51 protein-coding genes, 1 tRNA gene and 1 riboswitch (2 of these 53 only partly in view) are annotated in these 55,690 nt (G+C 72.5%); of the genes, 15 read left to right on the top strand and 37 right to left on the bottom strand.

Annotation, left to right across the window (positions count from 1 at the left end; genetic code table 11):
• Positions 1-25 carry the final stretch of a type II toxin-antitoxin system PemK/MazF family toxin gene (locus tag ACH4K4_RS10365; protein WP_398166214.1) on the top strand. The gene continues 482 nt to the left of window position 1, outside the view, so 25 of the gene's 507 nt are visible here — the last part of the coding sequence; the start codon falls outside the window, past its left edge; it ends in the stop codon at positions 23-25.
• Between the two features lie 140 nt (positions 26-165).
• On the opposite strand, the gene ACH4K4_RS10370 is transcribed toward ACH4K4_RS10365, so the two are convergent.
• From ACH4K4_RS10370 to clpS, 11 genes are all read right to left on the bottom strand, one after another.
• Positions 166-1,116, bottom strand: a complete 951-nt coding sequence (locus ACH4K4_RS10370) for a PLP-dependent cysteine synthase family protein (RefSeq protein ID WP_398166215.1) — start codon at positions 1,114-1,116, stop codon at positions 166-168.
• The gene (locus ACH4K4_RS10375) at positions 1,116-1,421 is read right to left on the bottom strand and encodes a MoaD/ThiS family protein (protein WP_398166216.1); all 306 of its coding nucleotides are present in this window, start codon (positions 1,419-1,421) and stop codon (positions 1,116-1,118) included. The genes ACH4K4_RS10370 and ACH4K4_RS10375 overlap by 1 nt, the downstream gene beginning before the upstream one ends.
• A 172-nt stretch (positions 1,422-1,593) precedes the next feature.
• Positions 1,594-1,707 carry a putative leader peptide gene (locus tag ACH4K4_RS10380; RefSeq protein ID WP_360123199.1) on the bottom strand — a complete coding sequence of 38 codons (114 nt, stop codon included), beginning with the start codon at positions 1,705-1,707 and terminating at the stop codon, positions 1,594-1,596.
• 100 nt (positions 1,708-1,807) lie between these two features.
• Entirely contained in the window at positions 1,808-2,590 is a 783-nt protein-coding gene (locus ACH4K4_RS10385; protein ID WP_398166217.1) for a (2Fe-2S)-binding protein, read from the bottom strand.
• Entirely contained in the window at positions 2,587-3,435 is an 849-nt protein-coding gene (locus tag ACH4K4_RS10390; protein ID WP_398166219.1) for an ABC transporter ATP-binding protein, read from the bottom strand. Before ACH4K4_RS10390 ends, ACH4K4_RS10385 begins: the two co-directional genes overlap by 4 nt.
• The gene (locus ACH4K4_RS10395; protein ID WP_398166221.1) at positions 3,432-4,481 is read right to left on the bottom strand and encodes a FecCD family ABC transporter permease; all 1,050 of its coding nucleotides are present in this window, start codon (positions 4,479-4,481) and stop codon (positions 3,432-3,434) included. The genes ACH4K4_RS10390 and ACH4K4_RS10395 overlap by 4 nt, the downstream gene beginning before the upstream one ends.
• Before the next feature lie 6 nt (positions 4,482-4,487).
• A complete protein-coding gene (locus ACH4K4_RS10400; RefSeq protein ID WP_398166222.1) occupies positions 4,488-5,483 on the bottom strand; it encodes an ABC transporter substrate-binding protein in 996 nt (331 codons plus the stop codon).
• 58 nt (positions 5,484-5,541) lie between these two features.
• A riboswitch (cobalamin riboswitch) is annotated at positions 5,542-5,613 on the bottom strand.
• A gap of 68 nt (positions 5,614-5,681) precedes the next feature.
• Positions 5,682-6,104, bottom strand: coding sequence for a Mov34/MPN/PAD-1 family protein (locus tag ACH4K4_RS10405; protein ID WP_398166224.1), 423 nt, complete (start codon positions 6,102-6,104; stop codon positions 5,682-5,684).
• Positions 6,105-6,195: 91 nt separating this feature from the next.
• Positions 6,196-7,668: an amino acid permease gene (locus tag ACH4K4_RS10410; RefSeq protein WP_398166226.1), complete on the bottom strand. Its 1,473-nt coding sequence runs from the start codon at positions 7,666-7,668 to the stop codon at positions 6,196-6,198.
• Between the two features lie 341 nt (positions 7,669-8,009).
• Positions 8,010-8,627, bottom strand: a complete 618-nt coding sequence (locus ACH4K4_RS10415) for a DUF2017 domain-containing protein (protein ID WP_398166228.1) — start codon at positions 8,625-8,627, stop codon at positions 8,010-8,012.
• Positions 8,627-8,986 (bottom strand): ATP-dependent Clp protease adapter ClpS, encoded by a 360-nt coding sequence (gene clpS / locus ACH4K4_RS10420; RefSeq protein WP_398166229.1) that lies wholly within the window; start codon positions 8,984-8,986, stop codon positions 8,627-8,629. Before clpS ends, ACH4K4_RS10415 begins: the two co-directional genes overlap by 1 nt.
• A gap of 81 nt (positions 8,987-9,067) precedes the next feature.
• Here clpS and ACH4K4_RS10425 point away from each other — a divergent pair, with 81 nt between their 5' ends.
• Entirely contained in the window at positions 9,068-10,396 is a 1,329-nt protein-coding gene (locus ACH4K4_RS10425) for a nicotinate phosphoribosyltransferase (RefSeq protein WP_398166230.1), read from the top strand.
• Between the two features lie 192 nt (positions 10,397-10,588).
• Complete coding sequence (locus ACH4K4_RS10430; RefSeq protein WP_398166231.1) at positions 10,589-11,188, top strand: isochorismatase family protein; 600 nt, start codon at positions 10,589-10,591, stop codon at positions 11,186-11,188.
• 514 nt (positions 11,189-11,702) lie between these two features.
• On the opposite strand, the gene ACH4K4_RS10435 is transcribed toward ACH4K4_RS10430, so the two are convergent.
• Positions 11,703-12,008, bottom strand: coding sequence for a hypothetical protein (locus ACH4K4_RS10435; protein WP_398166232.1), 306 nt, complete (start codon positions 12,006-12,008; stop codon positions 11,703-11,705).
• 116 nt (positions 12,009-12,124) lie between these two features.
• Entirely contained in the window at positions 12,125-14,524 is a 2,400-nt protein-coding gene (locus tag ACH4K4_RS10440; protein WP_398166234.1) for an immune inhibitor A domain-containing protein, read from the bottom strand.
• Between the two features lie 388 nt (positions 14,525-14,912).
• Between ACH4K4_RS10440 and ACH4K4_RS10445 the strand changes: the two genes are divergently transcribed.
• A complete protein-coding gene (locus ACH4K4_RS10445; RefSeq protein WP_398166235.1) occupies positions 14,913-15,236 on the top strand; it encodes a hypothetical protein in 324 nt (107 codons plus the stop codon).
• 132 nt (positions 15,237-15,368) lie between these two features.
• Here ACH4K4_RS10445 and ACH4K4_RS10450 read toward each other — a convergent pair whose 3' ends face one another.
• Positions 15,369-16,151, bottom strand: coding sequence for an RDD family protein (locus ACH4K4_RS10450; RefSeq protein ID WP_398166236.1), 783 nt, complete (start codon positions 16,149-16,151; stop codon positions 15,369-15,371).
• Positions 16,152-16,226: 75 nt separating this feature from the next.
• Positions 16,227-17,777: an RDD family protein gene (locus tag ACH4K4_RS10455; RefSeq protein WP_398166237.1), complete on the bottom strand. Its 1,551-nt coding sequence runs from the start codon at positions 17,775-17,777 to the stop codon at positions 16,227-16,229.
• A gap of 248 nt (positions 17,778-18,025) precedes the next feature.
• On the opposite strand from ACH4K4_RS10455, the gene ACH4K4_RS10460 reads away from it, so the two are divergent.
• The gene (locus tag ACH4K4_RS10460; RefSeq protein ID WP_398166238.1) at positions 18,026-18,502 is read left to right on the top strand and encodes an SsgA family sporulation/cell division regulator; all 477 of its coding nucleotides are present in this window, start codon (positions 18,026-18,028) and stop codon (positions 18,500-18,502) included.
• 36 nt (positions 18,503-18,538) lie between these two features.
• On the opposite strand, the gene ACH4K4_RS10465 is transcribed toward ACH4K4_RS10460, so the two are convergent.
• The 4 genes from ACH4K4_RS10465 to ACH4K4_RS10480 all read right to left on the bottom strand — a co-directional run bounded on the left by ACH4K4_RS10465 (position 18,539) and on the right by ACH4K4_RS10480 (position 22,372).
• Positions 18,539-18,949: a VOC family protein gene (locus ACH4K4_RS10465; protein ID WP_398166239.1), complete on the bottom strand. Its 411-nt coding sequence runs from the start codon at positions 18,947-18,949 to the stop codon at positions 18,539-18,541.
• Between the two features lie 160 nt (positions 18,950-19,109).
• Complete coding sequence (locus tag ACH4K4_RS10470) at positions 19,110-20,579, bottom strand: dihydrolipoyl dehydrogenase family protein (RefSeq protein ID WP_398166241.1); 1,470 nt, start codon at positions 20,577-20,579, stop codon at positions 19,110-19,112.
• Positions 20,580-20,689: 110 nt separating this feature from the next.
• Positions 20,690-20,983 carry a ribosomal protein L7/L12 gene (locus ACH4K4_RS10475; protein WP_398166242.1) on the bottom strand — a complete coding sequence of 98 codons (294 nt, stop codon included), beginning with the start codon at positions 20,981-20,983 and terminating at the stop codon, positions 20,690-20,692.
• A 24-nt stretch (positions 20,984-21,007) separates the two neighbouring features.
• Positions 21,008-22,372 (bottom strand): FAD-binding oxidoreductase, encoded by a 1,365-nt coding sequence (locus ACH4K4_RS10480; RefSeq protein WP_398166243.1) that lies wholly within the window; start codon positions 22,370-22,372, stop codon positions 21,008-21,010.
• A gap of 138 nt (positions 22,373-22,510) precedes the next feature.
• On the opposite strand from ACH4K4_RS10480, the gene surE reads away from it, so the two are divergent.
• Entirely contained in the window at positions 22,511-23,494 is a 984-nt protein-coding gene (gene surE, locus ACH4K4_RS10485) for a 5'/3'-nucleotidase SurE (RefSeq protein ID WP_398166245.1), read from the top strand.
• Between the two features lie 100 nt (positions 23,495-23,594).
• Here the strand turns inward: surE and hppD are convergent, their stop codons facing one another.
• Complete coding sequence (hppD, locus tag ACH4K4_RS10490; RefSeq protein WP_398166247.1) at positions 23,595-24,740, bottom strand: 4-hydroxyphenylpyruvate dioxygenase; 1,146 nt, start codon at positions 24,738-24,740, stop codon at positions 23,595-23,597.
• Between the two features lie 129 nt (positions 24,741-24,869).
• Between hppD and ACH4K4_RS10495 the strand changes: the two genes are divergently transcribed.
• From ACH4K4_RS10495 to ACH4K4_RS10515, 5 genes are read left to right on the top strand one after another with little or no spacing between them, the layout of a single operon-like run.
• A complete protein-coding gene (locus ACH4K4_RS10495) occupies positions 24,870-25,337 on the top strand; it encodes an Lrp/AsnC family transcriptional regulator (RefSeq protein ID WP_073761201.1) in 468 nt (155 codons plus the stop codon).
• Positions 25,338-25,356: 19 nt separating this feature from the next.
• The gene (locus ACH4K4_RS10500) at positions 25,357-26,004 is read left to right on the top strand and encodes an ABC transporter permease (RefSeq protein ID WP_398166248.1); all 648 of its coding nucleotides are present in this window, start codon (positions 25,357-25,359) and stop codon (positions 26,002-26,004) included.
• Entirely contained in the window at positions 25,997-27,250 is a 1,254-nt protein-coding gene (locus ACH4K4_RS10505; RefSeq protein ID WP_398166249.1) for a betaine/proline/choline family ABC transporter ATP-binding protein, read from the top strand. Before ACH4K4_RS10500 ends, ACH4K4_RS10505 begins: the two co-directional genes overlap by 8 nt.
• Entirely contained in the window at positions 27,247-28,140 is an 894-nt protein-coding gene (locus ACH4K4_RS10510; RefSeq protein ID WP_398166251.1) for an ABC transporter permease, read from the top strand. Before ACH4K4_RS10505 ends, ACH4K4_RS10510 begins: the two co-directional genes overlap by 4 nt.
• Positions 28,137-29,144 carry a glycine betaine ABC transporter substrate-binding protein gene (locus ACH4K4_RS10515; protein ID WP_398166253.1) on the top strand — a complete coding sequence of 336 codons (1,008 nt, stop codon included), beginning with the start codon at positions 28,137-28,139 and terminating at the stop codon, positions 29,142-29,144. Before ACH4K4_RS10510 ends, ACH4K4_RS10515 begins: the two co-directional genes overlap by 4 nt.
• A 33-nt stretch (positions 29,145-29,177) precedes the next feature.
• Here the strand turns inward: ACH4K4_RS10515 and ACH4K4_RS10520 are convergent, their stop codons facing one another.
• From ACH4K4_RS10520 to ACH4K4_RS10535, 4 genes are all read right to left on the bottom strand, one after another.
• Positions 29,178-29,957, bottom strand: coding sequence for a S16 family serine protease (locus ACH4K4_RS10520; RefSeq protein WP_398166254.1), 780 nt, complete (start codon positions 29,955-29,957; stop codon positions 29,178-29,180).
• Positions 29,958-30,008: 51 nt separating this feature from the next.
• Complete coding sequence (locus ACH4K4_RS10525) at positions 30,009-30,650, bottom strand: IclR family transcriptional regulator (protein WP_398032602.1); 642 nt, start codon at positions 30,648-30,650, stop codon at positions 30,009-30,011.
• 365 nt (positions 30,651-31,015) lie between these two features.
• Entirely contained in the window at positions 31,016-32,812 is a 1,797-nt protein-coding gene (locus tag ACH4K4_RS10530) for a DEAD/DEAH box helicase (protein WP_360136234.1), read from the bottom strand.
• A gap of 42 nt (positions 32,813-32,854) precedes the next feature.
• Positions 32,855-34,387, bottom strand: a complete 1,533-nt coding sequence (locus ACH4K4_RS10535) for an MFS transporter (protein WP_398166256.1) — start codon at positions 34,385-34,387, stop codon at positions 32,855-32,857.
• Positions 34,388-34,529: 142 nt separating this feature from the next.
• Between ACH4K4_RS10535 and ACH4K4_RS10540 the strand changes: the two genes are divergently transcribed.
• Entirely contained in the window at positions 34,530-35,393 is an 864-nt protein-coding gene (locus ACH4K4_RS10540) for an alpha/beta fold hydrolase (RefSeq protein ID WP_398166258.1), read from the top strand.
• Between the two features lie 115 nt (positions 35,394-35,508).
• A tRNA-Cys gene (locus ACH4K4_RS10545) sits at positions 35,509-35,580 on the top strand.
• A 64-nt stretch (positions 35,581-35,644) separates the two neighbouring features.
• Here the strand turns inward: ACH4K4_RS10545 and ACH4K4_RS10550 are convergent.
• The 7 genes from ACH4K4_RS10550 to ACH4K4_RS10580 all read right to left on the bottom strand — a co-directional run bounded on the left by ACH4K4_RS10550 (position 35,645) and on the right by ACH4K4_RS10580 (position 46,204).
• On the bottom strand, positions 35,645-37,972 hold the full coding sequence (locus ACH4K4_RS10550; protein WP_398166259.1) for a xanthine dehydrogenase family protein molybdopterin-binding subunit: 2,328 nt from the start codon (positions 37,970-37,972) through the stop codon (positions 35,645-35,647).
• Complete coding sequence (locus tag ACH4K4_RS10555) at positions 37,969-40,065, bottom strand: (2Fe-2S)-binding protein (RefSeq protein ID WP_398166261.1); 2,097 nt, start codon at positions 40,063-40,065, stop codon at positions 37,969-37,971. The genes ACH4K4_RS10550 and ACH4K4_RS10555 overlap by 4 nt, the downstream gene beginning before the upstream one ends.
• Positions 40,062-40,958 carry an FAD binding domain-containing protein gene (locus tag ACH4K4_RS10560; protein WP_360136242.1) on the bottom strand — a complete coding sequence of 299 codons (897 nt, stop codon included), beginning with the start codon at positions 40,956-40,958 and terminating at the stop codon, positions 40,062-40,064. The genes ACH4K4_RS10555 and ACH4K4_RS10560 overlap by 4 nt, the downstream gene beginning before the upstream one ends.
• Positions 40,959-41,320: 362 nt before the next feature.
• Complete coding sequence (locus tag ACH4K4_RS10565; protein WP_398166263.1) at positions 41,321-43,000, bottom strand: beta-N-acetylhexosaminidase; 1,680 nt, start codon at positions 42,998-43,000, stop codon at positions 41,321-41,323.
• Positions 43,001-43,071: 71 nt separating this feature from the next.
• Entirely contained in the window at positions 43,072-43,956 is an 885-nt protein-coding gene (locus tag ACH4K4_RS10570; RefSeq protein WP_398166264.1) for a carbohydrate ABC transporter permease, read from the bottom strand.
• On the bottom strand, positions 43,953-44,909 hold the full coding sequence (locus ACH4K4_RS10575) for a carbohydrate ABC transporter permease (RefSeq protein WP_398166266.1): 957 nt from the start codon (positions 44,907-44,909) through the stop codon (positions 43,953-43,955). The genes ACH4K4_RS10570 and ACH4K4_RS10575 overlap by 4 nt, the downstream gene beginning before the upstream one ends.
• Entirely contained in the window at positions 44,906-46,204 is a 1,299-nt protein-coding gene (locus ACH4K4_RS10580) for an extracellular solute-binding protein (protein ID WP_398166267.1), read from the bottom strand. Before ACH4K4_RS10580 ends, ACH4K4_RS10575 begins: the two co-directional genes overlap by 4 nt.
• A 296-nt stretch (positions 46,205-46,500) precedes the next feature.
• Between ACH4K4_RS10580 and ACH4K4_RS10585 the strand changes: the two genes are divergently transcribed.
• Complete coding sequence (locus tag ACH4K4_RS10585; protein ID WP_398166268.1) at positions 46,501-46,926, top strand: SSI family serine proteinase inhibitor; 426 nt, start codon at positions 46,501-46,503, stop codon at positions 46,924-46,926.
• A 168-nt stretch (positions 46,927-47,094) separates the two neighbouring features.
• Here ACH4K4_RS10585 and ACH4K4_RS10590 read toward each other — a convergent pair whose 3' ends face one another.
• Both ACH4K4_RS10590 and ACH4K4_RS10595 read right to left on the bottom strand, forming a co-directional pair.
• Positions 47,095-47,388 (bottom strand): DUF3039 domain-containing protein, encoded by a 294-nt coding sequence (locus tag ACH4K4_RS10590; RefSeq protein ID WP_385232476.1) that lies wholly within the window; start codon positions 47,386-47,388, stop codon positions 47,095-47,097.
• A 165-nt stretch (positions 47,389-47,553) separates the two neighbouring features.
• Positions 47,554-48,144: a YqgE/AlgH family protein gene (locus ACH4K4_RS10595; RefSeq protein ID WP_398166270.1), complete on the bottom strand. Its 591-nt coding sequence runs from the start codon at positions 48,142-48,144 to the stop codon at positions 47,554-47,556.
• Positions 48,145-48,442: 298 nt separating this feature from the next.
• Between ACH4K4_RS10595 and murA the strand changes: the two genes are divergently transcribed.
• Positions 48,443-49,789: a UDP-N-acetylglucosamine 1-carboxyvinyltransferase gene (murA, locus tag ACH4K4_RS10600; RefSeq protein ID WP_360136259.1), complete on the top strand. Its 1,347-nt coding sequence runs from the start codon at positions 48,443-48,445 to the stop codon at positions 49,787-49,789.
• A gap of 455 nt (positions 49,790-50,244) precedes the next feature.
• Here murA and ACH4K4_RS10605 read toward each other — a convergent pair whose 3' ends face one another.
• The 4 genes from ACH4K4_RS10605 to ACH4K4_RS10620 all read right to left on the bottom strand — a co-directional run.
• Positions 50,245-50,526: an HU family DNA-binding protein gene (locus ACH4K4_RS10605; RefSeq protein WP_004571953.1), complete on the bottom strand. Its 282-nt coding sequence runs from the start codon at positions 50,524-50,526 to the stop codon at positions 50,245-50,247.
• Positions 50,527-50,861: 335 nt separating this feature from the next.
• A complete protein-coding gene (locus ACH4K4_RS10610) occupies positions 50,862-52,295 on the bottom strand; it encodes an NAD-dependent malic enzyme (protein ID WP_398166271.1) in 1,434 nt (477 codons plus the stop codon).
• Positions 52,296-52,739: 444 nt separating this feature from the next.
• On the bottom strand, positions 52,740-55,166 hold the full coding sequence (locus ACH4K4_RS10615; protein WP_398166272.1) for a HelD family protein: 2,427 nt from the start codon (positions 55,164-55,166) through the stop codon (positions 52,740-52,742).
• A gap of 177 nt (positions 55,167-55,343) precedes the next feature.
• Positions 55,344-55,690: the 3' end of an anti-sigma factor family protein gene (locus tag ACH4K4_RS10620; RefSeq protein WP_398166273.1), read on the bottom strand. The gene runs 394 nt beyond the window's last position; 347 of the gene's 741 nt are visible here — the last part of the coding sequence; its start codon lies beyond the right edge, outside the window — the gene reads right to left on this strand; its stop codon occupies positions 55,344-55,346.

Consider the following 55,690-nt stretch of genomic DNA (forward strand, 5'->3'; position numbering starts at 1 on the left):
GGTGCGCCGCCTCACAGGGCGGTGAAGGGCGGGACGCGCGGTGCTGATGACCGGAGGCGGGCGTCGGGGGGCGCCTGCCTCCGGCATCGCCGGTTCATACGTCGCGGGGCGGCGGGCCGTTCAACGGCCCGGTCGGTGCACGCCCGCCCGTTCAGGCCCGTCCGTTCACGCCCAGAGCTGGCCGTGCAGCGTCTCGATGGCGGCTTCGGTGGACTCGGCGGTGTAGACGCCGGTCGACAGGTACTTCCAGCCGCCGTCGGCCACGACGAAGGCGATGTCGGCGGACTCCCCCGCCTTGACCGCCTTCTTGGCGACGCCGATCGCCGCGTGCAGGGCGGCGCCCGTCGAGATGCCCGCGAAGATGCCCTCCTCGGCGAGGAGTTCGCGGGTGCGGCGGATCGCGTCCTCGGAGCCGACCGAGAAGCGGGTGGTGAGCACCGACTCGTCGTACAGCTCGGGAATGAAGCCCTCGTCGAGGTTGCGCAGCCCGTAGACCACGTCGTCGTAGCGCGGTTCGGCGGCCACGATCCGTACGCCGGGGACGTGCTCGCGCAGGTAGCGGCCGACGCCCATGAGGGTGCCGGTGGTGCCCAGGCCCGCCACGAAGTGGGTGACGGACGGCAGGTCGGCGAGGATCTCGGGGCCGGTGGTGGCGTAGTGGGCACCGGCGTTGTCCGGGTTGCCGTACTGGTACAGCATCACCCAGTCGGTGTGCTCGGCGGCCAGTTCCTTGGCGACGCGCACGGCCGTGTTGGAGCCGCCCGCCGCGGGCGAGGAGACGATCTCGGCGCCCCACATGGCGAGCAGCTCGCGCCGCTCGGCGGAGGTGTTCTCCGGCATGACGCAGACGATCCGGTAGCCCTTGAGCTTGGCCGCCATCGCCAGCGAGATGCCGGTGTTGCCCGAGGTGGGCTCCAGGATCGTGCAGCCGGGCGTCAGCCGCCCGTCCTTCTCGGCCTGTTCGATCATGTGGAGCGCGGGGCGGTCCTTGACCGAGCCGGTCGGGTTGCGGTCCTCCAGCTTGGCCCAGATGCGGACGTCGGCGGAGGGCGACAGCCGCGGCAGGCGGACCAGCGGGGTGTTGCCGACCGCCGCCAGCGGGGAGTCGTACCGCATCAGCGCTGTTCCAGGGGGCCGTACACGAAGCCGGAGCCGCCGGCCACGGCCGGGAGGATGGTGACGCTGTCGCCGTCGCTGAGTTCGGTGGAGATGCCGTTCAGGAAGCGCACGTCCTCGTCGTTGAGGTAGACGTTCACGAAGCGGCGCAGCTCCTCGCCGTCGACGAGGCGCTCCCGGATGCCGTTGTGCCGGCTCTCCAGGTCGGCGATGAGGTCGGCGAGGGTCGCTCCGCTGCCTTCGACGGCCTTCCGGCCGTCGGTGTAGGTGCGGAGGATGGTCGGGATACGGACCTCGATGGCCATGAGAGCTCCTGTTGGAGGGCGGTGACGTGCGGGGTGGGCGTACGGGCGGCGCAGGCTCACGGCGTGCGTCGCGGGGAGGCGCTGTGCGGGAGGGCGCGCGGTGGGCGCACCCGGCGGGGTGCGCGCGGCCCGCCGCGCGCGGGAACCGCCGCGCGGCCGGTGTCCGGCGGCGTCAGGCGGCGGCGCGGTCGGGACAGATGGCGCTGGCGAGGCGGCACAGGTCGACGTGCAGCCGCGCCACAAGCAACATGCCCGGCGTCTTTTCGCTCACGTCGTGAAAAACCATGCGGTCATCGTATCGATTCCCGGTCCGGGGACTGGAAGCTCGTCTTGCGATACGGACGGTCGGTGCACAACAGGTGGGACGCGGCCGGCTGCCGTGTGCGTCAGGCGCGCCTCGCGTACGCCGCGAGCCGCTCGTCCACGCTGGTCAGGCAGCAGCTGGCGCAGCGTACGGCCTCGGCGCTGGTGTAGAAGAGGCAGCACGTGCGGCGGAGGTAGACCAGGCGCCGGGTGCCGTCCTGGCGCGTGACGGTGGCCACATCGCCCAGCGCGGCGAGTCCCCCGGGCGCACCGTCCAGGAAGTCGGCCCAGCGGCGGGCCAGCGGTGCCGGGTCGGCGCGGGAGGCGCCGAGGGCGGTCGCGCAGCCGTGGGCCACTCCCCCGCGCAGCTGGCGCAGCCCGGCGCGGGTGCGCTGCCGCAGGGCGTCGGCCAGGGGCAGCAAGTGGGCGGTGAGGACGGTGTCGTGGACCGTTGCGGCGCCGCCGTCCGGCGCCGCGTCCAGGACCCGGAACGTGCGCAGCCGGACACCGGCGATGCCGTGTCCCGGGTCCGGTCGTACGAGGACGTTCCCGGGCCGTACGTCGAGGACGCGGCCGGTCAGCGCCCAGTGCAGGACGGCCGCCGCGGTGACCCGGCCCGCGTAGACCGCGGCGAGGGTGAGGGCGGCGGCGTGCGCGGTGCGGTGGCCGCTGCCGCGGTGCTCGGTGTCCAGCAGGCGGGACAGCTCCGGGCCGTGCGGGTCGAGCAGCCGGTCGGCGGCGAGCCAGCCGGGCTCGCCGGGCGGCGGCGCGCCGAGCCCGAGGCGGTAGCGGGGGCCGTGTGCGGCGAGGGCGGCGAGCGTCCCGTCCGGGTCACCGGGGGCGGGTGTCCCTTCGTGCGCGCTCACCGGCGCCCCGTCCGGGCCGCCGCCGCGTCCGGTGGCAGGTACACCACCGTCGGCGCCCCCGTCACCGGATGCACGCCGACTTCCGCCGCCACCCCGTACACATCGGCCAGCAGCTCGGGCGTGAGGATCTCGTGCGGCGTGCCGTGGGTGACGACGCGGCCCGCGCGCAGCACGTACAGGCGGTCGCAGTAGTACGCGGCGAGGTTGAGGTCGTGCAGCGCGAGCAGGGTGCTGGTGCCGAGGCCGGCCACGAGGGAGAGGACGTCGAGCTGGTAGCGGATGTCGAGGTGGTTGGTCGGTTCGTCGAGGACGAGCAGGGACGGCTGCTGGACGAGCGCCCGCGCGACGAGCACCCGCTGCCGTTCGCCGCCCGAGAGCGCGGCGAAGGAACGATTGTGCAGCTCCGCGACGCCCACCCACTCCAGCGCCTGGTCGGCGAGCGCCGCGTCGGCCGCCGAGTCGGTCTCCCAGAAGCGCTTGTGCGGCGAGCGGCCCATGGCGACGATCTCGCGCACGGTCAGTTCGAAGGCGCCGCTGCCGTCCTGGGGGACGGTGGCGACGCGCCGGGCCCGCTCCTTGGCCGAGAACCCGGCCAGGTCGCGGCCGTCGAGCGTGATGCGCCCGTGGGTGGGGGCCAGGGTGCCGTAGACGCAGCGCAGCAGGGTGGTCTTGCCGCTGCCGTTCGGGCCGACCAGGCCCACCGTCTCGCCCGGCGCGACGTACAGGTCGGCGCCGTCCACCAGGTGGCGGCCGCCGATGCCGTACGAGAGTCCTTCGGCCCGCAGTTCGGCGGGGGCGGCTGCGACGGGGGCCTGGCCCGCGGCGGCCGTGGTACGCGCGCTCATCCGGTGATCCCTTCCGTACGGGTGGTGCGGCGCAGCAGCCACAGGAAGAACGGTCCGCCGCACAGCGCGGTGATCACCCCGACGGGGATCTCCTGGGAGCCCGCGACCGTACGGGCCAGCAGGTCGGCGAGGACGACGAAGACCGCGCCCGCCAGCGCGACCACCGGCAGCAGGGCCCGGTGCGAGGCGCCGACGAGCATGCGGACGGCGTGCGGCACCATCAGGCCGACGAAGCCGATCGACCCGCTGGCCGCCACGAGCACCCCGGTGACCAGCGACGCGAGGACGAAGACGGCGGCGCGGAAGCGGCCGGTGTCCAGCCCGAGGACGGTCGCGCCCTCCTCGCCGACCAGTAGCAGGTCCAGCGGCCGGGCGAGGGTGAGCAGCAGCGCGAGGCCGGCGAGCAGGACGAGGGCGGGCAGCCACAGGGTGTTCCAGCGGGCCTGGCCGAGGCCGCCGAGGGTCCAGAACATGATGGACCGCAGGTGTTCGGCCTTGGCCGAGGTGACCAGGACGAGGCTGGTGAGCGCGGAGAGGATGTACTGGACCGCGACGCCCGCCAGCACCAGCCGCCCGGTGGTCATGGTGCCGCCGCGCCGGGCCATGGCGTAGACGGCGACCAGCGCGGCCAGCGACCCGGCGAAGGCGGCCAGCGGCATCGAGACGGTACTGGCCAGGCCGCCGCCGACGCCGAGGACGACGACCATGACGGCGCCGGTCGAGGCCCCTGAGGAGACGCCGAGCAGGAACGGGTCGGCGAGCGGGTTGCGGACCAGCGCCTGCAGGACCGTGCCGATGACGGCGAGCCCCGCGCCGACGACGGCGCCGAGCAGGACGCGTGGCAGCCGTACGTCGAGCACGATGGTCGGGTACGGGCCGGCCGGCGCGTCCCCGCCCAGGATGCGCAGCACGTCGCCGGGCGGGATGCGGACGGAGCCGAGGACGAGGCCGGCCAGGCACGCCGCGAGCAGGGCGGCGGCGAGGACGGCCAGTACGAGGGTGTAGCGCAGCCGGCGCGGCGGTGCGGCCGCGGTCTTGCAGGCCATCGCGGGCTACTTGAAGGCGTCCGGGTGCAGCTGCCCGGCCAGCGACCGGACGGCGTCCGGTACGCGTACGCCGAGCACCGCGCTGGACAGCGGCAGCACCGCGAACCGCTTGTTCTTCACGGCCGGCACGTCCTGGAGCGCCGGGTCGTCGAGCAGCCGCTTCTTCTTGGCCTCGACGGGGGTGCCGCCGTAGTCGTAGATCACGATGATCTCGGGCTTGCGCTCGACGATCTGCTCCCAGGAGACGTCGATCCAGGTCTTGGCGGTGTCCGCGAACACGTTGCGGCCGCCGGCCAGCGAGATGATCTCGTTGCCGATGCCCTTGCCGCCCGCGGAGTGCACCGAGCTGTCGCCGCTGTCGTAGACGAAGACGGAGGCCGGGTCGGTCCCCTTGAGCTTGTCCTGGGTGGCGTCGATCGTGGCCTGGGCCTTCTTGACCAGGGCCTCGGCGCGGTCGCGTACGCCGAAGGTGGCGCCGACCTCGCGGATCTCCCGGGCGAGCTGCTGCACACCGGTCTTGCCGTCCGTGCAGTACTCGATGTTCAGGCGGGTGTTGATGCCAGACTTCTCCAGCGCGGACCGCTCCCGCCCCTCGGCCTTGTCGAAGGCGCTGGCGTAGCCGCCGTAGACGAAGTCGGGGTTGGCGCCGAGCAGCGTCTCGTAGGAGGGGTACTCCTTGGCGAGGACCTTGACGCTCTTGTAGTCCTTCTCGTACTGCGGCAGCACCTTGTCGTCGAGGTAGGCGGTGCCCGCCAGCCGGTCCTTGAGGCCGAGGGCGAGCATGACCTCGGTGGCGTGCTGGTTCATGGTCACCACGCGCTCGGGCGGTGCCTTGAAGGTGGTGCGTACGCCGCAGTTGTCGACGGTGTAGGGGAAGCCGGCGGCCTTCGCCGTGGCCCCGCCGGACGTTTTCCCGGCACCGCCACCGCTGCCGCAGGCGGCGAGCGGCAGCAAGAGCGCCGCGGCTGTGAGCGCGCGCAGCGCTCCGTGGGACCTGGACATGCCCGTGCCTCCTCCGGGGGATCCGCGTCCCCTGGTCGGTGTGGTGCAGGCGGCAGGTCAGTTCCTGGCTCCCAGGCCGTGCGGCCTGGTCACAGTGGCGGGACCGTCCCGGATTCGCACCGGGTTCCTGGGTCCTGCCGCCCGAGGTGATGCGGCACAGTGTGTCAGGTGGGCGGACGGCGCCCGCCGCCGCGGTGGTCAGTACGCGTCGACGACCCGGACGTCTTCCTCCGTGACCACGCCGTCCACGATCCGGAACGAGCGGAACTGGAACGGGCCCGCGTCGTCCGTGTCGGCCGTGGAGACCAGGACGTAGTGCGCGCCGGGCTCGTTGGCGTAGGTGATGTCCGTACGGGACGGGTACGCCTCGGTCGCGGTGTGCGAGTGGTAGATGATCACCGGTTCCTCGTCCCGGTCGTCCAGCTCGCGGTAGAGCTTGAGCAGGTCCTGGGAGTCGAACTCGTAGAAGGTGGGCGAGCGGGCCGCGTTGAGCATCGGGATGAACCGCTCGGCGCGTCCGCTGCCGGCCGGGCCCGCGACCATGCCGCACGCCTCGTCCGGGTGGTCCTTGCGGGCGTGGTCCACGATCTGGTCGTACAGGGCCTTGGTAAGGGTCAGCATGCACCCCAGAATAGGCAGGCGGGCCGATCCGTACCGAACGTTGGTACGAACCGGCCCGCATGCCGGACAGCCCGCCGGGAGCGGGCCGCCCTCAGTCCTTCCCGCCGCCCTTCGCGGCGGTCCCGGCGGCGGCCGGGGCACCGGCCTTGCCGAACATGTCGGGGTTGCGGGACTTGAGCACCAGGTAGCTGACGCCCAGGACCGCCGCCCAGACCGGTGCCGCGTACAGCGAGACCCGGGCGTCCGGGTCCACGCCCATCATCACGATGACCATGCCGATGAAGGCCAGCGCGAAGAGCGAGGTGTACGGGGCGCCGGGCGCCTTGAACTCCGACTGCGGCAGCTCGCCTCGGTCGGCCTTGGCCCGGTAGCGCAGCTGCGAGACCAGGATCATGATCCAGGCCCACATGCCGGAGATCGTCGCGAAGGAGACGACCAGGTCGAACGCCTTGCCCGGCCACTGGTAGTTGATCCAGACGCCGAACAGCATCATCGCCACCGAGACGCCGGTGCCCCAGGTCGGCAGGCCGTTCTTGCTCAGGCGGGTGAAGAGCTTGGGGCCCTGGCCGTTGAGCGCGAGGTCGCGCAGCATGCGGCCGGTGGAGTACATGCCGGAGTTGGCCGAGGACAGCGCCGCGGTGAGCACCACGAAGTTGACGATAGCGGCGCCGGCCGGCAGGCCGATCTGCTGGAAGGCGGCGACGAAGGGGCTCACGCCCGGCTTGAAGACCGTCCAGCTGACCACGGACAGGATGATGATCAGGGAGCCGATGTAGAACAGGCCGATCCGCCACGGGACGGTGTTGATGGCCTTGGGCAGGACCTTCTTCGGGTTGGTCGCCTCGCCCGCGGTGACGCCGACGAGTTCGACCGCCAGGAAGGCGAACATCACGATCTGCAGGGTCATCAGCGTGCCGCCGATGCCCTTGGGGAAGAAACCGCCGTCCGACCACAGAAGGCTGAAGGAAGCGGTGTCGCCGGCGTCGGAGAACCCGAGGGTGATCACGCCGAGACCGATGAGGATCATGCCGATGATCGCGGTGACCTTGACCATCGAGAACCAGAACTCCAGCTCACCGAAGAGCTTCACGGAGATCAGGTTGATGCCGAAGAGGGCGACCGTGAACACCAGGGCCGAAGCCCACTGGGGTATTCCCTTGTTCCAGTACTGCACATAGGTGGCAGCTGCAGTCACTTCCGTGATGCCGGTGACCACCCAGAACAGCCAGTACGTCCAGCCGGTGACGAATCCCATGAACGGGCCGAGGAATTCGCGGGCGTACTCCGAGAAGGAGCCCGACACCGGGCGGTACATGAGCAGCTCGCCCAGGGCCCGCATGATGAAGAAGATGACCAGGCCCACGATCGCGTAGGCCAGGATGATGCTCGGTCCGGCCTTCGAGATCGCCTTGCCCGCTCCGAGGAACAGGCCGGTTCCGATGGCGCCACCAATGGCGATCATCTGGATCTGCCGATTTCCCAGCCCCCGCTGGTAACCCTCTTCCGAGGCAGATCCCGCGGCTTCGCTGCCGCCGGCTTTCTTTTCGACCTGCACAGAGGTCATGTGTGGTGCGCCCTTCTCCATTCCGACCCGGTCTGCCCGGATCGGGTTCCGATCCCCCCGGATGGAGTTCCTGCACGCCGACGGTCGGCCGGCCAAGCGCCTCCGGAGTGACAGGGGTGGCGTCACTCACGGCAGGTCGTGAACATGTATCACGGCCCCTTGGGTATCTACCAGTGATGTCTTGGGGCCGAGCACAAGAAAAGTAGGATAAATGCTGGAATGCCCTGGTGGGTAATCAGGGTCGGTGACGCGATCGTTATCCGGATTTGAGCGTCCGTTGAGCGGTACAGCAAGATCGTGACATCCGGGCGTACGGGGGCGCGGCGGCCCGCCCCTCCGGATCAGGCCGTCAGCGTCTCGATGAGGCTCTCCTGAAGCCCGCCCAGCCACAGGTACGCCATCACCATCGGCTTGCGCGGATCGGTGTCCGGCAGCCGCAGCAGCTCACCGCTCTCGTCCTCGTCGGTGACCTCCAGACGCGTGCCGATGGCCAGCCGGAGGTCGTTCAGCGCCCCCAGCCACTGCCGCGACTCGTCCGGCTTCAGACGCAGCACGGCGCCGTCCACGGCGCCCTCCCCGTCCGCGCCGGACCCGCCGACCGGGCCGAGCGCGTCCAGGGCCCGTACGACCGCGAGCGCGTCCTCCCGCTTGCGGGCCCGCAGGTCGTTCTCCGTGTAGCGGCGGAACTCGGCCGAGGCGGCGTGCGTGGCGTCGTCCGGCACCGCGTCGGGCCCGCCGTAGGCGTCGGGGAAGAGCCGGGCCAGCGCCGGGTCGGACGGCGGCTCGCTGGGGCCGTCCGTGAACAGCGCGGCGAGCGGGTCGTCGCCCTCGGCCGCCTCCTCGCCGGGGCCGATCAGCTCCATGAGCTGTACGGCGAGGCTGCGCAGGATGGAGATCTCGACCTCGTCGAGGGGAGCGGCGGCGCCGCCGCCCGGCAGGGGCTCGAAGTGGCCGGCCATCAGCGGTCCTGCGTGAGGGTCGCCCACAGGCCGTAGCCGTGCATCGCTTGCACGTCACGCTCCATTTCCTCGCGGCTGCCACTGGAGACGACCGCCCGTCCCTTGTGATGGACGTCGAGCATGAGCTGCTTGGCCTTGCCCTTCGAGTAGCCGAAGTAGGTCTCGAAGACATACGCCACGTAGCTCATGAGGTTGACGGGGTCGTTGTGCACCAGAGTGACCCAGGGCACGTCCGGCTCCGGCACCTCGAAGGGTGCCTCGCTGGACTCTGGTCGCTCGATCTCCGCGGGGGCGCTGAGCGCGCAGCGCGTCGATCGAAGGGCGATGGTGGCAGACGGGTCGGCGCTCACGGTCTCCATGCTGCCACCCGTGGCGGGGCATCGCACAAACGGCCCGGGGAAATCGTCAAAGTGACGAGTATGGGAGGTAGCATCCTCACCATGAACACAGCAGACCTGGGGCTGCCGGTGGCCGTGCCGTCGACTGCGCTCTTCACCGACCAGTACGAACTCACCATGCTGCAAGCCGCGCTGCGGTCCGGCACCGCCGACCGCCGCTCGGTCTTCGAGGTCTTCACCCGGCGCCTGCCCGAAGGACGCCGCTACGGCGTCGTCGCCGGAACCGGCCGGGTCCTGGACGCGGTGGAGAACTTCCGCTTCGACGAAACGATTCTCGGCTTCCTGCGCGAGCGCGGCATCCTCGACGAACCCACCCTTGCCTGGCTCGCCGGCTTCCGCTTCCGCGGCGACATCTGGGGCTACCCGGAGGGCGAGGTGTACTTCCCCGGCTCGCCGATCATGCGCGTGGAGGGCACCTTCGCCGAGGCCGTCCTCCTGGAGACGGTGATCCTCTCCATCCTCAACCACGACTCCGCGGTCGCCGCCGCCGCGTCCCGCATGGCCGTGGCCGCCGGCGACCGGCCGCTCATCGAGATGGGCGCCCGCCGCACCCACGAACTGGCCGCGGTCGCCGCCGCCCGTTCGGCCTACGTCGGCGGCTTCCACTCCACCTCCGACCTCGCGGCCGGCTTCCGCTACAACATCCCCACGGTCGGCACCAGCGCCCACTCCTTCACCCTGCTGCACGACAGCGAGCGCGACGCGTTCCGGGCACAGGTCGACTCGCTCGGCAGCGGCACGACCCTGCTCGTCGACACCTACGACGTCGCCGAAGCGGTCCGGACCGCCGTGCAGGTGGCCGGCCCCGGCCTCGGCGCCGTACGCATCGACTCCGGCGACCTGCTGCTGCTCGCCCACCGGGTCCGGCAGCAGCTCGACGAGCTCGGCGCCCGCGACACGAAGATCGTGGTCACCAGCGACCTCGACGAGTACGCCATCGCCTCCCTCGCGGCGGCGCCGGTGGACGCGTACGGCGTCGGCACCCAGCTGGTGACCGGCAGCGGACACCCCACCGCCTCGATGGTCTACAAACTGGTCGCCCGCGCCGACAGCGACGCGCCGGACGCGCCGCTGCGGCCGGTGGCGAAGAAGTCGATGGGCGGCAAGGCGTCGCTCGGCGGCCGCAAGTGGGCGGCACGCCGGCCGGACGAACACGGCGTCGCCGAGGCCGAGGTCATCGGCACCGGCCCCGTACCGCCCGAACTCGCCGACCGGCAGATCCCCGTCCCCCTGGTCCGCGGCGGCGAGATCGTCGCCCGCGAGCCGCTGGACGCGGCACGGGAACGGCACATCGCGGCGCGCGGCGGATTGCCGATGTCGGCGAACCAGCTGTCGCGGGGCGAGGCGGTGCTGCCGACGGAGCACGTCTGACCCTGGCGGGTGGGCGCCTGCGGTCCCGGCCGGTCCGGCCGGGACGGCCGCGTCGGCCGGGTCGCCCCCGACGGGCCTGGCAGCGCCTGCGGGCCCCCAGTGCCCACTCCCGCTCGGCGGACGTAGTGGCTACCCTCGGTCACATCGCTCCGCGCCCACTCACCCCCGCTCTCCAGCCGGAAGGCTCGCACCATGCACCGGGCATTGATCGTCGTTGACGTGCAGAACGATTTCTGCGAGGGCGGCAGCCTCGCCGTGGCAGGAGGTGCGGACGTGGCTGCCGCCATCACCGACCTGGTGGGGCAGGCCGCGGGCGTCGGCTACCGGCACATCGTGGCCACCAGGGACCACCACATCGACCCCGGCGGCCACTTCTCCCCCCGCCCCGACTACGAGACGTCCTGGCCCCCGCACTGCGTGGCCGGCACGGAGGGCAGCGGCTTCCACCCGAACTTCGCACCGGCGGTCGCTTCGGGGGCGATCGACGCGGTCTTCTCCAAGGGCGCGCACAGTGCCGCTTACAGCGGCTTCGAGGGCGTGGACGAGAACGGGCGGCCCCTGGCGGACTGGCTGCGCGACCACGGGGTGACCGAGGTGGACGTGGTCGGCCTCGCCACCGACCACTGCGTACGGGCCACGGCACTGGACGCGCTGAGCGAGGGCTTCCGCACACAGGTCCTACTGGACCTCACGGCGGGGGTGGCGCCCGGGACGACGGAGCGGGCGCTGGACGAGATGCGGGTGGCGGGGGTGAACCTTACGGGGAAGCCGGTGGTTAGTGGGGTGCGGTGAAGGTACGCGCGGTTCGCACTGGCGCGCGTCTCGCGCTGGCGCGCGTTTTGCGCGTTAGGTCCGGTGGGTGGGGGGCCGGGGCCCCGCAGGGGGCACTCTCCCCCAGCCTCCGGCCGGGGGACCCCCACACCGCACTCGCGGACGCCATGTCTTGAACACTGAACCTGGTGTGGCGAGCTGTCGGCTGCGGGGAGCCCCCTGCGTGTCCCCGGCCCCGGGCCCGGATAGCGGCTATCCCGCCATCGTGGCCGAGGCCCCCGGGTGGCGGTTGCGTTGCCACGCCTGGTTGCTGCGCTGCTGGTGTCCTTTCTTCTTCCCCACCCCACTCGCGCGGGGGCGCCAATCCGGCCGGAGGGGACGCGTAGGGGGGTGTCCCCGCAGCCGACAGCTCGCTTCTGCCAGGTTCAGTGTTCAAGACATGGTTCTCGCGAGTGCGGTGAGGAGTCACCCCCCTACGCGGCCCCGACCCCACCACAAATCAACGCAACCCCGCACGAAGCGCAAACGCCGCGCGCTAGCGCAATAGCGCACCTATCGGATGCCAAGACTCCGTGTCATCCTCCGGCGTCTCGCGCCAAACGAGACCATCCGGGTGATGCAGGACCGCCGTGATCTCGTCCGGCGTAGGCGGCACCGTGTTGCCGCGTAGGTACACCGCCCGGAGCCCCAGGTTGCGCAGCCTGGTCAAGGCGCGCTGCCGGTTGACCGCGTGGACCAACACCCGCACGCGGCGTCCGTTGTTGCCCGGTCTGGGCAGCGCGAGGGCCACCACCACGCTCCCGCCCGGGAGCCTGGTGAACCCACCTCCGGTGACCGGCACGGTTTCCCCCGTGAGACTAGACGTCAACAAGAACTCGCACGATGCATCTAAACGCGATCGGCCGCCGCCCGCTAGGGGGCGGCGGCCGATTGGGGTCTGACCTGGGGGTTTACCGGTTACTTCGTGGAGGGGCCGACCTGGAGGGTCACCGTGGAGCCGTCGTGGGCCTCCTTGGCGATCTTGATGCGGGTGTTGGTGTCAGCAACGATCACGCCACCGGTCGGGTTGGTCTCGTCGTAGTAGTCGCCCTTGCGGTCGTCGAAGACGGTGACGCCGGACTTCGACTTGATCTTCGTGACCTTGCCGTCCTTGTGCAGGACGAGCGCGTCCGTGCGCTGCCGGGTGAAGGTCGAGTCGTAGGACTGGAAGCGGTTGCGCATCAGCTTGCCGTCCGACCACTTCTCGGCCTTCGGGTGCGCGTCGACCGGCAGAATCTGCCCGTAACCGGGGTGCTGGCCCACGTTGTTGTCCGGCTGCGAGGTGTCCCACAGCCAGATCAGGACGCCGTTCTGGTACGGGAAGTGCTCGACCCACTGGGGGCGGGTGGACGCCCATCCGAAGTTGTACGGGCCCGACTTGAGGGTCTTGTCGTACGAGACGTACTGGCGGTTCTCGGCGATGTAGTAGCGCGGGTAGTCCTTGGTGAAGGACGCGCCGATGCGCGAGAAGCCCTTCGTCGCCCAGCCGTTGTCGCCGGCCTCGGCGCCGTCCGTGAACAGCGGCGTGCCGTCGGCGGTCACCGTGATCGCGTCGGCGGTGAAGCCCTTCTGCGCGGCGCCGCCGTCCGTCTGGTAGCGGAAGCGGAGGTCGATCTTCTTGCCGGCGTAGGCGTCGAGCGGGAAGACGAGGTCCTTGTAGGCGCCGGAGGTGCCGGTCAGGGCGGGCTTGTCGCCGCCGTCGCGGGTGATCGGCTTGCCGTCGGCGGTGCCGTCCAGCGGCGTGTAGTTGGCGCCGCCGTCCGTGGAGACCTCGGCGTAGGCGAAGTCGTAGTTCTGCTCGATGTCCCACCAGCCCTTGAGGGTCAGGGCGGCCTTCTTCTTGCCGGTGAGGTCGACGGGGCGGGAGAGGGTGTTCTTCAGGTCGTTGCCCATGCCGCTCCACCACTGCCGGGTGCCTTCGGCGGGCTTGACGACGTCGGTGCGGACCGTCTTGGCGGGGAGTTCGACGACCAGGGCCTGCTTGTTCTTGGTGTTGTACTCGGCTACGCCCAGGGTGTGGGTGGACTTGGTGGCCGCCTTGGCCTTGTCGTAGTTGAGCCAGCCGAGCTGGAGCTTGTCCCAGGCGCTCATGTCGCCGGGGAGGTCGCCTATGGAGTCCTTGCCGGTGCCGAGCCAGGAGCCGCCGGACATCAGGGACCAGGAGTCGACGGAGGATTCGCCGGTGCCGGTGGTGTCGTACTCGTCGGGCAGGCCGAGGTCGTGGCCGTACTCGTGGGCGAAGACGCCGAGGCCGCCGTTCTCGGGCTGCATCGTGTAGTCGCCGACCCAGATGCCGGTACTGCCGATCTGGGTGCCGCCCGCCTTGTTGCCGGCGGGCCCTGTGTGGCCGGAGTCGCTGCCGTACGCGTACCAGCGGTGCGCCCAGATGGCGTCGGTGCCCTGGGCGCCGCCGCCCGCGGACTCGTCCTCGCCGGCGTGCACGATCTGGAAGTGGTCGATGTAACCGTCGGGCTCGTTGAAGTTGCCGTCGTTGTCGTGGTCGTAGCGGTCCCACTGGTCGTACTTGGCGAGGTCGGCCTTGATCTGGGCGTCGGTGCGGCCCTTGGCCTTCTGGTCCTCGGCCCAGCGGTTGACGCCGTCGCGGATCAGGTCCCAGGCGCTGGCGCAGTTGGTGGAGCCGCAGAAGTTCGACCCGTAACGGGCCTCGTTCCAGTCGACCTTGACCCAGTCGGAGACCTCGCCGTCGACCGAGTAGCGGCCCGAGGACTGCTTCTCGTAGTACTTGGCCAGGGACTCCTTCTTCTTGTCGTGGGAGAAGTAGAGGTCCTGGAAGTGCCGGCGGTTGTAGTCCTTCTGCCAGGCGGTGGAGTTGTCGTTGCGGCGGTCGGGCTGCGCGATGGTGTTGTGCGCGGGCCCCGGCTTGCCGCCGTACTTCTTCACCGGGGGCTTGGGACCGTCGCCGTCCGGGTCGTACATCGTGGTGTCGTCGACCTTGTCGCCGAACTCGACCAGGATGGTGAAGATCTTGTCGGTCTTCTCGCGGGCGAGTTCGACGTACTTGCCCCGGTCCAGCTTCACGACCTGGGAGGCGCCGCGCCGGGTGGGCTTGGTGTCGCCGGATATGACCTGCTGGAGCGCTTCCTTGCGCTGGGCCGCCTGCTGGTCGCTGAACGGGCCCTTGAGGTCGTGGTCGACGGCCTGCTTGGCGGCGGCACCCGGGTCCTGCCGCTGGACGGCGAGCGGCCGGGGGCCGTCGTCGGCCTGCGCCGTCGCGCCGGAAGACAGGGCGGCCGCCCCGATCGCGGCGGCGGCCGTGGCCAGGGCGGCCGGTCTGAACGCCCGTCTCTTGGCTCTCACTTGGCGCATTCCTCCCCTAGGGAAACGGTCACTGGATGCCAGCATTTGACCGGAAGGGGGAGGGAAAAGACAGATCTTGACTTGGGCACGTCAGGGAAGTACGGTTTTCGGTCCTCTGATTGCGGCTATCGGACAGCTTGGTGAACGTTTCTGTACGTACCCGCACGCCCCCGGGCGGCTCCCCCGCGCCGCGCCGCACATACGCCAACTGACGCGCCGATCACGTCCGTTCAAACCAGGGATGATTCCGTGCGCCCCCTATGCTCCGGAACCGTGGGTTAGGTCACGCTTACCGCCAGTTCCGCTCGGGCAGTAAGGACCGTAGAGTCGTTTGACGGCGCGCCCCTGTCGACCACACCCCTGCCGACCTCTTGAGGACGGATCCGCCATGCCTCGTCCGACTGCCGCACAGCTCGCCTACGGTTCGGCCACCGTCGTCTTCGCCACCCTCGCCATGCTGCTGCTCTCCCAGACGCGGACCGGGGTGGGGATCGCGGTGATCGCCATCGCCGGTCTCGCGCTCGGCCTGCTCGTCGCCATGACCGCGCCGCTGCCGGGGACTTCCCGCGCGGCGCGCCGCCGTACGGCCGGCGGCTCCGGCGCTGCCGCACGGATGCCGGCCGCCCACCGCACGGTGGCCGCCCGCTTCCCGCGCCAGCGTACGCACGCGGGCGTCTCCTCCGAGGCGCGCGTCAGCGAGCACTCGCGTTAGTCGCCCGCCCGTGGCCGGTGGACGCGCGAAGGCGGCCGGGCACCTCTCTCGGGAGAGGTGCCCGGCCGCCTGTTGACGTATCGGTGCCGTAGGTAGGGGCCGCGGCCGCCGGGGGTGTCCGGCGGCCCGCCGTCAGGCCGTGGAGACCACCACGGTCTTCGCCGCCTTGTCGTGCAGGCACTGCTGGTACGGCCTGTCCCAGGTGCACCACAGGACGTTGACGAGCCAGAAGACGAACCCGCAGCACGGCACGATCTCGGGCAGTGTGTAGACCGCCGCGCGCACCCAGCCCGCCTGTCCGGCCGGCACCGCGCCGTTCTCCAGCATCCCGACCCGGATCTTCATCGCCATCTTGCCGACGGTCTGGCCGCGGCTGGTGAGCATCAGGCCCTCGTAGACGAGGTAGACGAGCATCGTGACGAGGGAGACGGACGCCTGGCGTCCGGTTTCCGTGCCGTCGGTCGTCCAGTAGTCGAACCCGCCGACGACCGCGCTCATGATCAGGCCGACCGGTACACAGATGATGATCCAGTCGATGATGCGGGCGACCAGGCGCCGGCCGCGGCCGGCCAGCGGCGGCATCCCGGCCAGCGGGTCGGCGGCACCGTACTGGTCGCCGTACGGGTTTCCCCCGTACGGGTCCCCGCCGTACGGCGGCGGGGGCATCCCCCCGGGCGGCGGACCGCTGCCCGGAGGCGGGGCACCGCCTCCGTACGGGGCGCCGCCGGCGGGCGTCTCACCGTACGGCGTGCCGTTGGAAGGCCGGTCGTACGGGGAGCCGCCGTACGGAGAACCGCCGGGAGGTTCCTGCCCGTACGGAGAACCGCCCGACGGCGGCTCCTGCGGCTTCTTCAGGAACGGGTCGTCCTCCGGCGGCTCGCCGCCGGAACCGGGCCTCGGCTGGTCGGTGCTCATGGCCCGAGTCGAACCCGGGCCGCCGGTCCCCGCATCCGGCGAGGGCCGGGCGGGTGACGCGGCCGGGCGGGCGGCCTACTTCTCCGCGACGAACGTCCGCGCGAACTTGTCGTGCCAGCACTGCCGCCACGGCCGGTCGAACAGGCACCACACGGCGTTGACGACCCCGACGGCCAGCACGCCGAGCACGCCGTACACCAGCCACCGCCTGATCACCGAGGACAGCGGCGGGGTGTCGTGGCTCTCGATGTCCAGCACCTTGACGCCGCACAGCTTCTTGCCGAGCGTATGGCCCCACTTGGCGGTGGGCAGCACCTCGTACAGGCCGCCGCCGATCAGCAGCACGGCGAGCACGATGGCGAGGTAGGGGCCGGTCGTGCCGTCGAGCAGGTAGACCGTGACCTGCCGCCCGGACTGCTTGGCGGCCTCGACCTTGGCGTCGATGTGGTCGGTGGCCGGGCCCCACAGCGGTACGGCGGCGGCACCGGTGATCACGGCCAGGACGAGCGTGTCGATCAGACGGGCGGCGAACCGGCGGCCCAGAGGGGCCGGGCGGCCCTGCGCCTGCGCGGCCGCCAGGAACGGGTCGGAGGCCGGCGGCTTCCAGGGGACGACGCCCTCGGGCGCGCCGCCGTCCTGCTGCGGCGGGAAACCGGGGAGGGGCGCGCCCTGGGCCTGGGGCGGTACGGGGGCGTGCGGCTGCGGGGCGGGCGCCGGGTTGGGCGCCGGCTGGGCCGGGGCCTGGGGCGCCGGCGCGTGCGGGGCCGGTGCCTGGACCTGGGGCGCCTGTTGCACCGGGAACGGCTGGTGCTGCACCGGTGGCGCGGCGGGTCCGGGTCCGTGCTGCGGCTGTACGGGCCCGTGCGGGGCCTGCTGGGCCGGGCCCTGGGCGGCGGCGGGTGCCGGGCCGCCGGGACCGGGCTGTCCGGGCGCCTGCTGCGGACCGGAGACGGCCGGCGGCTGCGCACCGGTGGACGGCAGGGGCTGCGGGGCGGTGGTCCCCGGCACGGGCGACGCGGGGGCGCCGCCGGGCGGCGGCGTGACCCGGATGGCCATCGTGTCGCTGCGCTTGCCGCCCGCGTCGCCGCCGGGGCCTACGGCGCGGATCGTGGTCGTGCCGTGGTCGCCGCTGCCCCGCGGGCCGTCGTCGTCCCGTACGGCGCGGATGGTGACCGTGCCCTCCGGGCGCGGCGCGTCCTCGCCGGGGGGCGTGGCGCTCGCGTCGGGCTCCTCGCGCTGCGGCGGCAGCCCGGCCTGCTGTTCCTCGGGCGAGCCCCAGGAGATACGGCGGTCCTGGTCGCCGCCGAAGCCGTTCTGCCGGGCGGTGTCGGCCTGCCACACGGAGGCGGGGCCCGCGGCCTCGGTCAGCCGGCCGTGCCCGTCCTCCTCTTCGAGGAAGACCGGGCCGGTCTCCTCCACGGCGGGGGCCGGGGCCGGCGCGGGGGCCTGGGTGGTGGCGCCGGGCGGCGGCGCGGGCATCGCCTCGCCCTCGGCGGGCGCCGGGCGGCTGGTGCCCGGCACCCATGCGGCACCGTTCCAGTACCGGATGTAGCCGGGGATGGACGGGTCCGGGTAGAAGCCTGGCGTGGGGCTGCCGCCGGCGGATCCTGAGGAAGGGGCGCTCATGTCCGTATTCCCGTATCTGTTCTCGGCCTGGTGTGGTGGGTGGGGCATGTGCAGTCTGCCGCAACGCAGCGTCCACATCTATCAGACCGAGGGCCGGCCCCGCCGTGCCGCCCGCGCGGGACCACCTGGAAGAGGCCCGCGAAAAAAGTTGTGCGAAGTCGCGTAATGGTCCGGGCGCTGCGGCCTCTATCCAGGTGCGGGCCCGTTACGAGGGGCCCGCAGCAGGTACAGACAGAGAGGCGGACCGCATGCACACCGTGGTGGAACGAGAGCTGGAGCTGGGTCTGGTCCTGTCGCCGGAGCGCAGCATTCCCGTACCGGCCCGGCTGACCTACCGAACGGACGACCCCTACGCCATCCACGTCACCTTCCACATCGGCTCGGACACCCCCGTCAACTGGACCTTCGCCCGTGAACTGCTCGTCGAGGGGGTGTTCCGGCCGTGCGGACACGGTGACGTGCGGGTGTGGCCCACGAAGGTGGACGGGCGCAGCGTGGTCTGCATGGCGCTCAGCTCGCCCGACGGGGAGGCGCTGCTGGAGGCGCCGGCCGCCGCGGTCTCGGCGTGGCTGGAGCGGACGCTGCGGGTGGTGCCGCCGGGGTCGGAGCAGGACCACCTGGGGCTGGACAAAGGGCTGAGCGAACTGCTCGCCATGACACCGCGGGACGACCTGTGGCTGTCCGACCCGTGGCCGTCCGACGAGTCGCCCGAGGCCGGGGCCTGAGGGCGTGTCGTACGGTCCGGGCCGGTTATACGCGGGTCAGGACGCGTCGGTACCGAGGTCCGCAAGGGTGAGACTCCGGGTGAGGAACTCGATGGCGTGGCCGTCCGGGTCGCTGACGTAGACCCCGCGGCCGCCCGCGCGGTGGTTGATCTGCTGCGGTTGCTGACGCCGCGGATCGGCCCAGTAGGCCAGCCCCCGCTCCCGGACGCGGCCGAAGATCTCGTCGAACTCGTCCTCCGTGACCAGGAACGCGAGGTGCTGCGGCACGATCGCGTCGGGTTTCACGATCGTGTCGGCGTAGTCGATGGTCAGGCCGTTCGCGACCGAGACGGCGGCGAAGGGCCCGAAGGCCTCCGGTTCGCCGACGCCGGCCAGCTCCGAGAGGAAGCGCGCGGACGCGAACTTGTCGGTGGCGTGGACGACCGTGTGGTCGAGTTGTACGGGCACGGTGGACCTCCTGCAAAGGCCGGTGCTTCCAGGGCCGTTGGTACGTTCACCGCTGACCGTACGGCGGCCCGCGCGGCCGGGGTATCGGCATTCGGTCCTACGCCGCACGCCCCGTCCGCACGTCCTAGGCCGCAAGGCCCGGCCGCGCCCGTGGCGGTGCTCAGCCCCGGTACGTCTCCAGCAGCCGCAGCCACACCTCGCTGATCGTCGGGTAGGCGGGCACCGCGTGCCACAGCCGGCTCAGGGGGACCTCGCCGGCCACCGCGACCGTTGCCGAGTGGAGGAGTTCGCCCACCGCGGGGCCGACGAAGGTGACGCCGAGGAGGACCTCGCGGTCCAGGTCGACGATCATGCGGGCGCGGCCGCGGTAGCCGTCGGCGTAGAGGCCGGCGCCCGCGACGTTGCCGAGGTCGTAGTCGACGACGCGGGTGCGGTGGCCGGCGCGTTCGGCTTCGGCGGCGGTCGGGCCGACCGAGGCGACCTCGGGGTCGGTGAAGACGACCTGCGGTACGGCCGCGGTGTCGGCCGTCGCCGCGTGCGCGCCCCAGCGGGCGGTGTCCGGGGACGCCTCGCCCCTGGCGCGGGCGGCGATGGCGGCGCCCGCGATGCGGGCCTGGTACTTGCCCTGGTGGGTCAGCAGCGCGCGGTGGTTGACGTCGCCGACGGCGTACAGCCAGCCGTCCGCCACGTCCCGTACCCGGCAGGTGTCGTCCACCTCCAGCCACGAGCCGGGCTCCAGGCCCACCGTCTCCAGGCCGAGGCCGTCGGTGCGGGGCGCGCGGCCGGTGGCGAACAGGACCTCGTCGGCGACGATCTCCTCGCCGTCGTCGAGGACGACGGTGGCCGGTCCGTTGGGCATCTCGCGGCGCATCGCGCTCACCGAGACGCCGGTACGGACGACGGCGCCCGCCTCGGTCAGCGCCTCGGCGACCAGTTCGCCCGCGAAGGGCTCCATCTTGGGCAGCAGCCCGCCGCCGCGCACCAGGACGGTCACCGCCGAGCCCAGGGCCCGCCACGCGGTGGCCATCTCGACGCCGACGACGCCGCCGCCGACCACGACCAGGCGCGGCGGTACGGACTGCGCGCTGGTCGCCTCGCGGCTGGTCCAGGGGCGGGCGGCGGCGAGGCCCGGCAGGTCGGGCAGCACGGCGCGGCTGCCGGTGCAGACGGCGACGGCGTGCCGGGCGGTCAGGACGCGTTCCCCGCCGCCGTCCGGGCCGGTGGCGACCACCACGCGCCGGGGGCCGTCCAGGCGGGCCCGGCCGCGTACGAAGTCGATGCCGGCCGAGTCCAGCCACCGGACCTGGCCGTCGTCCTTCCAGTGGGACGCGAACGCGTCGCGGTGGGCGAGCACCGCCTTGGCGTCCAGCGGCGCGGCCGCCGCGTGGCGCAGGCCGGGGACGCGCTGCGCGTCGGCGCGGGCGGTGACCGGGCGCAGCAGCGCCTTGCTGGGCATGCAGGCCCAGTACGAGCACTCGCCGCCGACGAGCTCGCTCTCCACGATCACCACGCTCAGGCCGAGGGCGTGCGCCCGGTCGGCGACGTTCTCCCCGGTCGGCCCGGCGCCCAGCACGACGACGTCGTACGTGTCGTGGCCCGCGGCCTTGTCGGCCCCTGTGGTCGTCGGCATCGCTCATCGCTCCCTGCGTCGGCGTCGTGGCAATGGGTCCATCCTCTTCCCGGGGGCCCGGCCCGGCCACACGTATCGAGGCATTCGCCGGGCGGCGGGGGCACCGGCTCTCAGCCTTGCCGGCGCTCCACGGCCTCCTTGGCCTCGACCAGTCCCGCGCCGGTCAGTTCGCGGTAGCGCTTGATCGCCTCGATCTTCTTGCCCTTGTGCAACAGGGCGTCGATCTCGGCGATGCCCTCGGGGCCGGTCTCCTCGACGCCGAGGTGTTCCATGATCAGGTCCAGCTTGCGGTCCATGCGCCGGAGGCGGCGTTCGAGCGTCTTGTGGCGGGCGTCCATGGTGGAGGCGAGTACGACGATGACGACGGCCGCGGCGCCGATGATGGTCCAGAGGTCGGAGTTCATGGCCCTGACCCTAGAAGGTGCCGGTCAGAACAGCTTCCCCGGGTTGAGCAGGCCCAGCGGGTCGAAGACGGCCTTGATGCCGCGCTGGAGTTCCAGGCCCACCGGGCCCAGCTCGCGGGCCAGCCACTCCTTCTTCAGGACGCCGACGCCGTGTTCGCCGGTGATCGTGCCGCCCAGTTCCAGGCCGAGCGCCATGATCTCGTCGAAGGACTCGCGGGCGCGCCGGGACTCGTCGGGGTCGTGGGCGTCGAAGCAGACGGTGGGGTGGGTGTTGCCGTCGCCCGCGTGTGCGCACACGCCGATGACCAGGTCGTACTTCTCGGCGATGGCGGCGGTGCCGTCGAGCATCGCGGCGAGCTGCGAGCGCGGTACGCACACGTCGTCGATCATCGTGGCGGACTTGACGCCTTCCAGGGCGGTGAGGGTCAGCCGCCGCGCCTGGAGGAGCAGGTCGGACTCGGCCGGGGTGTCGGCCGGTACGACCTCGGTGGCGCCGGCGGCCTTGCACAGTTCGCCGACGGCGGCGAGGTCGGCGGCCGGTTCGGGGGTGTCGAAGGCGGCGAGGAGCAGCGCCTCGGTGCTGTCGGGCAGGCCCATGTTGGCCATCGCGTTGACGGCGCGGATGCTCGTACGGTCCATGAGTTCGAGCAGGGAGGGCGCGTGGCCGCGCGCCATGATCTCGCAGACGGCCTCGCACGCCGCCGCCGTGGAGGCGAACTCGGCGGCGAGCGCGAGTTGCCGGGGCGGCTCGGGCTTGAGGGCGAGGACGGCGCGTACGACGATGCCGAGGCTGCCCTCGGAGCCGACGAAGAGGCGGGTGAGGTCGTAGCCCGCCACGCCTTTGGCGGTGCGCCGGCCGGTCTTCAGCAGCCGCCCGTCGGCGAGGACGACGTCCAGGCCGAGGACGTACTCGGCGGTGACGCCGTACTTGACGCAGCACAGGCCGCCGGAGGCGGTGCCGATGTTGCCGCCGATGGAGCACTCCTCCCAGCTGGAGGGGTCCGGCGGGTAGTAGAGGCCGTGCTCGTTGACCGCGCGGGAGAGGACCGCGTTGACGACGCCGGGCTCGACGACGGCGATCCGGTCGACGGGGTTGATCTCGATGATCCGGTCCATCTTGACCAGGGAGAGCACGATGCACCCGTCGGAGGCGTTGGCGGCGCCCGACAGGCCGGTGCGCGCCCCCTGGGGGACGACCGGTACGCGCAGTTCGGTGGCGGTGCGCATCACGTGCTGGACCTGCTCGACCGTGCGCGGCAGGACGACGACGGCGGGGGTGCCGGCCGCGCAGAAACTCGCCATGTCGTGGGCGTAGGCGCCGGTGACGTCGGGGTCGGTGAGGATCGCTTCCCCGGGGAGGGCTTCGCGCAGGCGTGCGATGAGGTCCATGCCGCCAGCCTCCCATCCGTGGGCCGTACACGGAAGATCCCCGCCGGCTCCCCCACGAGGCCCTCTCCCCTTGGCCAGGCCGCCGGGTCTACGGTGCGCGGGCTCCGCATCCGGTGTGCGTTCCAGTCAGGGGGACCGATGTCGGTACGTGAACGGAAGACGACCGCCGCCGCACGCCGCAGAGCCGGTGGTCTGGGCTGTGCGGCCGCCGCGGCGGGCCTGCTCGTCGCGGGCTCGGGGCCGGTCGCCACGGGCCGGCCGGCGGCTCCGGCGCCCGGCCGCCCGCTGTCCGTCCTCATCAGCAACGACGACGGTTTCCGCCACCCGTACATCCGGGCGCTCCAGGCCGCCCTGAAGAAGGCCGGGCACACGGCGGTGATCGTCGCGCCCGCCCAGGACATGAGCGGGCACGGTACACGCATGACCTTCACGCCGGGCGCCTCCCTGCGCGCCGAGGAGACGGAGCCGGACGTGTGGTCGGTCGGCGGCTCGCCCGGCGACTCCGTGGCCTTCGGCGTCCAGCGGGTCTTCACGGCGCGGACCGGCCGGCCGCCCGACCTGGTCGTCTCGGGCGTCAACCCCGGGCCCAACACCGGTTTCGCCGTCAACCACTCGGGCACGGTGGGGGCCACGGTCGCCGCCGCGGACGCGGGCGTACCGGCCCTGGCCGTCAGCGCCGGGTACGACGCGGGCGACCCGCGGAACCCGTTCCCCTCGGCGGCGCGGGCCGTGGACTTCACGGTCCGTACCGTCGCGCGGCTGGCGGCCACCGCGCACGGCGGCGCGTTGCTGCCGTACGGGACCGCGCTGAACGTCAACTACCCGGCGCGCCCGGACGGCGGGCTCGCCTTCACCAACGTGGGCACCGCGCGCCACGTCGCCGTCGGCTACGTACCCGACCCCGCGACCTGCGCCACGTGCTACAAGGTGCGGCTGGAGCAGGACCCCGACGCGCCGGAGCGGGTGCCGGCCGCCGACACGACGGCGCTGGCCGCGAACGACGTGTCGGTCTCGCTGCTGACCGGGGACTGGGGCGCCCGCGGCTTCGCCCCGGCCCGCCGTCCGCCGTCCGGGAAGGAGGCGGAGCGCACCCGGGCCCGGCTGTACGGGCTGCGTCCCTGAGGGCCGGGGCCGGGCGCGCCGCCCCCCTCGGGAAGGGCCGCGGCCCCGCCGGGCCGGGTCCGGCGGGGCCGCGGGGCGGGGGGTGGCGTCCTGGGGGCGGTCAGAGGTTGCCGCGCCGCTCCTGCTCGCGCTCGATCGCCTCGAAGAGGGCCTTGAAGTTGCCCTTGCCGAAGCCCAGGGAACCGTGCCGCTCGATCAGTTCGAAGAAGACGGTCGGGCGGTCCTGGACGGGCTTGGTGAAAATCTGCAGCAGGTAGCCGTCCTCGTCGCGGTCGACGAGGATCTTCAGCTCGCGCAGCGTCTCGACCGGGACGCGGGTCTCGCCCGCCCACTCGCCGAGGGTGTCGTAGTACGAGTCCGGGGTGTCCAGGAAGTCGACGCCCGCCTCGCGCATGGCCCGTACGCTCGCGACGATGTCGTTGGTGGCGAGCGCGATGTGCTGGCAGCCGGGCCCGCCGTAGAACTCCAGGTACTCGTCGATCTGCGACTTCTTCTTCGCGATGGCCGGCTCGTTGAGCGGGAACTTCACCTTGCGGGTGCCGTCCGCGACCACCTTCGACATCAGCGCGCTGTACTCGGTGGCGATGTCGGAGCCGACGAACTCCTTCATGTTCGTGAAGCCCATGACGTTGTTGTAGAACGTCACCCACTCGTCCATCTTGCCGAGTTCGACGTTGCCGACACAGTGGTCGATGGCCTGGAAGCGGCGCGGCCCCGGCGCGACGATCGGGTCGGCGGCGACGTAGCCGGGCAGGTAGGGGCCTTCGTAACGGGAGCGCTCGACCAGGGTGTGCCGGGTCTTGCCGTACGTGGCGATGGAGGCGCGCACGACGATGCCGTGCTCGTCCTTGGTCTCGTACGGCTCCTCGATGCCGGTGGCGCCGTGCTCCAGGGCGTAGGCATAGGCGGCACGCGCGTCCGGCACCTCTATCGCGAGGTCGATGACGCCGTCGCCGTGCGCGGCGACGTGGTCGGCCAGGAAGCGGCCCCAGTCCGTGGACGGCTTGATGACGGAGGTGAACACGAAGCGGGCGCCGCCGGATTCGAGCACGTAACTGGCGGTCTCGCGGCTGCCGTTCTCCGGTCCGGAGTAGGCGACGCGCTTCATGCCGAAGGCGGTGGCGTAGTAGTGCGCTGCCTGCTTGGCGTTGCCGACGGCGAAGACGACCGCGTCCATCCCCTTGACCGGGAAGGGATCGGCCTGCCGCGCAGTGGTGGGGGTGGTGGGGTCCGTGGTCTGAGTCATGCCCGCAGACTCTCCCTGGGCCACAAGATGCGCAATAGTTTGCGCATTCACTGGGCAGTATGCATAGCGAACTGGCCAGTTCGCCGGACGTTTCGCACATGATGACCATTGATTTCGGAGGCAACGACCGTGGCGATCGATCATTTGGACGGCAGGCTGCTGGAGCTGCTCGCCGAGGAGCCGCGCATCGGCGTACTGGAGGCTTCGCGCCGGCTCGGGGTGGCGCGCGGCACGGCGCAGGCGCGCCTGGACCGGCTTCAGTCGAACGGAGTGATCCGGGGGTTCGGCCCGGACGTGGACCCGGCGGCGCTGGGCTACCCCGTCACCGCCTTCGCGACCCTGGAGATCAAACAGGGCCAAGGAGCGGACGTGCGGGCGCACTTGGCGTCCGTCCCGGAAGTGCTGGAGCTGCATACAACGACGGGACATGGGGACATGCTGTGCAGACTCGTTGCCCGTTCCAACGCCGATCTGCAACGGGTGATCGACCGCGTGGTGGGCTTTGATGGCATCATGCGGGCTTCCACCGCGATCGTCATGGAGAACCCGGTTCCGTTGCGCATCATCCCCCTGGTCAAACAGGCATCGGGGGACTGACCGACCGAGGAGAGCGCGTGTGAGCTTCTGGGAGTACGTCGGCAACCGGCACGCCCAGCTGCTGACGGATACGTTTCAGCACGCCAGCGCCGTCTTCCAGTGCATGGTGGCCGCCACCGTGCTCGGAGTGCTGCTGGGCGTCGCCACCTACCGCAGCGAATGGGCCGGGAACCTGGCCACCGCCACGACCGCGACCATCCTGACGGTGCCCTCACTCGCCCTGATCGGCCTGCTGGTGCCGATCGTCGGCCTCGGCGTGGCACCCACCGTCACCGCCCTGACCCTGTACGGGCTGCTGCCGGTCGTCCGCAACGCCGTCGTCGGGCTGCGCGGCGTCGACCCCGCGCTGATCGACGCCGCCAAGGGCATCGGGATGTCCCGCGCGGCCCGGCTGCTGCGGGTCGAGCTGCCGCTGGCCTGGCCGCCGATCCTGACCGGCATCCGGGTCTCCACCCAGATGCTGATGGGCATCGCGGCCATCGCCGCCTACGCGTCCGGGCCGGGCCTGGGCAACGAGATCTTCCGCGGCATCTCCTCCCTGGGCAGCGCCAACGCGCTCAACCAGGTGCTGTCCGGGACGCTCGGGATCGTCGTCCTGGCCCTGTTCTTCGACGCCGCGTACGTCGTCCTCGGACGCCTGACCATCTCCAGGGGGATCCGTGCCTGACACCACCGCCTCCGGCGCCGGCATCGCGCTGGAGGACCTGACCAAGCTCTATCCGGGCAACCCCACGCCCGCGGTCGACAACGTGAACATGGACATCAAGCCGGGCGAGACGGTGATCCTCGTGGGCCCCTCGGGCTGCGGCAAGTCCACCACGCTGAAAATGATCAACCGGCTGATCGAGCCCACCTCCGGGCGGATCAGGATCGGCGACGAGGACGTGACCGGCATCGACCCGGTCAGGCTGCGCCGCAAGGTCGGGTACGCCATCCAGTCCTCCGGGCTCTTCCCGCACATGACCGTCGCCCAGAACATCGCCCTCGTCCCGAAGATGACCGGCTGGCCGAAGGCGAAGGTCGCCGACCGCGTCGAGGAGATGCTCGACCTGGTCGGACTGGACCCGCGCGAGTTCCACGGCCGCTACCCGCGGCAGCTGTCCGGCGGGCAGCAGCAGCGGGTCGGCGTGGCGCGGGCGCTCGCCGCCGACCCGCCCGTCCTGCTCATGGACGAGCCGTTCGGCGCCGTGGACCCGATCACCCGCGACCACCTCCAGGACGAGCTGATCCGGCTCCAGCACGAGCTGCGCAAGACGATCGTCTTCGTCACCCACGACTTCGACGAGGCGATCAAGCTGGGCGACCGCATCGCGGTGCTGCGCGAGAGATCGCACATCGCCCAGTTCGACACGCCCGAGGCGATCCTCACCAACCCCGCCGACGACTTCGTCTCCGGCTTCGTCGGCGCGGGCGCGGCCCTCAAACGGCTCAACCTCACCCGCGTACGGGACGTCGGCGTCGTCGACTTCCCCACCGCTTCCGTGGAGGACCCGCTCCAGTCCATCTTCGACCTGCTGCGCTCCGGCACCACCAACGAGATCCTGCTGCTGGACCGGCACCGGCGCCCGTACAAGTGGCTGCGCCGCGGCGACCTGATGCGCGCCAAGGGCTCGCTGGCCCGCGCCGGCACGCTGGTGCACGACACGGTCACCCGCGACGCGACGCTGCGCGACGCGCTGGAGGCGGTGCTCACCGACAACGCGGGCCGGGTCGCGGTCACCGGGCGGCGCGGCGCGTACCTCGGCGTGGTCGACATGGAGACGCTGATGAACAACGTCCACGAACTGCTGGAGGCGGACCGGCTGGACGCCCTCGAACACCGGCACGAGCTGGAGGAGCAGCGCGCGCGGCAGACCAGGCTGGCCCAGGAGGGCGTCGACCCGGCGGGCGGCGCGCAGGAGGTCAAGGCGTGAGCCCCCGGGACGGGCGCCGGCCGCCGAAGGACGAACGGCCGCCGGGCGAGCACGAGGTGCGCGGGCTGGCCTTCCGCGACGAGGTGCGGGGCGGGGAGCCGGGGCCGCTCGCGGCGGAGCCCGAACCGAAGGCGTGGGGCGGACGGCCGCCGCGGCGCATCACCTGGAAGAAGGCGGTCACGCTGCCCGCCGTGCTGGCGGTGGTGCTGCTCGCCACCTGGCTGTGGTTCCGCGGCGCGCGGCTGGACTCGATCGCGCACCAGGCGGTGGACGGCGGCAAGGTGGGGCTGGCGCTGCGCCAGCACGTACAGCTGACCGCGGTCTCCACCTTCTTCGTCCTGGTCATCGCCATTCCGCTGGGCATCGCGCTGACCCGGGCCAGGCTGCGGCGGGCCTCGCCGTTCGCCGTGGCGGCGGCCAACCTCGGGCAGGCGGTGCCGGCGCTGGGCCTGCTGGTGCTGCTGGTCATCTGGCTCGGCATCGGGCCGGGGGCCGCCGTCACCGGCATGGTGATCTACGCCGTACTGCCGGTGCTGGCCAACACCATCGCGGGCCTGAAAGCCATCGACCCGACGCTGACCGAGGCCGCCCGCGGCATCGGCATGTCGGCGGCCGGCGTCCTGGCGAAGGTCGAACTGCCGCTGGCCGTACCGCTGATCCTGGCGGGCGTGCGCACCGCGCTGGTCCTCAACGTCGGCACCGCGACCCTGGCCACGTTCGGCGGGGGCGGCGGGCTCGGCGACCTGATCTCCGCGGGCATCATCACCCAGCGCATGCCGGTGCTGGTGCTCGGTTCCGTCCTGACGGTGGTGCTGGCGCTGCTCGTCGACTGGCTGGCATCCCTCGTCGAACTGCTGCTGCGCCCGCGCGGGCTGGAGGTGGCGGAATGAAGACAGCCGTACGGCGGCGGGCCCGCGGGTCGGCGGCGCGTGCCGCGGTGGCCGGCTTGCTGCTGTCCGCGGCCGGGCCGGTCGGCTGCGGCCTGGTCAGCGGCAGCCCGATGAGCGACGACGTCCGGCCCGGCACGCTCGGCCGTGGACTGCCCCTGAAGGGCGCCGAACTGACCGTCACGTCCAAGGAGTTCACCGAGAACATCATCCTCGGCCAGCTCATGGGGCTGGTCTTCAAGGCGGCCGGGGCCACGGTCGTCGACAAGACCAACATCCAGGGCTCGATCGGCGCCCGCGAGGCGGTGAAGTCCGGTACGGCGGACGGGATGTACGAGTACACCGGCACCGGCTGGATCACCTACCTCGGCCACGAGCGGCCCATCACCGACCCGCAAAAGCAGTGGGAGGCGGTGCGCGACGGCGACCGGGCCAACGGCCTGGAGTGGCTGCCGCAGTCGAAGCTGAACAACACCTACGCGCTGGCGCTGAACGACGCCCACTTCAAGCGGCTGGGCGTCAAGACGCTCTCGGACGTCGCCGAGCTGTCCCGGAAGGACCCGGGCGCGGTCACCCTGTGCGCGGAGGCCGAGTTCTCCGCGCGCAACGACGGCCTGCCGGGCATGGCCAAGGCGTACGGCATGAGCATCCCGGCGGGCAACGTCAAGAAGATGACCAGCGGCGTCGTCTACACGCAGGCGGCGCAGGGCACGTCCTGCACGTTCGGCGAGGTCTACACGACGGACGGCCGGATCAAGGCGATGGGCCTGCACGTCCTGCAGGACGACCGGCACTTCTTCCCCAACTACAACGCGGCGCCCGAGATGAACGCGGCGACGATGAAGAAGTACCCGCAGATCGCCGGCCTCCTCGCGCCCGTCACCAAGGCCCTGGACAACGCCGTCGCGCAGCGCCTGAACGCGAAGGTGGACGTGGAGGGCCAGGACCCGCACGAGGTCGCCAAGGACTGGCTGGTCGAGAAGGGGTTCGTCAAGGACGGGGGCTGAGGGCGCCGCGCGGGCCGTGCCGGGGGCGGGTGGTCAGCAGCTGGGCACCGTGCCGCCGGACTTCAGCGCCTTGAGCGCGTCCACCGTGCCGGCGAGCGTGGTGACGGGGACCAGCCGCAGGCCCTCCGGCAGCTCCGCCTGCGCGTCCTTGCACTCCGACTTGGGGACCAGGAAGACCGTGGCGCCGTCGCGGCCCGCGGCCTGCGTCTTCAGGGCCACGCCGCCGACGGCGCCGACCTCGCCGTCCGCGCTGATCGTGCCGGTGCCCGCGATCTTCTGCCCGCCGGTCAGGTCGCCGCCCCTGCCGTCGCCGGCCAGCTTGTCGATGATGCCCAGCGAGAACAGCAGGCCGGCGCTGGGCCCGCCGATCGTGCCCAGGTCCAGCTTGACCCGGACGTCCTTGTCGCTCTTGTGGAGGTAGTTCAGGGCCGCCTTGGTGGCGACGTCCTGGGAGGACCGCATGTCCTTCAGGTTGTGCTCCACGGCCTTCTCGGCGGTGTCGCCGACCGGGTAGACCGACTCGACCGGCATCACGGCCTGGTTCGTGCGGAACCAGCCCTTGACGACGTCCGGCAGCCGGACGGTGGCGTCGGGGCCGGTCGCCACGATGGCCGCCATCCGCAGCTGCCCGCTGGTCTCGCGGGTCGGCGCGCCGGTGATGGTGATCACCTGCTTGCCCTTGTGCTTGCCGAGCACGTCCGCCGTGTCGCCGGGGAAGGCGACCGAGAACGGCAGCGGCGCGAGGGCCACGGTGGCGAGGAGCGCGATGACCAGGGCCGTGCAGATCCCCAGGGCGCGGGTGCGAGAAGACACCCCGCCACCCTAGATGACCTCGGGCCCGGACAGCTCACCACGGGCACCGTCTCAGCGCAGCGCCTCGGACACCTCGCGGGCCGCCTCGACGACGCGCGGCCCGACCCGGTCGGGCACCGTGTCCGCGAGCATCACCACACCGACGCTGCCCTCGATGCCGCTCACGCCGAGCAGCGGCGCCGCGGCCCCGCTCGCGCCCGCCTCCAACTCGCCGTGGGTCAGGGCCAGCCCGGCGTCCTCGATACGGCCCTGGCGGGCCTGGAGTATCGCCCGCCCGGCCGCGCCCCGGTCCAGCGGATGCCGGAAGCCCGCGCGGTAGGCGACGTGGTAGTCGGTCCAGGACGGCTCGACGACGGCCACGGCGAGCGCCTCGGTGCCGTCCACCAGTGTCAGGTGGGCGGTGGCCCCGATGTCCTCGGCCAGCGAGCGCAGCGCGGGCAGCGCCGCTTCGCGCACCAGCGGGTGCACCTGGCGGCCCAGCCGCAGCACGCCGAGGCCCACCCGGGCCCGGCCGCCGATGTCGCGGCGTACCAGGGCGTGCTGCTCCAGGGTGGCGAGCAGGCGGTAGACCACGGTCCGGTTGACCCCCAGCTTGGTGGACAGCTCGGTGACGGTCAGGCCGTGGTCGGTGTCGGCGAGCAGTTTGAGGACGCGCAGTCCCCGGTCGAGCGTCTGGGAGGTCTCCGCGGTCACGACGCCCCCTCCTCGGGTGAGTGGCGGCTCGTCGGCGCGGTCAGCGCTGCCGGTCCCGGGGCAGCGCGCGCAAAAGAGGCCGCCGGCCGCTTGGCACCGGCTGCGCTCCGCGGCGGCGCTGCCACGGGGCGTGTGCGTGACCGGGACAGTAGCGAGCCGGTCCGGTGAGCGGAAGAGTCCGTCCAGAATCCGGTCTTCCGTGACCGCTTTGTCCCCGTAGATCCTCCTGGTGCGACGGGGCGCCGGGGGTGCGCGGCCTTTCGGCCTGGGTCACAACACCCGCACACCCGGCCACGGACACGACGGCGGGGCAGCACACGGCCGGTCGCCGTACGCTGCCCCGCCGGACGGCCGAGGCCGTCACCTCACTTCATGCGCGTGGCCCACTCCCGCACCTTCTTGATCCGCTCGTGCAGCTGCCCGGCCGTGGCCTCCGCGCTCGGCGGGCCGCCGCACACCCGGCGCAGCTCGGTGTGGATCACGCCGTGCGGCTTGCCGCTCTGGTGCACGTACGCGCCGACCAGCGTGTTCAGCTGCTTGCGCAGCTCCAGCAACTCCTTGTGCGTGACCACCGGGCGCCGTTCGGCGGGCAGTTCCAGCAGGTCGGCCTCGGAGTCCGGCTTCTTCTTGCTGTGCGCTATCTGCCGGGCCTGCCGCTTCTGGAGCAGCATCTGCACCTGGTCGGGCTCCAGCAGTCCGGGGATGCCGAGGTAGTCCTGCTCCTCCTCGCTGCCCGAGTGCGCCTGCATGCCGAACTCGGCACCGTCGTAGAGCACCCGGTCGAAGACCGCCTCGGACTCCAGCGCCTCGAAGGAGAACTGCTCCTGCTCGCCGGTGTCCTCGTCCTGCTCCTTGTTGGCCTCGTCCATCTCCTTCTCGGACTCGGCGTACGGGTCCTCCTCGCCGTCCTTCTTCGGCTTGTCCAGGACGTGGTCGCGCTCGACCTCCATCTCGTTGGCGAAGCCGAGGAGCGAGGGGACGGTGGGCAGGAAGACGGACGCGGTCTCGCCGCGCTTGCGGGACCGTACGAAGCGGCCGACCGCCTGGGCGAAGAACAGCGGGGTGGAGATGGTGGTCGCGTACACGCCGACCGCCAGGCGCGGCACGTCGACGCCCTCGGACACCATGCGGACCGCGACCATCCACCGGTCGTCGGAGTGCGAGAAGTCGTCGATGCGCTGCGAGGCGCCGCTGTCGTCGGACAGCACGAGGGTGGCGCCCTGCCCCGTTATCTCGCGGATCAGCTTGGCGTACGCGCGGGCCTGCTCCTGGTCGGAGGCGATCACCAGCGCGCCGGCGTCCGGTATGGCCTTGCGGACCTCGGTCAGCCGCTGGTCGGCGGCCTTGAGGACCTTCGGCATCCAGTCGCCGCGCGGGTCGAGCGCGGTGCGCCACGCCTGGGACACCGCGTCCTTGGTCATCGGCTCGCCGAGCCGCGCCGCGATCTCGTCGCCGGCCTTGGTGCGCCAGCGCATGTTGCCGCTGTAGGAGAGGAAGATGACGGGGCGGACGACGCCGTCGCCCAGCGCGTTGCCGTAGCCGTACGTGTAGTCGGCGGAGCTGCGCCGGATGCCGTCGTTGCCCTCCTCGTACGTCACGAAGGGGATCGGGTTGGTGTCGGAGCGGAACGGCGTGCCGGTCAGCGCGAGCCGCCGGGTCGCCGGCTCGAACGCCTCCAGGCACGCCTCGCCCCAGGACTTGGAGTCGCCGGCGTGGTGGATCTCGTCGAGGATGACCAGCGTCTTGCGCTGCTCGATGCGGTTGCGGTGCAGCATCGGACGTACGCCGACACCCGCGTACGTGATCGCGATGCCGTGGTACTCCTTGCCGAGCGGACCCGCGCTGTACTCCGGGTCCAGCTTGATGCCTATCCGGGCGGCGGCCTCCGCCCACTGCTTCTTCAGGTGCTCGGTGGGGGCGACCACGGTCACCTGCTGCACGACGTGGTGGTGCAGCAGCCAGGAGGCGAGGGTGAGCGCGAAGGTGGTCTTGCCCGCGCCGGGGGTCGCGACCGCGAGGAAGTCGCGCGGCTGCGTCTGGATGTACCGGTCCATCGCGGACTGCTGCCAGGCGCGCAGCTTGTTCGCGGTACCCCAGGGGGCCCGTCCGGGGAAGGCCGGGGACAGGTGGTGGTTGTTGGTGGCGCTGGTGGTGGTAGTCACGGTCTCCGTCGGGCTGGCTCGGCGATCGGCAACCGCGTCAGCCTAACGCTCTCCGGGAGCGGACGGCGTGCTCGGGTGAACCGCCGGAGCCGTCTTCGCGCCACCGGCCGTGACCGTCACGAGGCCGTCACCGGCCGGCTTCAGGCGTGTGGCCACCCACGATCCGGCGACGGCCACCGCCGCCATGGTGACGAACACCGCCGCGAACGCCGCCGGCTGCCCGGATGCGGCGTTGGTCACGTCCGGGGCGGCGTGCCCGGCGACCGCGCCGCCGCCGAAGGCGCCGAACAGCAGGCCGCCGAGGCCGACGAAGACGATGTTGCCGAGGGCGTCGGAGACCTGGAGGGAGGCCGCGTTGCCGCCCGCGTCCTCGGGCCGGGACAGCTTGAGGAGCAGCACGCTGCCGCTGGAGACGTTCAGGCCGATGCCGTACCCGGCCACGGCCCACGCGGCCGCGACGGTCCAGACGGGCACGCCGCCGAGGAGGACCAGCGGCACGGCCGCGATCGCCGCCGCCATCATCAGCAGGCCGGCGCACATGATCCGCTCACGGTACGGCTCCAGGCGCGGCCGGCTCTGGGTGTACGAACCCAGCGCCCAGGTGAGGCCGCCGCCGGTCAGCGAGAGGCCGGCCAGGGTGGTGGACAGGCCGCGCTCGGTGACGAGCATCAGCGGGACGAAACTCTCGGCGGCGACCAGCGAACCGGCGGCCACGCCGCGGATGAGGACGACGGACGGCAGGCCGCGCGCGGCCCGGAAGGTGCCCTCGGGCAGCAGCCGGACCACGGCGGGCACCAGCAGGGCCAGGCCGGCGGCGGCCGGCAGGAGGGCGGCCCGGCCGCGTTCCTGGGCCGCGTACTGGAGCAGCCCGGCGCCGGCGGCCACCGCCAGGGCGAGCAGGATGCGGCGCCGGTCCACCGGCTCGTCCGCGGGGCGGGGCGGCAGCTTGCGCAGGGCGGGCAGCATGACCGTCAGCGGGAGCAGGACGAGTACGGGGATGGACAGGAAGACCCAGCGCCAGCCCAGGTGTTCGGTGACCGTCCCGGCGACGAGCGGCCCGACGATCACCGGCAGCACCCAGGCCGCCGAGAAGGCCGCCAGGACGGCGGGCCGCAGCGTCTCCGGGTAGGCCCGGCCGACCACCACGTACAGCGCGACGATGACCAGCCCGCCGCCGAGGCCCTGCACGCCGCGCCCCGCCACGAACATCCACATCTGCTGCGCCGAGCCCGCGACGACCAGACCGGCGCCGAACGTGGCGATACCGGTGAACAGCGGGACGAGCGGGCCGCCGCGGTCGCACCACTCGCCGGACAGCGCCATCGCGAACAGGCTCGCCGTGAAGTACGCGGAGAACGCGAACGCGTACAGCTCGATGCCGTCCAGGGCCTGGCCGACGGCGGGCATGGCGGTGTTCACGGCGCTCGCCTCGAAGGCGATGAGCGAGACGACGGAGATGATGCCGAGGGTGAGCGCGCGGTAGGTCCGGCCGAGGACGCCCTCGGCGGCCGGGGCGGGCGCGGGGCTCGTGAGGGGGCGGGCGTCGGAGGCTTCGCGCGGGTCCACGGCAGTCATGCGGTCAGCGTAAGAGGCGCCGGGGCCGTGCACCCCTGTCGCAGGACGGGGATCTTCTCGGCCGATGGGACTAGGGCAGCGGACAGGTACGCGGGGACGTCCGTTCCACCCGGCCCCGCGGCCCGTGCGGCAAGCTGTTCCCATGCCGTACTTCCGTAGCTACGACGACGCCGAACTGCACCACCGCGTGCTCGGCACGGACGGTTCCGGGCTGCCGCCCCTGGTGTGCCTGGCGGGCGGGCCCGGGCGGGACGCCGCGTACCTCGGGGACCTCGGCGGCCTGGCGCGGCGGCGGCAGCTGGTCGTCCCGGACGGCCGCGGCACCGGGTCCTCGCCCGCCGCGGCCGATCCGTCCCGCTACGCGTTCCCGCGGCTGGCCGAGGACTTGGAGGCGCTGCGCGCGCACCTGGGCCTGGAGCGGTTCGCGCTGCTGGCGCACGACGCGGGCGCGGCGACCGCCCAGGCGTACGCCGCTGCCTACCCGGACCGGCTGACCCGCCTGGTCCTGGTCTGCCCCGGCTCGCGGCTCCAGGGGGAACTGCCCGGCGACGCCCGGGAGATCTTCGAGTCGCGGAGCGACGAGGAGTGGTGGCCGCAGGCGTCGGCGGCGGTGCGGCGCCTGGCGGAGACCTCCGACATGGAGGAGGTGCGGGACCTGCTGCTGCGTGCCGCCCCGCTCGCCTACGGGCGCTGGGACGAGGCGCAGCGGGCCCACGCGGCGGCGGAGGGCGCCCAGTTGGGCCCGGTGCCGCGGGCCGGGTTCTGGCAGGGCGTGGACGAGCAGGCCCGGCAGGCGCTGCTGGCGGGCCTGCGCCGGGTGACGTGCCCGGTGCTGGTCGTGACCGGCGGCCGGGACGCGGTGACGGGCGTACGGGCGGGCGAGCTGGTCGCCGGGTCCTTCCCCGACGGCCGGGCGCGCACCCTGCCCGAGGCCGGCCACTACCCCTGGGTCGACGCGCCGGACCTCTTCGGCCGGGTGGTGGAGGAGTTTCTGCACGCGGCCTGAGAGACGGCCCGGGACCGGACCCGTGAACGCCGTGTTGCGACCTCGTGGCAGCCCTGCCGGGGCTCTTGCCCCTCCCCCGGTCCCCCGGCCTACTCTCGGTGCGTCGCCTCGACACGGCCGTGTGCCCGAGTGGCTCAGGGGCCGGACTGCAAATCCGGTTACGTCGGTTCGAATCCGATCACGGCCTCCGCGGAAGCGTGCAGGGCGGTCCCGTACGGGTACGGGACCGCCCTGCACCGCGTCCACGGGCCCTACTGCTGGGCCACCGCCGCCTGCGGGCGGATCGGCAGGCGCCCTATCGGGCGGCCGGTGGCGGCGCGTACGGCGGAGGCGACGGCGGCCGGGGACGTGACGACCGGGACCGCGCTGGCGGGCTTGGCGCCGAAGGGGGCGACCACGTCGCGCTCCTCGACCAGTTTGACGATGCGGATGTCCGGCACGTCCAGTGCCGTCGGCAGCACGTAGCCGGTGAGGTCGGGGTGGCGTACCCGGCCGCGGGTGGTGCGCAGGTTCTCCATCAGGGCCGCGCCGAGGCCCTGGGTGACGCCCGCCTCGATACGGGCCCGCAGCTGGCGCGGGTTCAGGACGCGGCCGACGTCCTGGGCGACGGACATCTCCACGACGCGGACGGTGCCCAGTTCGATGTCCACGTCCGCCACGCAGCGGATCGCGCAGAAGGCGAGGCCGACGAACGCGTCGCCCTGGCCGCTCTCGTCCAACGGCTCCGTCGGGTGCGGGCGGCACTGCGCGGTGGCCCACAGCTCCTTGCCGTCCAGTGCCTCCGCGACGGTGGTGCTGAGCACGCCGTCGTACGACGTGATCTTGCCGTCCTCGATCTGCAGCAGCTCGGTGGACATGCCGAACTTGTGGGCCAGCGGCTGGAGGAGCTGCGTGCGCACCATCTTGGCGGCGCGCTCGACCGCGCCGCCGGAGACCCAGGTGTGGCGGCCGTGGCAGGCGCGCCCGGCCGGCGGCTGGTCGGTGTCGACGCCGGCCACGTGCACCTCGTCGATGCCCAGCGTCTCCTGGACGATCTGCCGGGCCAGGGTGGAGAACCCGGAGCCGGTCTCCACGGCGGCGCACAGCACGGTGGCGACCGAGCCGCTGACCTTGACCGTCGCGGTGGACACCTCGTCGGCGCCCTCCGCGCCGAGCATGTGGACCATGCCGAGCGCGTAGCCGACGCCACGGCGCACCGCGGACGGCTCGCCCGCGCCCTCCAGGCCGCCGGGCAGCAGCCAGTCCTCCTCGGGGGTGTCCTTGGGGAGTTCGGGCAGCGGCTCGTCCTTGACGGCGCGCAGCAGTTCGGCGACCGGCGCGGGGCAGGTGACGGTCTGGCCGGTGGGCAGCAGGTCGCCGGTGGCCATGACGTTGCGCAGCCGCAGCTCGGCCGGGTCCATGTCCAGCTTGGCGGCGAGCTTGTCCATCTGGCCCTCGTACGCGGCGCAGACCTGCATCGCGCCCTCGCCGCGCAGGTGCCCGGACGGCGGGTTGTTCGTGCGCACCGCCCAGCCCTCCACGAAGGCGTGCGGGACGACGTACGGGCCGCAGGCGAACGAGACGGCGGCGGCCAGCGCCTCGGCCGAGGTGTCCGCGTACGCGCCCGCGTCCATCAGGATCTGCGCCTCGACCTTGACCAGCTTGCCCTCGGCGTCCGCGTGGTGGCGGTAGCGCAGCAGGGTGGGGTGGCGGTGGGCGTGGCCGAGGAAGGACTCCTCGCGGGTGGCGGCCAGCTTGACCGGGCAGCCGGTGCGCAGCGCCAGCAGCCCGAGGGAGAGCTGCATGCCCGGGTCCTCGCGGTCCGCGGTGGCGCCCGGCACGCCGGTGACGACGACCCGGACCCGCTCCGGCTCCAGCCCGAAGCAGGCGGCGGCCAGGTCGCGGTCGGTGTGCGGGTCGGTGGAGGCGGTGTAGATCTCCACGCCGCCGTCCGGGCGCGGCACCGCGAGCCCGGCCTCGGCGCCGATCGGCGCCGGGTCCTGGCGGCCGATGCGGTACAGGCCCTCGACGATGGTCTCGCCGACCACCTCGGGGTCGCCGAAGTGCAGCGGGATGTGCCGGATCAGGTTGCCGTCCGGGTGCAGCGGCTCGGCCTCGAAGGCCAGTTGCGGGTCGGTGACCGGCTCCAGCACCTCGTACTCGACGGCGATGGCGGCCGCCGCCAGCCGGGCCGTGTCGGGGTGGTCGGCGGCGACGGCGGCGATCGGCTCGCCGTGGTAGCGGACCGTGTCGTGGGCGAAGACCGGGCGGTCGGGCGTGCCCCGGCCGTGCCCGGCGTCGCCCGGCACGTCCGCGTGCGTGACGACGGCCCGCACGCCCGGCATCTCCACGGCCTGCTTGGTGTCGATGGACAGGATGCGGGCGCTCGGGTACGGGGAGCGCAGGATCGCCGCCCACAGCAGCCCCTCGGCCCACAGGTCGGAGGCGTACGGGAAGACGCCCTCCGTCTTGGCGGCCGCGTCCGCCGACGGGAGGGAGACGCCGAGACCGTGCGGCGGCGGGTCGGCGGGTCCACCGGAGCGGTCGCCCGCGGCAGGGGTCGCGGTGACGGCGCCGGCGCCCTCGGGTGTGCCGGTCATGCGGAGCCTCCGGACTGCGGGTCGGCGGGGCCCGCCTGGTGGGGGATGCGGGGGGTGCCGGGCTGCTCGGGGGACGCGGCGGCGGCCTCTTCGGCGGCCGCCGCGGCCTCGGCCCGGCTGCGGACGACCTCGTTGACCGCGTCGAGCACGCCGCGGTAGCCCGAGCAGCGGCACAGGTTGCCGCACAGCGCCTGGCGGGTCTCCAGCTCGGTGGGGGCGTGGTTGCCCTCCAGCAGGTCGTGGACGGTCATCGCCATGCCGGGGACGCAGAAGCCGCACTGCACGGCGCCCGACTCGGCGAGGGCGCACTGCACGTCGGAGGGCGCGCCGTGCTGCGCCAGTCCCTCGACCGTACGGACCTCGCTGCCCGCCGTGGTCGCCGCGGGCACCAGGCAGGACGCCACGAGCCGCCCGTCGACCTGTACGGAGCAGGCCCCGCACTCGCCCTGCGAGCAGCCGTCCTTGGCCCCGGCGAGGCCGAGCCGCTCGCGCAGCACGTACAGGAGCGACTCGCCGATCCAGGCGTCGGTGACGGGCCGGTCGGTGCCGTTGACGGTCAGCACGTAGGAGGTGTGCGGGTGTTCGTCGTACGGCTCGGCCGGTAGCTGGTCGGTGTCCGTCGCGTCTGCCGCGGCTACCGCGTCCGTTGTGTCCGCCGCGTCCGCCGTGTCGGCCGGCTCGGCGCCGGACGCCGGCGGGGCTTCGGCGGCGGGGGCTTCCGATGCCGCTGCCGCTGCCACCGGTTCGGGCTCCGGCTCCGGTTCGGGCTCCGGCGCCGCGGGGGGCTCTTCGGCTGCGGAGGGGGCGTCCGCGACGGTGGGTTCTTGACGCTCGGGCTCGGGCTCGGCCGGTGCGGTCGCGTCGGCGGGCGCGGCCTGGAGGCCGTCCTCGGCCGGGGGCGCGTCCGTGGTGCCGCCGGTGTCCGCTGCCGGAGCGCCGGTCTCCACGGCCGCGTCCGTACGCGCCTCGGCCGCCGCCTCCGCGGGCACGTCCGCAGCGCTCGGCGCGGGCTCGTGAAGGGCGGGCTCGTGGGCGGGCTCGTCACGGACAGGCCCGTCGGAGGCAGGCCCGTCGGCCACCGCCTCCACGACCGGGGCCTCGGCAACCGGGGCCTCGGCGACCGGGGCCTCGGCCTGGGCGGCGTCCCCGCCCGCCTCCGGCTGCGGTGGTACGTCGGCGTGTGCCGGCGCCTCGCTCTGCGGCTCCGGGCGGGGCTCCTCGCGCGGCGGCCACTGCGCCAGCGCGTCGGCGGGCAGCGACCAGTTGCCGGCCCCGCCGCCCAACGTGCCGCCGAGACCGGGGTCGTAGCCCGGCGTCACCTGGTCGGCGGGCCGCTGCTCCTGCGGCAGGTGGCCGGGCCCCGCGTGCTGGTCCACCGCGAAGTTCCAGTGGCCGGTCGCCGCCGGGTCGTGGCCGTAGCCCTGGCCGTGCTCGGCGTGCCCGTACCCGCCGTCGTAGCCGGAGGCCGGGTTGCGGTCATCGCCCAGGAGGTATTCGCCGGACTCCTCCAGCACCTCGTCCGGCGCGGTGGGGATCGCCCACTGCCCGGTGGTGCCGCTGCTGCCGTCGGTGCCCGCGTCCGGCCAGACCGCGTGCGCCGCGCCGTCCTGGCCGCCGTCCGCGTAGTGGCCGCCCGGCACGCCGTTGGCCGGCAGGTCGGTGGCCGGGGGAGCGTCCGTGAACGGCATCGTCCACTGCCCGGTGGCCGCCGGGTCGGTCGTCGCGGACGGGGTCGGCGGCGCGAAGGAGGACGGCGGGGTGTAGCCGTGGCCGGGCGCGGCGAGCGGGTCGGCGCCGTACCCGCCGAAGCCGCCGTGGCCGGGCGCGCCGCCGTGGCCGCCGGGCGCGCCGGCGCCGCCCTGGTGGGCGTCCGGGTAGCCGGAGTAGCCGTAACCGCCCGGGTAGGGGCCGCTGGTGAAGCCCTCCGGGAGCTGGACGAAGGCGGTGGCCTCCGACTCGTACTCGTTGCCCTGGGGCAGCGGCTCCCACCGCTGGCGGTCCTGCGGCCGCACCACCCGCAGGGGTTGGGTGTCCTCGGGGCTGTTGCGCCTGTTGGGCAGGTCGGGGCTGTCGGGACGGTCGGCGTCGCTCACGAGAGCGCCCTCCCAAGTGCTCGGCGGGCCAGGGCCGCCACCGTACGGCGCAGGTGCAGCGCGGCGGGCGGCAGGGTCTGCGGTTGCGTGCCGTCCAGCGGCGGGGGCGGATCCGGGATGCAGGCGGCGGCCACGTAGTCGCCGAAGGCGGCCAGCGCCTCGGGCACCAGGGTCCGTTCGCCGTCCCAGTCGATGATCGAGGCCACCCACTGCTCGGCCTCCAGGGGCCGCAGCGGCATGGCGGCCACCGCGCCGACCGCGCAGCGCACCCCGCGCCGCGCCGGGTCGAGCACCAGGGCCACCGAGGCGGTCGCGCGCCCGGGGCCGGTACGCCCGGTGGCCTTCAGGAAGGTCTGCGGGGCGTGCAGCAGCGGCACCCGTACGTAGCCGACGAGTTCGCCGGGGCGCAGCATCTCGCGTCCGGCCAGCAGGTGGCTGACCGGGACCTCCCGGCGGGCGCCGCCGGGCCCGGCGACGACCAGGTTCGCTTCGAGGGCCGCGAGCACCGGCAGGGTGTCGCCGGTGGGCGCCGAGGTGACGATGTTGCCGCCGAGGGTGCCCGCGTTGCGGATCTGCGGGGGGCCGGCCGCGCGGGCGGCGGCGGCGAGGCCCGGGATGAGCGCGGCGAAGTCGGGGCGGCCCATGCGGGCGAGGGTCAGGCCCGCGCCGAGCAGTGCGTGGCCGTCCTGGTACTGCCAGCCGCGGATCTCGCTGATCCGGCCGAGGCCCACCAGTCCCGCGGGCCGCAGCAGCCCGGAGTTGACGGCGGCCATCAGGTCCGTACCGCCCGCGACGGGCACGGCGGCGGGCATGGCGGCGAGCGCCGCCACGGCCTCGTCGAGCGAGGCCGGCAACGTCACCGATTGCGAAGCCTGCGGTGCGTGCGTGGTCAACCCAGCTGCCCCTTCCCCGGTGTCCCGGCTGTTCCGCTCCGCCGTACGGTACGTGCTCACGGTCCGGACGTGGCAACTCTGGCACATCTTTGCAGGCCCGCGGCGCTAGGGCCCGGCTTCGGGACGCCCCCGCACGGCAGGGGGCGTCCCGCGGACGGGACATGGCCGGTGTTCGGGATGTTCGGGACGTACGGGACGGCGTCCCGGCCGGAGCCGGAAGCCGCCCCTCGCGCGGGCGGGCGCGCCCGAGGACACCTGGTGCGACTTACCGGACATATCTCACCTCGGCTGCCTTGGCTGCGTTCCGCGGGCAACCACCGTCCCAGCAACCGGCCGCTCCGGCCGCCCGCATCCGCCCCGGCTCACACGTTTGGGGGCGACCCCTCGATCGGGCGTCCGAGCAACCCGGGGCGCCGCTGCCACGGGAGGGGGCCGCCGGGCGGCCGGTAGTCGACGCCGAGGGCGTCCAGGCGGTGGTAGTGGGCGTCCATCCGGCGGGTGAAGCCGGCGTGGTCGCGCTCCCCGGGGGGCGGCAACTGCGACCAGGCCACCTCGGCGAAGGCGGCGAGCCGCGGGAAGACCTGGTAGTCCAGGCGCTGCTGGGTCTCCATCACCTCGGTCCAGACGTTGGCCTGGGTGCCGAGGACGCGGGCGGCCTCTTCCGGCGTCAGCTGCGGCGGCACCGGCTCGAAGCGGTAGACGTCCTCCAGGGTCCGTACGTAACCGATCGGTACGGGCTCGTCGGGGCCGCCGTCCTGCCGGTGGTCCAGGTAGACCTGCTGCTCGGGGCACATGACGACGTCGTGGCCGGCGCGGGCCGCGGCGATGCCGCCCGCGTAGCCGCGCCAGGACGACACCGCGGCGCCCGGCGCGAGGCCGCCCTCCAGGATCTCGTCCCAGCCGATCAGGCGCCGCCCTCGGTCGGCGAGCCAGCGGTCGAAGTGCCGGACGAACCAGCTCTGCAGCTCGTCCTCGTCGGCGAGGCCCAGTTCCTTGATGCGGGACTGGGCGTACGGCGAGGCGCGCCACTGGTCCTTGGGGCACTCGTCGCCGCCGATGTGCACGAAGGGTGAGGGGAAGAGGGCGAGGACTTCCTCCAGCACCCCTTCGTAGAAGCGGAGGGTGTCCTCGGAGGGGGCGAGCAGGTTCGGGTTGACGCCCCAGGTGTCCCACGGCTTGAGGGAGCCGGTGTCGACGACGTCGGTGTTGCCGAGTTCCGGGTAGGCCGAGATGGCGGCCTGCGAGTGGCCCGGGATCTCGATCTCCGGGACGACGGTGATGTGCCGGGCGGCGGCGTAGGCCACGATCTCCCGGATGTCGTCCTGGGTGTAGTAGCCGCCGTGCGGCCGGTCGTCCCACAGGGGCGAGGCCCGGTGGCCGAGCTTGGTGCGCTCCCGCCACGCGCCGGCCTCGGTGAGCCGGGGGTGGCGCCGGATCTCGATCCGCCAGCCCTGGTCGTCGGTGAGGTGGAAGTGCAGGACGTTGAGTTTGTGCGCGGCGAGCAGGTCGATGTAGCGCAGCACGCCGTCCTTGGGCAGGAAGTGGCGGGCGACGTCGAGCATCATGCCGCGCCAGGCGAAGCGGGGCGCGTCCTCGATGCGTACGGCCGGTACGGACCAGTGCTGTCCGGGGCGCAGGGGCGCGCGGCGGTGCGCGTCGGGCCCGAGGAGCTGCCGCAGGGTCTGCGCGCCCCAGAACGTACCTGCCGCGCCGCCGCCGAGGAGGGTGACGCCGTCGCTGCCGGCCGACAGCCGGTAGCCCTCGGGGCCGAGCGCGTCGGCGGTCGCCGCGTCGACGCGCAGGCGGACGACGCCGCCGGTGCCGTTCCCGGTGCCGTCCCCGGTGCCGGGCGGGAGCGGCAGGCCGGTCGCGGCGCCGACGGCGCCGCGCAGCCAGGCCGCGGTGGTCTCCGTACCGGGGCCCGCGTCCAGTACGGTCCCCGGCCCGAGGAGGAACGCGCCGTCCTCCGGCCGGGTGTCGCGTGGCTGTGGTATCAGGCCGGCCTCAGTCCGGGGGCCGTCCGCCGTCTCTGCGTCGTCCATGTGCTGACCCTTCTGTCGCTGGGCTAAAGGGGGGTGGGAGGAATGGGCAGGGGTACCGGCCGCGGGCGTCGTCAGTCCTTCACCGCCCCGCCCAGGCCCGAGACCAGCCTGCGCTGGACGAGCACGAAGAACACCAGCACCGGCACGGTCATCACGGTCGAGGCGGCCATGATGCCGCCCCAGTCGTTCTCGTCGGGTTTGAAGAAGACCAGCAGGGCCATCGGGAGCGTGGAGTTCTCCGTCGCGCTGATGATGAAGGACTTCGCGAAGAGGAAGTCGTTCCAGGTGCTGATGAAGGAGAAGACGCTGGTCGCGACGAGCCCGGGGAAGACGAGCGGGAACAGGATCTGCCACAGGAAACGCGCGCGGGTCGCGCCGTCCAGGTAGGCGGCCTCCTCCAGCGCCTCGGGCACGGCCTTGACGAAGCCGCGCAGCATCCAGATCGCGAAGGGGAGGGAGAAGGCGAGGTGCGGCAGGACCAGTGAGCCGAGGGTGTTCAGGCCGATGCCGGGCACCGCGTCGCCGACGTCCCGCATCAGGAAGAACAGCGGGATGGTCAGCGCCTCGACCGGCACCATCTGCGCGACGAGGAACATGATCAGCAGCGTCGTGCGGAACCGGAAGCGGAAGCGGGTGACGGCGGTCGCCGCGAGGAAGGCGATCAGCGCCGAGAGGACGACGACGACGCCCGCCACGAACAGGCTGTTGAGGAAGTACCGCCCGAAGTCCTGCTGCTGGAAGACCCGCCGGAACGCGTCCAGGCCGGGGTGCAGGGTCCACGGCCGCGGCTCGGCGGACTGCACCTCGCCCGCCGGTTTGAAGGCGGACAGCACCATCCAGTAGAGCGGGAAGGCGACGGCGGCGGCGATCAGCAGCGCGCCCGCCTCGGCGGCCAGCCGCCCCGGCCGCCGTATCCGCGGCGTACGGGCCGCCTTCACGGTTCCTCCCCCGCTCACAGTTCCTCCCCTTGTCGGCGCAGCAGGCGCAGGTAGACGAGCGTGACGGCCAGCAGGATCAGCAGCATGACGATGCCGATCGCCGAGCCCAGGCTGTACTGGGACGAGGCGAACGCCTTCTGGTACGCGTACACGTTCAGGACGAGGTTCTGCCCGGCGATGCCGCCGCCGTTGGTCATCACGTAGATCTGGGTGAAGACCTTGAAGTCCCAGATGACCGACTGGATGGTGACGACGACGAGGATGGGCCGGAGCATGGGCGCCATGACGGAGCGCCAGATGCGCCACTGCGACGCCCCGTCCAGGGCCGCGGCCTCCAGCACCTCGCCGGGGATCGCCTTGATGCCCGCGTAGACGGTCACCATCACGAACGGGAACGAGCACCAGACCACTTCCAGCAGGACCAGCGCGAAGGCGCTGTAGCGCCCGTAGGTCCAGGAGAAGTCGCCGAGGCCCAGCACCCGGTTGACCGGGCCGAAGTCCGGGTCGAAGAGGAAGACCCAGACGGTGGAGCCGGTGATGGCGGGGGTGGCCCAGGCGCCGAGCGCGGCGAGCATCAGGGCCAGGCGCGGCACCGCCCGGATCCGGGTGAGCAGCACGGCGAACGAGCAGCCGGCCACGAGCGTGCACAGGACGCAGGCCGCGGCGAACCCCACCGTCGCCAGCAGCACCTGCCAGAACTGGCCGTCGCCGAACAGCTCGGCGTAGTTCGCCAGCCCCCGGAAGGTGGTCGGTTCGCCGCCGCTGACCTGGGCCTGGGTGTATTCGAGGAACGAGATCAGGCCGAGCTGGTAGATCGGGTAGACGAGCAGCCCGCCGAGGACGACCAGCGCGGGGGCGAGATAGAGCCAGGGCGTCCAGCGGCTCCCGTGGCGGTTCGGCGGCCGTCCGCGGCGCCCGGACAGCGGCGCCCGGACGCCGCCGGCCCGTGCTTCCTTGACCGTGAGCGTCACTTCTTGAACGCCTCGTTCATCTTCTTGGCGGCGTCACCGGACGCCGCGGCGACGTCCTTCCGGCCGCTGACGATCTCCTGGTACATCGTCGGCAGGACGAGCGAGGAGTCGATGGACCCCCAGGCCGGGGAGGCCGGCACGAACTTGGCGCCGGCGTCCAGCGTCCGCACGAAGGGCTGTACGAACGGCTCCTTCCGCGCCGCCTCGGCCCGTACGTCGGTGTACGTCGGCAGGAAGCCCATCGCGTCGAACAGCCGCCGCTGGGTGTCCTTGCCCGCCAGCTGCTTCATCAGGTCGGCGGCCAGCGTGCGGTGCGAACTGCTCTTGAGGACGCCGATGTTGTTGCCGCCCGCGAAGGCCGGGGCGATCGAGCCCTTGGTGACGCCGGGCAGCGGGACCACCGCGTACTTGCCCTTCACCTTGCCGTCCTCCATGGCCTGGTGACTGAAGTCGCCGCCGATCGCCATGCCCGCCTTGCCCGCGGCGAAGGCGGCGACGGTGTCGTTGCCGCCCATGTCCGCGCACTTGGCGGCCGGGCAGTTGTCGTCGCCGAACAGGTCCGTGTACGCCTTGATGCCCGCCTGCGACTTCGGGCTGTCCACGGCGGCGGTGTACGACTCGCCCTTGCCGGTGGCCAGTTCGCCGCCGTGCGCCCACAGGAAGGGCAGCGCGCCGTAGGTGTACGCGCCGCCGACGGCCAGTCCGTACAGCTCGGGCCGCTCCTTGCGGATCGTGCGGGCCGCCGCGGCGACCTCGTCCTGCGTCGTGGGCACGGCGATGCCCAGCTCCTTGAGGACATCGGTGCGGTAGTACAGGGCCCGTACGCCGACGAACAGCGGCGCGCCGTAGACCTTGCCGTCCACCGTCACCGACTCCTTGGCCGTCGGGTCGGTGTCCTTGGCGTCCTGCCAGGCGCCGAACTCCCGGCTGACGTCGGCCAGTCCGCCGTCCTTGACGTATCCGGCGGTGTCGGTGTTCCCGTACTCGATCACGTCGGGGGCGCTCTTGGGGTCGTTGAAAGCGGCCTTGATGCGCTGGGCGCGGGTGTCGACCGGGATGTAGTCGACGCTGACGTCGGTGCCCTTGTGCGCCGCCTCGAAGTCCGCCACCGCCTTGCGGACGACCTCTTCCTTGGGCTTGTTGTTGACCTCCTGGAAGAGCCAGACCCGCAGCGTGCCGGTCTTGGCGTCCTCCTTGGCCGCGCCGCCTGAGGTGGACGGCGCGCAGCCCGCGGCGGTGGCGGCGGCCAGGACAAGTGCCGCCGCGCGGGCGGCGGTTCGGGCGGAGAGCTGCATTGGGTACCCCCTGAAGGAACGTTGCAGCATACGCAACGGGTGTTTCGCCATGCACAATCGAAAGGAGGCTAAGCGCGCCGACGCTCCCCGACAAGAGCCGATGGGGCACCACGGCGGACGACACGCCGCCACTGGCCCACATTGACCCCCATTTCGTCCCGGTACGTCTATCTATGAATCAGATGTCCCTCCTCTGCTGCCGGAAGCAGCCCCGGACACCGCCGCGGAACCGGCCCCGGCAGCAGCGCCCCGGAAGCAGCCCAGCCCGCACGACACGCAAAGGACCGACCGAACCCATGCGCGCCAGACCCGTACGCACCGCCCTGCTCGCCGTCGCCGCCCTGGGGCTGCTGCCCCTCGCCGCCACCCCGGCCGCCGCGGACACCCCGCCGGAGACCGGCGGCCGCCAGCACATCGCCGTCCACGAGGGCACCGACCCCGCCGGCCCCGTCCTCGCCACCGCCTCCCTGCGCTGCTTCCCGACCGGCGGCGACCACCCCGCCCCGGAGGCGTCCTGCCTCAAGCTGGCCCTCGCCAACGGCGACTACAACCGCGTGCCGCAGATCACCCGCGCCTGCCTCAAGAACTACGAGCCCGTCACGGTCGTGGCGCACGGCACCTGGCACGGCAGGACCACGTTCTTCAGCCGCACCTACGCGAACCAGTGCGTCGCCAACACCGAGAGCGGCGACATCTTCAACCTCACCCCCTGGCGCCGCTGACGCGCCCGGCGCGCCGAAGCGAAGAGGCCCGGTCCCCCCACGGGACCGGGCCTCTTCTTCACGTCCACCAGGCGCGCACCACGCGTCCGGCCCGCTCCTCGTACGGGAACGGGCCGGGCACGCGCAGGGCAGGAAGGGCCGGTCGACGGCGCGCCGGCCCCGGCGGGACTACTTCTTGCCGCCGTCCTTGCCGCCCTTGTCCTTGTCGCCACCGGCGCTCATGGACTCGTAGATCTCCTTGCACATCGGGCAGACCGGGTACTTCTTCGGGTCGCGGCCCGGTACCCACACCTTGCCGCAGAGGGCGACGACGGGGGTCCCGTCGAGCGCGCTCGCCATGATCTTGTCCTTCTGGACATAGTGGGCGTAGCGCTCGTGGTCGCCGTCGCCGTGCGACGTCTGCGGCGTCGGCTCTACGAGGGTCCCCGTACCTGCCCCGCGCTCGGGCTCAAGAGTGCTCATAACCGCCAAGGGTACCGACGCGGGCGGCGTGCCGGGAGCGACGGCCCGCCCACAGGCAGGAGGGCGGGCCCCAGGGCCACGACCTCCCCCGTACGGCCCACCAGTGGCCCGGCCGCCAGGCTCCCCGGCACGCCGCCGATTCCCGCAGACCTCGTCGCTTCCCGCTCAGTTCAGTGACGGGTCGTCCGGGTACGTGGCCACCATCGCCAGTTCGTTGCGCTGGCGCCGGAGCACCGCTCGCCAGAGGTGTTCCGGGTCGGGGGACGACACGTCGCCCGGTTCCGATTCGACGACGTACCACGCGCCTTCGACCAGCTCCTCCTCCAACTGGCCGGGGCCCCACCCCGCGTACCCGGCGAAGATCCGCAGGCTGCCGAGCACGGTGGACAGCAGTTCCGGCGGCGCCTCCAGGTCCACCAGGCCGATCGCCCCGTGAACGCGGCGCCAGCCCAGCGGGCCGTCGCCGACCAGGGCGCTCTCCGGCGTCTCCGGGCCGCCCGGCACCACGGCCACTCCGAGTGCCGAGTCCAGCGAGACCGGGCCGCCCTGGAAGACCACGCCGGGCTCGCCGGCCAGGGACGCCCACGGTTCGAGGATGTCGCCGACGCCCACGGGCGTCGGGCGGTTGAGGACCACACCGAGGGAGCCCTCCTCGTCGTGATCGAGGAGGAGCACCACCGCGCGGTCGAAGTTCGGGTCGGCGAGCGCCGGTGTGGCGACGAGCAGCCGGCCGGTGAGCGAGGACACCTCGGTCATGGGGACATGATCCCGCACTTCGGGCCGTGGCGGGGAGTCAACAGCGGGACCCGGACGAGAGCAGCGCAGGGCGTACGACGGCAGCCCCGGCGCACGGGCTCGCGGCCCGGCCGACACAGCGGGGCATATCCCGCCGACTCGCACCAAATGTCCATTACAGAACAAAGGCGGACCGTCGCGGAGGGTGTTGTGACAAAGCCATTACATGCTCCTGGGCCGCTTCGGCATACGGGCAACCCCTCCACCGCCCTTACCATTTCCCCTTGGCCCCCTGTCCGTCTCCAGGAACGCGAGATCCATGACCGTCTCTACCGACGACGTACTGCTTGTCCACGGCGGCACCCCGCTGGAGGGCGAGATCCGGGTTCGCGGCGCGAAGAACCTCGTGCCCAAGGCCATGGTCGCCGCGCTGCTCGGCAGCAGCCCGAGCAGACTGCGCAATGTGCCCGACATCCGCGACGTACGCGTCGTACGCGGCCTGCTGCAGCTGCACGGCGTCACGGTGCGCCCGGGCGACGAAGCGGGCGAGCTCATCCTCGACCCGTCGCACGTGGAGAGCGCCAACGTCGCCGACATCGACGCCCACGCCGGGTCCTCGCGCATCCCGATCCTGTTCTGCGGCCCGCTGCTGCACCGCCTCGGCCACGCCTTCATCCCGGGCTTGGGCGGCTGCGACATCGGCGGCCGGCCGGTCGACTTCCACTTCGACGTGCTGCGCCAGTTCGGCGCGACCATCGAGAAGCGGGCGGACGGCCAGTACCTGGAGGCCCCGCAGCGGCTGCGCGGCTGCAAGATCCGGCTGCCGTACCCGTCCGTCGGCTCGACCGAGCAGGTGCTGCTGACCGCCGTCCTGGCGGAGGGCGTCACCGAGCTGTCGAACGCGGCCGTGGAGCCGGAGATCGAGGACCTGATCTGCGTCCTGCAGAAGATGGGCGCGATCATCTCCATGGACACCGACCGGACCATCCGGATCACCGGTGTCGACAAGCTGGGCGGCTACAACCACCGCGCCCTCCCGGACCGCCTGGAGGCGGCCTCCTGGGCGTCGGCGGCGCTGGCCACCGAGGGCAACATCTACGTGCGCGGCGCGCAGCAGCGCTCGATGATGACCTTCCTGAACACCTACCGGAAGGTCGGCGGCGCCTTCGAGATCGACGACGAGGGCATCCGCTTCTGGCACCCGGGCGGCTCGCTGGACGCGATCGCCCTGGAGACCGACGTGCACCCCGGCTTCCAGACCGACTGGCAGCAGCCGCTGGTCGTCGCCCTGACGCAGGCGTCGGGCCTGTCCATCGTCCACGAGACGGTGTACGAGTCCCGGCTCGGCTTCACCTCGGCGCTCAACCAGATGGGCGCGCACATCCAGCTGTACCGCGAGTGCCTGGGCGGCAGCGCCTGCCGCTTCGGGCAGCGCAACTTCCTGCACTCGGCGGTGGTGTCCGGGCCGACCAAGCTGCAGGGTGCCGACCTGGTCATCCCGGACCTACGGGGCGGCTTCTCGTACCTGATCGCCGCCCTCGCGGCGCAGGGCACCTCGCGCGTGCACGGCATCGACCTGATCAACCGGGGTTACGAGAACTTCATGGAGAAGCTCGTGAGCCTGGGGGCACACGTGGAGCTGCCGAACGGCGCCCTGAGCGCCTGACCGGCGCGGTGCGCGTCAAGCGCCGCACACATACAGCAGGAGGGGCGGTCACCCGGGTGGGTGACCGCCCCTTTCGCTGCGCGCTCGCCGAGGCGGCAGTTCGCACCTTATTTGCTGGCGTGAATGATTGAACGCGGGCCAGGTTGACGGGTTCCACCAGCAGTCGGTACCCGCGCGCGTTGCGGTTGCGACGAGGCGGCGAGTGGAGACGAGGGGCGAGGGATGAGGGGCGGGATGCCGTCGTGCGCGGCTCGGTCGCCCAACCCCGAACCCTCCGTAAGCCCTGAACGGCCTCTACGCCCCTGTAGAGCAACAAGAGCCACTAGAGCCCCACAGGCCCCACCATCGGCCCTCCTGGGGCCCTTTACAGGCCCCGTACACGCAAAAGAGCGGCCGCCCCCGAGGGGGCGGCCGCTCTCACGCCTTTTTACCGGGGCCGTCGGGCCCCCGGTGGCTTACTTGCCCTTGGCGGCTTCCTTGAGCTTGGAGCCCGCGGAGACCTTCACGCTGTAGCCGGCCGGGATCTGGATCGGGTCGCCGGTCTGCGGGTTGCGCGCGGTGCGAGCGGCACGGTGGGTGCGCTCGAAGGTCAGGAAGCCGGGGATGGTGACCTTCTCGTCGCCCTTGGCGACGACCTCGCCGACGGTCTCGGCGAGCGCGGCCAGAACGGCGTCGGCGTCCTTGCGGGTCACCTCGGCGCGGTCGGCCAGAGCGGCCACCAGCTCACTGCGGTTCATGTTTGTACTCCCGTGTTCTTCTTGCCAATGAGGCGTGAGATCGAAGCCGATGCTGCCAGGGCCCTCGGACAGTTCCCGGACCCGGGTCTGCCTTCAGATCCTTTCGCGCCCTGGGGGTGCCCCCTGGACGGAGTCCTCGGGGGAGCATCCTGCCCCCACCTGCGGCGGTAAAGCCAATCCGGCACCCAGGAGGGTCACACGGAAAGCGCCACTGCCTCGTAGTGGTGACGTCCCGCACCGTGCCTCTCCGGGCCGGCCCCGCAGGGCGGCGGTCGTTTGCTGCCCGCCACCCTATGGGGGCCCCGAGGGCCCGGCGGCACGCGACGCGCCGGGCTTCAGGCCGTGGTGGCGGCCGTCACAGCCTCCCCCGCGGCCTTCGCGGCCTCCTTCACCGCACCGGCCACCGCGCCCGCGACCTTCTCGTTGAAGACGCTGGGGATGATGTAGTTCGCGTTGCGCTCGTCGTCCAGGACGACGTCCGCGAGCGCGCCGGCGGCGGCCAGCATCATTTCCGTGTTCACCGTACGGGACTGGGCGTCCAGCAGGCCGCGGAAGACGCCGGGGAAGACCAGCACGTTGTTGATCTGGTTCGGGAAGTCGGAACGGCCGGTGGCCACGACGGAGGCGGTCTGCCGCGCGACGGCGGGGTCCACCTCGGGGTCGGGGTTGGCGAGTGCGAACACGATCGCGCCCTCGGCCATCTTCGCCACGTCGTCGCCGTCCAGGACGTTGGGCGCGGAGACGCCGATGAACACGTCGGCGCCGACGATGGCCTCCTTGAGGGTGCCGGTCTCGCCCTCCGGGTTGGTGTTGTCGGCGATCCAGCGCAGCGGCGAGTCGGGGTCGGCGTCGACGAGGTCCTTGCGGCCGGCGTGCACCACGCCGTGGATGTCGGCGACGACCGCGTGCCGGACGCCGGCCGCGATCAGCAGCTTCAGGATCGCCGTGCCGGCGGCGCCGGCGCCCGACATCACGACCCGTACGTCCTCGGTCTTCTTGCCGACCACGCGCAGCGCGTTGGTCAGCGCGGCGAGCACCACGATGGCGGTACCGTGCTGGTCGTCGTGGAAGACGGGGATGTCCAGGGCCTCGCGCAGCCGGGCCTCGATCTCGAAGCAGCGCGGCGCGGAGATGTCCTCCAGGTTGATGCCCGCGAAGCCGGGGGCGATGGCCTTGACGATCTCCACGATGGCGTCGGTGTCCTGGGTGTCCAGGCACAGCGGCCAGGCGTCGATGCCGGCGAAGCGCTTGAAGAGGGCCGCCTTGCCCTCCATGACCGGCAGTGCGGCCTTGGGGCCGATGTTGCCCAGGCCCAGTACGGCGGAGCCGTCGGTGACGACCGCGACGCTGTTGCGCTTGATGGTCAGGCGCCGGGCGTCGTCGGGGTTGTTGGCGATGGCCTGGCAGACCCGGGCGACGCCGGGGGTGTAGACCATCGACAGGTCGTCGCGGCTGCGGATGGGGTGCTTGGACTGCATCTCGATCTTGCCGCCGAGGTGCATCAGGAACGTACGGTCGGAGACCTTGCCGAGCGAGACGCCCTCGATGCCGCGGAGCTTTTCGACGATCTCGTCCGCGTGCGCGGTGGAGGTCGCGGCGATGGTGACGTCGATGCGGAGCTTTTCGTGGCCGGAGGCGGTCACATCGAGGCCGGTGACGGAGCCGCCGGAGGACTCCACGGCCGTGGTGAGCTGGCTGACCGCCGTACCGCTCGCGGGAACCTCCAGCCGCACCGTCATCGAATACGAGACGCTGGGCGCCGTTGCCATGGCCGACTTCCTCTGCTTTCCCTTGTTTCTCTCTGCGCGCCGCTCCGGGGTCCGCGGCGGGACCGGGCCGGAGAGCGAGGTCCGATCGTCCCACCTACCAGCCGGTACACGGTAACCAGCCGCGCTTTCCGGAAAGGATTTTCCACCATACGAGAGAATCAGGGCCGGGCGGAAGACCCGGCGCCCATGGCGTGCGAACGGCGCACGAACGACGGCGGGCGCCTTCCGAAGACCTTCGGAAGGCGCCCGCCGCAGTGGTTCAGTGACACCGACCCGCCATGCTCGCCTCGCGGCAAGTGGTCGCTCGTAGCGACTATGGTTGGGCCCGGGGGCTTGGATCGGGCCGGTGCCACCACCAAGGCTAACAAACCATCCCTCGAAGCGAATCCCGTCCCGCGACCTTCTTTCCCGGCCGTACGGAAACGCCCGCCGGCCGGCCGCGCCTCAGTCCCTGAGCAGGTCCGGAACCCCCTGCGCGTCCGGCTCGTCCCGCGCGCCGGACAGCACGGTCAGCTGCTGGGTGGCCCGGGTCAGCGCCACGTACAGCACCCGCAGCCCGGCCGGGGACTCGTCGGCGATCTCGGCGGGCGAGACCACCAGCGTCGCGTCGTACTCCAGGCCCTTGGCCTCCAGCGAGCCCAGCGCCACGACCCGGTCGCCCAGCCCGTCCAGCCAGCGGCGGGCCTCCGTACGCCGGTTCATCGCCACCACGACACCGACCGTGCCGTCCACCTCGCCCAGCAGCCGCCGGGCCGCATCCCGTACGGACGCGGCCAGGCCGGACCGGTCCGCCACCACGAAGCGCGGCGTCAGGCCCGTGGAGCGGACCGCCGCCGGCGCCTCCATGCCCGGCATCGCCAGTGCCAGCACCCGGGCGGCCAGCTCGGCGATCTCCGCCGGGTTGCGGTAGTTGACGGTGAGGGTGAAGCGGCGGCGCGGGCGGGTGCCCAGCGCCTCGTCCCGGGCGACGGCCGCCTCGTCCGGGTCGGACCAGGAGGACTGCGCCGGGTCGCCGACGACCGTCCAGGTCGCGTGCCGGCCCCTGCGGCCGACCATCCGCCACTGCATGGGCGTCAGGTCCTGCGCCTCGTCGACGATGACGTGGGCGTAGTCCGTACGCTCCTCCTCCAGCCGCTCGCGTCTGCCGCGGCCGCCGCCGGACATCCGCTCGGCGTAGGTGCTCAGCTCCTCCAGACCGGTGAGCTGGTCCAGCGGGTCGGCGTCACGGGGCTTGGCGGGCCGGGGCGGCGCGCCGAGGATCAGCTGGAGTTCGTCCAGCAGCGCCACGTCGTGGACCGACAGCGGCCCCTGCCCCTTGTCGTCCAAGCGGCTCAGCGAGCGGGCCAACTGGCGTACCTCGCGCTGGTTGAGCACCCGGCGCGCCCAGCGGCCCAGCCGGCGCTCGTCGGCCATGGCGGCCAGCACCCCGCGCGGGGTCAGCTCCGGCCACCAGGCGTCCAGGAAGTCCTGGAAGTCCGGCTCGGTGGTGATGTCCTCGTCGAACGCCTGGCGCGCCTCGGCGGCCAGTTCGGGGTCCGTGTAGCGCTTGGAGGCACCGGACTTGGACCACAGCGCGTCGAGGATGAGGCGGCGGGCGCGCGGGCGCAGCAGGTTGACCGGGGCGGTGCCGCCGAGGGCGGACTGCCGGATGCGGTGCAGGTCGCGTGCGTCCAGTTCGATACGGGCGCCGAAGACGACGACGCGCAGCCGGTCCGGCGGGCCTGCGGGGGACTCTGCCGCGGACTCGTCGTCGTCCTCGCCGAAGGCGAGCTGGCCCTCGGCAGGCGCGGCGGGGGCCCCTGCCGACGCTGTCCGAGTCAGTTCCAGGGCCCCGCGGGCCGCCTTGCGCAGCAGTTTCTGCATGCGGCTGGAGCCCTTGATGCGGGCCACGGCCGGGGAGTCGTAGGCGGTGGCTTCCGCCCCGTCCACCAGGGAGCCCAGCGCGCGGATGGCGACCTGGCCCTCCTCGCCGAGGGACGGCAGGACGCCCTCGGTGTACGCGACGAGCAGCGGCGTCGGCGAGACGATGAGGATGCCGCCCGCGTAGCGGCGCCGGTCCTGGTAGAGGAGGTAGGCGGCGCGGTGCAGCGCCACCGCGGTCTTGCCGGTACCGGGGCCGCCCTCGACCTCGGTGACGGAGGCGGCGGGGGCCCGGATGACCATGTCCTGCTCGGCCTGGATGGAGGCGACGATGTCGCGCATCGTGTGGCTGCGGGCCCGGCCGAGGGCGGCCATCAGCGCGCCGTCGCCGACCGCGGGCAGTTCCTCGCCGTCGAGCGTCGCGGCGATCTCCGGGCGCATCAGGTCGTCCTCGACGCCGAGGACCCGGCGGCCCTTGGAGCGGATGACCCGGCGGCGTACGACGCGGCCCGGGGCGACCGGGGTGGCCCGGTAGAAGGGGGCGGCGGCGGGCGCGCGCCAGTCGATGACCAGCGGGCTGTAGTCGGCGTCCAGGACGCCGAGGCGGCCGATGTGCAGGGTCTCGGCGATCTCGGCGCGGCCGTCGGCGATCGCGCCGTCGGCCGGCTCGACCGAGGTGTACGCGCCGTCCGGACCCTTCTTGCCGTCCTTGCCCGGGAGCAGGTCGATCCGGCCGAAGAGGAAGTCCTCGTACTCGGAATTGAGCCGGTTCAGGTGGGCGCCGGCCTGGAAGACCTGGGCGTCCCGCTCGGCGAGCGCGCCGGGCGTGCCGACCTGGCCGCGTTTGGCGGCGTCGTCGACGAGGAACTCGGCCTCGTGGATCTTCTCCTCAAGACGCTGGTAGACACGGTCGAGATGCTCCTGTTCGGACGCGATCTCGCGTTCGCGTGTGCTGTCCGGCTGTGCGTCGTCGACGGAGTCCGGCGCGTGCGTGGCATTCTGCGCGGCCACCCAGGCCCCCTTCTTCTGTGCGTAGGGCAGCCGTCAACCGTACGCGAACCGGGCACCCCGCGCACCTGACCCAAAGGACCAAATCGCCACCGGGCGGGACCAAACCGGGCACCACGGGCGGGCCGACCGTACGGAACCAGGGGTTCCATTTCATCCGAGGGGGCGGCTCCGGGCCGGTCAGACCTTGATCGCGGCCAGCCGCTTGCCGTCCAGGGTGCGCACCTCGAAGCGGTCGATGTGGGAACGGTTCATGGCCGAGCCGCCGTGCGTGTAGAGGGGCTCCCTGTTCCACTTGGCGGCGCCGTCCTTGAGGCCGTAGCCACCCGCCGGCACCGCCCAGGTCGTCACGGTCTGCTCCGCGCCGCTCTTGCCCACCGCCACGAGATCGCAGGCCAGCGGCCCCTTCACATTGGCCAGCTTGAGGGCGACGTGCGTCCCCCAGGGCTTGCGCTCCATGGAGACGCTGGCGGCGACCTTGGTGACGGGATCGACCGTGCCCGCCTTCTCGCCGTGCTCGTACATGG

The organism is Streptomyces sp. NPDC017529, from assembly GCF_044329785.1.
GTDB lineage: Bacteria > Actinomycetota > Actinomycetes > Streptomycetales > Streptomycetaceae > Streptomyces.

What these genes read in the sequence shown, in the direction of transcription:
- ACH4K4_RS10370 (WP_398166215.1), bottom strand. Translation starts at nt 1,116, where the DNA reads ATGCGGTACGACTCCCCGCTGGCGGCGGTCGGCAACACCCCGCTGGTC.
- ACH4K4_RS10375 (WP_398166216.1), bottom strand. Translation starts at nt 1,421, where the DNA reads ATGGCCATCGAGGTCCGTATCCCGACCATCCTCCGCACCTACACCGAC.
- ACH4K4_RS10380 (WP_360123199.1), bottom strand. Translation starts at nt 1,707, where the DNA reads ATGGTTTTTCACGACGTGAGCGAAAAGACGCCGGGCATGTTGCTTGTG.
- ACH4K4_RS10390 (WP_398166219.1), bottom strand. Translation starts at nt 3,435, where the DNA reads ATGAGCGCGCGTACCACGGCCGCCGCGGGCCAGGCCCCCGTCGCAGCC.
- ACH4K4_RS10395 (WP_398166221.1), bottom strand. Translation starts at nt 4,481, where the DNA reads ATGGCCTGCAAGACCGCGGCCGCACCGCCGCGCCGGCTGCGCTACACC.
- ACH4K4_RS10400 (WP_398166222.1), bottom strand. Translation starts at nt 5,483, where the DNA reads ATGTCCAGGTCCCACGGAGCGCTGCGCGCGCTCACAGCCGCGGCGCTC.
- ACH4K4_RS10405 (WP_398166224.1), bottom strand. Translation starts at nt 6,104, where the DNA reads ATGCTGACCCTTACCAAGGCCCTGTACGACCAGATCGTGGACCACGCC.
- ACH4K4_RS10410 (WP_398166226.1), bottom strand. Translation starts at nt 7,668, where the DNA reads ATGACCTCTGTGCAGGTCGAAAAGAAAGCCGGCGGCAGCGAAGCCGCG.
- ACH4K4_RS10415 (WP_398166228.1), bottom strand. Translation starts at nt 8,627, where the DNA reads ATGGCCGGCCACTTCGAGCCCCTGCCGGGCGGCGGCGCCGCCGCTCCC.
- clpS (WP_398166229.1), bottom strand. Translation starts at nt 8,986, where the DNA reads ATGGAGACCGTGAGCGCCGACCCGTCTGCCACCATCGCCCTTCGATCG.
- ACH4K4_RS10425 (WP_398166230.1), top strand. Translation starts at nt 9,068, where the DNA reads ATGAACACAGCAGACCTGGGGCTGCCGGTGGCCGTGCCGTCGACTGCG.
- ACH4K4_RS10430 (WP_398166231.1), top strand. Translation starts at nt 10,589, where the DNA reads ATGCACCGGGCATTGATCGTCGTTGACGTGCAGAACGATTTCTGCGAG.
- ACH4K4_RS10445 (WP_398166235.1), top strand. Translation starts at nt 14,913, where the DNA reads ATGCCTCGTCCGACTGCCGCACAGCTCGCCTACGGTTCGGCCACCGTC.
- ACH4K4_RS10450 (WP_398166236.1), bottom strand. Translation starts at nt 16,151, where the DNA reads ATGAGCACCGACCAGCCGAGGCCCGGTTCCGGCGGCGAGCCGCCGGAG.
- ACH4K4_RS10455 (WP_398166237.1), bottom strand. Translation starts at nt 17,777, where the DNA reads ATGAGCGCCCCTTCCTCAGGATCCGCCGGCGGCAGCCCCACGCCAGGC.
- ACH4K4_RS10460 (WP_398166238.1), top strand. Translation starts at nt 18,026, where the DNA reads ATGCACACCGTGGTGGAACGAGAGCTGGAGCTGGGTCTGGTCCTGTCG.
- ACH4K4_RS10470 (WP_398166241.1), bottom strand. Translation starts at nt 20,579, where the DNA reads ATGCCGACGACCACAGGGGCCGACAAGGCCGCGGGCCACGACACGTAC.
- ACH4K4_RS10475 (WP_398166242.1), bottom strand. Translation starts at nt 20,983, where the DNA reads ATGAACTCCGACCTCTGGACCATCATCGGCGCCGCGGCCGTCGTCATC.
- ACH4K4_RS10480 (WP_398166243.1), bottom strand. Translation starts at nt 22,372, where the DNA reads ATGGACCTCATCGCACGCCTGCGCGAAGCCCTCCCCGGGGAAGCGATC.
- surE (WP_398166245.1), top strand. Translation starts at nt 22,511, where the DNA reads ATGTCGGTACGTGAACGGAAGACGACCGCCGCCGCACGCCGCAGAGCC.
- hppD (WP_398166247.1), bottom strand. Translation starts at nt 24,740, where the DNA reads ATGACTCAGACCACGGACCCCACCACCCCCACCACTGCGCGGCAGGCC.
- ACH4K4_RS10515 (WP_398166253.1), top strand. Translation starts at nt 28,137, where the DNA reads ATGAAGACAGCCGTACGGCGGCGGGCCCGCGGGTCGGCGGCGCGTGCC.
- ACH4K4_RS10535 (WP_398166256.1), bottom strand. Translation starts at nt 34,387, where the DNA reads ATGACTGCCGTGGACCCGCGCGAAGCCTCCGACGCCCGCCCCCTCACG.
- ACH4K4_RS10540 (WP_398166258.1), top strand. Translation starts at nt 34,530, where the DNA reads ATGCCGTACTTCCGTAGCTACGACGACGCCGAACTGCACCACCGCGTG.
- ACH4K4_RS10550 (WP_398166259.1), bottom strand. Translation starts at nt 37,972, where the DNA reads ATGACCGGCACACCCGAGGGCGCCGGCGCCGTCACCGCGACCCCTGCC.
- ACH4K4_RS10565 (WP_398166263.1), bottom strand. Translation starts at nt 43,000, where the DNA reads ATGGACGACGCAGAGACGGCGGACGGCCCCCGGACTGAGGCCGGCCTG.
- ACH4K4_RS10580 (WP_398166267.1), bottom strand. Translation starts at nt 46,204, where the DNA reads ATGCAGCTCTCCGCCCGAACCGCCGCCCGCGCGGCGGCACTTGTCCTG.
- ACH4K4_RS10585 (WP_398166268.1), top strand. Translation starts at nt 46,501, where the DNA reads ATGCGCGCCAGACCCGTACGCACCGCCCTGCTCGCCGTCGCCGCCCTG.
- ACH4K4_RS10590 (WP_385232476.1), bottom strand. Translation starts at nt 47,388, where the DNA reads ATGAGCACTCTTGAGCCCGAGCGCGGGGCAGGTACGGGGACCCTCGTA.
- ACH4K4_RS10595 (WP_398166270.1), bottom strand. Translation starts at nt 48,144, where the DNA reads ATGACCGAGGTGTCCTCGCTCACCGGCCGGCTGCTCGTCGCCACACCG.
- murA (WP_360136259.1), top strand. Translation starts at nt 48,443, where the DNA reads ATGACCGTCTCTACCGACGACGTACTGCTTGTCCACGGCGGCACCCCG.
- ACH4K4_RS10605 (WP_004571953.1), bottom strand. Translation starts at nt 50,526, where the DNA reads ATGAACCGCAGTGAGCTGGTGGCCGCTCTGGCCGACCGCGCCGAGGTG.
- ACH4K4_RS10610 (WP_398166271.1), bottom strand. Translation starts at nt 52,295, where the DNA reads ATGGCAACGGCGCCCAGCGTCTCGTATTCGATGACGGTGCGGCTGGAG.